Origin of the sequence: Paracoccus sp. SMMA_5_TC (assembly GCF_009696685.2) — a bacterium.
GTDB lineage: Bacteria > Pseudomonadota > Alphaproteobacteria > Rhodobacterales > Rhodobacteraceae > Paracoccus.
Window position 1 is genome coordinate 665850 of sequence record NZ_CP102355.1, and the last position, 57407, is coordinate 723256.

The window sequence follows — 57407 nt, forward strand, 5'->3', positions numbered from 1 at the left end:
CCCGTGTCTGGCGGAGAAGACGAAATGTCCAGCGTGGTCGGCGCTGTGTTGTCAGTGCTGACCGAAATTGAAACGGAGAAACAACCGTGAGCGTGCGCGAGGATGTGCTGACGGCGCTGCACGTGCGACTCTTGGCGCTGCCCGCCACCGCCCTGCGCGGCGAGGTGTTGCCCGAGCGCGTGCCCGCCGCAGGCCTCTTGATCCTGCGCGACGGCGAACCGGGGGAGCCGGAGGTGACCCTGTCCCCCTTGCGGTATCACTATCAGCACCGCGCCGAGATTGAGGCGGTCGTACAGGGTGCCGCTCGTGACGGTGCTTTCGACAGCCTTTGCGCCAGCATCGGCACGGCGCTTGCTGCCGACCGCACGCTGGGCGGGCTCTGCGACTGGGTTGAGGCCGAAGCGCCGCGGCCGGTCGATCTGCCGGTCGATGGCGCGGCCAGCCTGAAGGCTGCCGTGATCCCGGTGGTGCTGCACTATTCCACGGCCGATCCGCTCGGCTGATCCCGACAATTTGAGGAGAACACCATGGCACGAGCCCAGGGGGCGCGGGCGCTGATGGCGCTTGCGTTCGAGACGACCTATGGAACGCCGCCTGCCAGCGGCTTCATCCGCATGCCCTTCGCCAGCACCTCGCTGGGGGCGGAGCAGCCGCTGCTGAACTCGGAGCTGCTGGGCTATGGCCGCGATCCTCTGGCGCCGATCAAGGACGCGGTGACGGCCGATGGCGATGTCGTGGTGCCTCTTGATGCCGCGGCCTTCGGCTTCTGGCTGAAGGGGGCCTTCGGGGCACCGACGACCACGGGCACTGCCCCGGGGCCGTTCACGCACGAGTTCCAGTCGGGTTCCTGGACGCTGCCCTCGATGTCGATCGAGACCGGCATGCCTGAGGTTCCGCGCTATGCGATGTATTCCGGCTGCGTGCTTGACCAGCTTAGCTGGCAGATGCAACGCTCGGGCCTCTTGACAGCCACCGTCCGGCTGGTGGCGCAGGGCGAGGCCATTGCAACCACTACGGCTGCGGGCACGCCTGCGGCACTTGACCTGATTCGTTTTGGACATTTCAACGGCACGGTGAAGCGCAACGGCACGGCGCTGGGCAACGTGGTCTCGGCCGAGATTAGCTACTCCAACAACCTTGACCGGATAGAAACCATCCGCAACGACGGCAAGATCGAGGGTGCCGATCCTAGCATGGCGGCCCTGACCGGCCGGATCGAGGTGCGGTTCGCGGACCAGACGCTGGTGACACAGGCGATCAACGGCGAGGCCTGCGAGCTCGAGTTCGCCTACAGCCTCTCGTCAGGCGAGAGCTTCACCTTTACGGTGCACGCCGTCTACCTGCCGCGCCCGCGCATCGAGATTTCCGGGCCGCAGGGCGTGCAGGCGACCTTCGACTGGCAGGCGGCGAAGGCGTCCAGCCCGGCCCGGATGTGCACTGCAACCCTTGTGAACAACATTGCGGCATACTGAGCATGTTGACTCTTGATCTGACCAACGCTCCGCGCTGGCATGACCTCGCGCCCGGCGTCCGGGTGCAGTTGCGACCGCTGACCACCGCGCTGATGGTGGCGACCCGCAGCGATCCCGCCGTCGAGGCGGTGCCCGAGGAGGCTTCCGACGAGGAGCGCGCGGTCGCCTTCGCCAAGGCGCTGGCGCGGCGGGCGGTGCTCGCCTGGAATGGCATTGGCGACGCGGGTGGCAATTCCATCGATCCGAGCCCCGAGGCCATCGACGCGCTGCTTGACGTCTGGCCTATCTTTGAGGCCTTCCAGCTGACCTACGTTTCGAAGGGCCTGCTGTTGGAACAGGAAAAAAACGCCTCTGCGCTCTCGCCGAGTGGTCCTTCGGCGGGGGCGACAGATACTGCGAAGCCTGCGGGCAATGCTGCCCTGACTGCCCGGCGCGGCTGAACCGTCCGGAAACTCCGGAGGGTTGGCAGGTATGGGACCTGGTCGGCCGCCTCGGCGGCCAGCTGCGCGTCCTGCCCGGTGCGGTGATCGGCTGGGACATGTCGGCGGCGCTCGCGCTAGGCGACGCGCTCGGCGTGCCGCCGCTCGCCATGGCCGAGCTGCTGCCCGTTATCGAAGCGATAATGGTCGCCAAACTCAACGAACAGATGGATCGGTCCGATGGCTGAGAAGAGGGTCAGCGTCCGCCTCGCGGCCGAGGGCGGACGGCAGGTGCGCGCCGAGCTGGAAGGCGTTGGCGAGGCGGGTGCCCGAGGCTTCGGTCGCCTGTCGCGCGAGATGGAAGCGGCCAACGCCCGGCTCGGGGCCTTCTCGCGGCGGGTCCGCGTGGCGGCCGCAGCCGCCGTGGCAGCCGCGGGCGCCGCTGGCGTGGCGATGATCCGCTCCGGCCTGCAGACGGTCGATGCGCAGGCCAAGCTCGCGGCGTCTCTGGACACCACCGTCGCCAGCATTCAGGTGCTTGAGCGCGCGGGCGATCTGGCGGGTGTGTCGATGGGTCAGGTGGAGCAGGCCACGGTCCAGCTGACGCGACGGCTCAGCCAAGCGGCTTCCGGCACGGGTCCTGCGGTGGAGGCGCTGCGTCGCCTGCGGCTGTCGGCCGAGGACCTGCAGCGTCTGCCTCTCGACGCGCGCATCGCTGCCATCCAGCAGGCACTTGGGCAATTCGTGCCGGAGGCCGAACGCGCGAAAGTCGCTGCGCAGCTCTTTGGCGATCGAGCGTCGCTGGTGTTCACGCGCATTGACACGGCGACGCTGCGCCAGGCAACGGAGGACGTGCGGGATTTCGGGGTGGTGGTCTCGGATCAGGACGCAGCCCAGATCGAGCGCACCAATGATGCGATTTCGCGGCTCGGGCTGATCTGGCGCGGGATCTCGAACCAGCTGGCCGTCGCCGCCGCCCCCGCACTAGCAGCGGTTGCGAACGCCATGGCGTCGGTGGCGAGCAGGACCGGTCCGCTTGGCATCGCGATCCGCGGGATCTTCGACAACATCGGCCGCCTGACGACCTACGCCGCCACCTTCGCGGCGTTCCTCGCGGGCCGCTGGGTGGCGGGCATGGTCGCCGCCGCGCTCTCGGTCCGGGGTCTTGCCACCGCGTTTTTTGTGCTGCGGGGCGCGCTGATACGCACCGGCATCGGCGCGTTGATCGTCGGCGCGGGTGAGCTGGTCTACCAGTTGTCGCGACTGGTCGCCCGGATCGGCGGTGTGGGCGAGGCGTTCCGCCTGCTCGGCGATCTGGCCCGTGAGGTTTGGTCGCGCATCGGCCTGTCGCTTGATGCGGCGCTTGCGCGGATGGCTGCCGGTTGGGAAGGGCTGAAGGCGGCGGGCTTCTCGGCCCTCGAGGGCACCATCGCAGGCGTCGTCAGCTTCGGCGACCGGACGGCCGCGATATTCCAGGGGGCCTATGACGCGGCGGTCGCAATCTGGGGTAGCCTGCCCGGCGCCATCGGCGACTTCGCATTTCAGGCCGCGAACGGGCTGATCTCTGGCGTCGAGGCGATGCTGAACGGAGTCGTCACCCGGATCAACAGCTTCATTGAAAGCCTGAACGCGGCCCTCGCGCTGCTGCCAGAATGGGCGACAGGCAAAGGCGGGGTGCGGATCGGCACCCTCGATCCGGTGGAACTGGGGCGCATCGGCAATCCCTTTGAGGGCGCGGCAACGGCCGCAGGTGCCGCCGCGGCGGATGCTTTCTCGGCCGCGCTGTCGCGGACTTACCTCGAGCCGCCGGACCTCGGTCTCGGTGCGATGGCCGACGACGCGCGCGCTCGGGCCGACGGCTATCGCGAAGCGGCCGGGATGCTGGCCGATGCTGCCGGTCGGCCGCTCGCCAGCTGGCAGGCGCTGAAGGATGCGGTGACCGGCACGGGTGCCGGTGCCGAAACGGCCTTGGCGACCGCCGCTGCTGCGGCCGGGGCATTGGGCGGAGAACTGGATGAAACCGGCGGGGCGGCAGGTCGCGCCGGAGCGGCGGGGCGGCAGGCGGGGTCCGAGACTGCCGCCGGAGCCGAGCAGGCCCAGACCGGCTGGCAGGCCGTCACTGCCGCGCTTGCCGACTACGCCGCGAGGGCGCGCGAGATCGGCGCGGATATCGGCGAGGCGCTGGCGGGCGCGTTTGGGTCGGCCGAGAACGCGGTCGTCGAGTTCGTGCGCAAGGGCAAGCTCGACTTCCGCGATCTGGTGACCTCGATGATTGCCGATCTGGCGCGACTGGCGGCGCGGCGGTTCATTCTGGGTCCGATTGCAAACGCCCTTTCCCGAACGCTGGGCGGCGCGGGCGGGATCTTTGCCAACATCCTGCACGCTGGCGGGACGGTCGGCGCGCCCGGCCCCGGCCGCATGGTCCCGGCGCTGGCCTTCGCGGGTGCCCCGCGCATGCATTCCGGCGGCTGGGCCGGGCTGCGCCCTGACGAGGTGCCCGCGATCCTGCAGCGCGGCGAGCGTGTGTTGTCGCGGCGTGAGGCGGCCGGTTACGGCCGGGCGGGCGCTCCAATCGTCAATGTTACGATCAACGCGCGGGATGCCGATAGCTTCCGGCAGTCGCGCACGCAGGTCGCCGCAGACATCGCGCGCGCCGTGTCGCTCGGGCGCAGGGGCATGTGATGGCGTTTCACGAGGTGCGCTTCCCCGACAACATCAGCCGCGGGGCGCGGGGCGGACCGGAACGGCGCACGCAGATCGTCGAACTGGCGAGCGGCGCAGAGGAACGCAACGCGAGCTGGGCTAACTCGCGACGCCGCTACGATGTGGCCTATGGCATCCGCCGCGGCGACGATCTGGCGGCGGTCTTGGCGTTCTTCGAAGCGAGGAACGGCCGCCTCCACGGCTTCCGCTTCAAGGACTGGGCCGATTTCAAGTCCTGCCTGCCGTCGGGCACGCCGTCGGCACTGGATCAGCTCATCGGCACCGGCGACGGCGCTACGACCGCCTTTCAGCTGGTCAAGCGCTACGCTTCCGGCAGCCAGGTCTGGATCCGCACGATCACCAAGCCGGTGGCTGGCACTCTGCGCATCGCGCTCGACGGGGTCGAGCAGCTTTCGGGCTGGTCGGTCGACACCGCCACCGGCGTCGTCACCTTTGGCTCGGCCCCTGGCGCGGGCGTTGCGATCACCGCGGGCTTCGAATTCGACGTCCCCGTCCGCTTCGACACCGACGTTCTCGACGTCACGCTCGACCTCGAACGCCTCGGCTCGATCACCTCGATCCCGCTTCTGGAGATTCGGCGATGAACGACACCGGCAGCTTCGTTTCGGTCGTGCTGCGCGAGCTCGCGGCCTCGACGGCGGTGATCCTCGCTGTCTGGGGCGCGCTCGGCGGAGCGACGAACGCACTGACGACGAAGATGCGGCTGCGCGACGCGCTGCGCCACATCCTGCTTGGCGGGCTGATCGCTGCCGGAATGGGGAGCCTCTCCATGGCGCTGGTCGCCAAGTGGCTTGGCCTGCCGCTGCAGGCGATCCCTGCCGGCGGGGCGGCAGGGTCGGCCGCCTACTTGGTGGGCGTTTTCGGGCCCGCTTTTATCGAGCTGGTTCTTGCTCGGTTGCGCGGCGCCAAGGAAGGCGGCGACGATGAATAAACTTCTCCGCCTCGCGCGCGCCCTCCGCTGCGACCATGGCGATCCCGGTCAGGTCTTCCGTCACCGCTTGGGTGTAGGCGTCGCCGTCGCGGTTCTGATCCTCGTCCTTTCGCTTGTTCGGTAACCTCATGCATACGACCGACCGCGGGCTTCTGGCCATCGTCCGGCACGAAGGCATCGTGCCCGGACGCTACACGGACGTGAAACAGGTCTGGACCTTCGGCATCGGCCACACGGCCGCTGCCGGTCCGCCGGACCCCTCGAAGATGCCGCGCGGCATGCCTGCTGATGTCGACGCCGGGATCCGCGAGGCGTTCCGGGTCTTTCGGGGCGACCTCGCACGCTACGAGGCGGACGTGCTGCGGGCGGTAACGGTGCCGCTGGCGCCGCATGAGTTCGATGCGCTGGTCAGCTTCCACTACAACACCGGCGGCATTGCGCGCGCCGAGCTGACTCGGCACCTCAACGCCGGCAATCGAGCCGCCGCCGCCGCCGCGTTTCTGAACTGGCGGCGACCGGCCGCGATCATCCAGCGCCGCGAGGCCGAGCGCGATCTGTTCCGCCACGGCCGCTATCCTAGTGGTACGATCCCGGTTTGGGCCGTGGACCGCGGGGGCCGTGTCGACTTCTCGCGGCCCATCCGGCGGCTGACCGAGGCCGAGGCGCTGGAGCTGCTGCGTCCGACGCCGCTGCGGAGACCGCCGGTTCTCGATCGTGCGCCGCACGCGCCGACCGGCTGGCTCGCCAGCCTAGCCGCCTTCTTCTCTACCCTGTTCCGGAGGTCCTGACTGATGCGCTACGTCCGACCTAACTCGCTTACCTGGTGGGCGGGGATGTTAGCCTTCGCCACCGGCGCCGCATCCCTCGCGCTGCCAGCCACCGGGTTGCTCAGTGAACTTTCCCGGCTCATCGCGCTGCTCGCTGGCAGCGGCGACGCATCGCCTGTTGGGCTGATCGCGCTTGGCCTCGGCCTCATCGGCCTGCGCGACCGCCTCGAACGCGGGTTCCGCGGCGATGGCTGATTTCGTGTTCTGGCTGGTTGCGGCTCTTGGCGCGATCTGGGGCGTTGCCCTTGGTCGGGTCTGGGGGCGCGTTGAAGGGAAGCGCGCGGGCAAACGGGAGGCGGAACGCGATGCCATCGAAGACAAGAACGACCGCGTCGAGCGCGGGCGCGACGCACTCCGTGACGGCCGCAACGCTGGCGATCCTGCTGAGCGGCTGCGCCGGAACGATGGGCTCTGGTGATGCGGGCTGCGCCTCCTACGCCGAGGCGCGGCTCGGCCGGCCGGCAGCCAACACCGTCGGCGCTGTGCCGCCGGACTGGGCGAACTGGATCGCCGATCTCGACGACCGAATGACGGGAACCTGCCGATGAAATCCCTCTCGCCTGCGCTGCAGGCCCATCTCGACGACGGCACGACGACGCTTGCCTGGTGCTGGCGGATCACGCGCGCCGACGGCGTCGTGCTCGGTTTCACCGATCACGACAGGAAGCTCAGCTTCGATGGGACGGACTTCGATCCCGAGAGCGGACTCACGGCGTCCGAGGTCCGCTCCGGCTCGGACCTTTCGGTCGATGCGCAGGACGCCGAGGGGGTGCTGACCTCGGACCGCATCATCGAGACCGACATTCTCGACGGCCGCTGGGACAATGCCGCAGTCGAGGTCTGGCGGGTGAACTGGTCTGATCCCGGCCAGCGCGTACTCCTTCGGCGCGGGGCCATCGGCCAGATCCGTCGCGGGCGACTGGCCTTCGTCGCCGAGGTCCGCTCGCTCGCTCATGTCCTCGGCCAGACGGTCGGGCGGACGTTCCAGGCGACCTGCGATGCCCTGCTCGGCGACGCGCGGTGCGGCGTAAACCTCGAGGCCCCGGCCTTCAAGGGGACCGGTGCGGTGATTGATGTGCTGCGCGACCGGGCCTTCACCGCTTCCGGCCTCGGCAACTTCGCCGCTGGCTGGTTTGCCTTCGGGCTGGTGGAATGGTCGACCGGCGCGAATGCCGGGCGGCGGGTCGAGGTGCTGGGCCATGAGGTCACGAATGGCGGCGTGGTGCTGACCCTGCTGGAAGCGCCAGTGCGGCCAATCACGGCCACGGATGCCTTCGTGGCTTGGGCGGGCTGCGACAAGCGGATCGAGACTTGCGCAGCCAAGTTCGCGAACACCGCCAACTTCCGCGGCTTTCCGCACATTCCGGGTCAGGATGCGGTGCTGCGCTACGCCACCAAGGATGGCGGGCACGAGGGGGCGGTCCTGTGACCACGCCCGTTCCGACTGCCGATCCCGCCCGCGTCATCACCGTTGCGCGGTCCTGGCTCGGCACGCCCTATCACGATCAGGCCAGCCTGCGCGGCGTCGGTTGCGACTGCCTCGGCCTCGCGCGTGGCGTCTGGCGTGAGGTGGTCGGCCCCGAGCCGTTTCCGATCCCGCCCTACACCCGCGACTGGGGCGAGACGGGGCCGCGCGAGGTGCTGGCCGAGGGCGCGCGCGCCATGATGATCGAGGTGTCGCCCGCGGAGGCAGGTCCCGGCGCGCTGATCCTGTTCCGCATGATGCCCCGCGCCATCGCCAAGCATGTGGGCATTCTCACCGGCCACGACACCTTTCTCCACGCCTACGAGCGGCTCGGCGTGATGGAGGAGCCGCTCACCCATGCCTGGCGGCGGCGCGTCGCCTTCGCCTTCCTGTTTCCGCAACGCTGAGATTCCGACCATGGCCTCCCTCGTTCTCGGTGTCGCAGGCGCCGCCCTTGGCGGGTCGATCGGCGGCGCGATCCTTGGCGTCAGCGCCGCGACCATCGGCGGCTTCATCGGATCGACCATCGGGTCGGTGGTTGACAGCTGGATCGTGTCGTCGTTGGCGCCGACGCAGCGCATCGAGGGCGCGCGGCTCGACACGCTGCGCATCACCTCAGCCACCGAGGGGGCACCTATCCCGCGGGTCTACGGCCGGATGCGGATGGGCGGCAACATCATCTGGGCGACCGATTTCCGCGAGGAGACCAGGACCAGCACGCAGGGCGGCGGCAAGGGCGGTGGTGGCGGGGGGGTCCAGACCACCGAATACCTCTACTATGCGTCATTCGCAGTCGCCCTGTGCGAAGGCCCGATCACCGGCATCGGCCGCATCTGGGCTGACGGCAAGCCGATGGACCTCTCCGGCGTCACCTGGCGCTGGTATCCCGGCGATGAGGCGCAGACGGCGGACCCGTTCATCGCGGCGAAGATGGGCGCGGCCAGCACCCCTAGCTATCGCGGCACCGCCTATGTCGTCTTCGAAGAGCTGGCCATCTCGACCTACGGCAACCGCATCCCGCAGCTGTCCTTCGAGGTGTTCCGCCCGCTGGCCGACCCCGACACCGCCGAGGGACTGACCCGCGCCGTCACCATGATCCCGGCCTCGGGCGAATTCACCTATGCGACGCAGGCGATCCGCAAGACCGATGGCGGCGCGACGGTGCCCGAGAACCTGAACGCGCTGCCGGACGCCACCGACATGGTGGAGGCGCTGGACAGGCTGCAGGCGATGGCGCCCGCGGTCGAGAGCGTCAGCCTCGTGGTGGCGTGGTTCGGCGACGATCTGCGCGCGGGCTCCTGCAAGGTGCGGCCGGGCGTCGAGGTGTCGGCCAAGTCGACGACGCCCGCCAGCTGGTCGGTGAACGGCGTGAGCCGCGCCAGCGCCTTCCTCGTCAGCCGCGACGATCAGGACCGCCCCGTCTATGGCGGCACGCCCTCTGACTTTGCCGTGGTGCAGGCGATCCAGGAAATGAAGGCCCGCGGGCTGCGGGTGACCTTCTATCCCTTCATCCTGATGGACGTGCCGCCCGGCAACACGCTGCCGAACCCCTATTCCGACAACGCCGCGGAGACGGGCCAGCCTGTATTCCCCTGGCGGGGGCGGATCACCTGTTCGCCTGCCGCTGGCTTCGCCGGGACCGTGGACAAGACTGCCACGGCCGCAAGCCAGGTCGCGGCGCTATTCGGCGCGGCCACGCCTGCGAGCTTCAGCGTCTCGGGTCAGTCGGTTTCGTGGACCGGGGCGCCGGGCGACTGGGGCCTGCGCCGCATGGTGCTGCACTACGCCCATCTCTGCGCGGCAGCGGGCGGGGTCGATGCCTTTCTCATCGGCACCGAGATGCCGGGGCTGACCACGATCCGCTCGGGCGCGTCTACCTATCCGGCGGTGCAGGCCTATCGGGACCTGCTGGCGGATGTCCGCTCGGTCCTCGGGGCGGGGACCAAGATTGGCTACGCAGCCGACTGGTCGGAGTACTTCGGGCATCAGCCGCAGGACGGCAGTGGCGACGTGTTTTTTCACCTCGACCCACTCTGGGCGGACGCCAACATCGATTTCATCGGCATCGATAACTACATGCCGCTCTCGGACTGGCGCGACGGGTTCGAGCATCTTGATGCAGCGGAGGGCTGGCCCGCGATCTACGACCGAGCCTACCTGCAGGCAAACATCGCGGGCGGCGAAGGGTTCGACTGGTTCTACGCCAGTGCCGCTGACCGCGTCGCGCAGGTCCGGACCCCAATCACCGATGGCGCGGCCGGCAAGCCGTGGGTGTTCCGCTACAAGGATCTGCGCGCCTGGTGGTCGAACGCGCATTACGACCGCCCGGGCGGGGTGGAGAGCGCAACGCCGACCGCGTGGGTGCCGGAGTCGAAGCCGATCTGGTTCACCGAGCTTGGCTGTCCCGCCATCGACCGGGGCACCAATCAGCCCAACGTCTTCTTCGATCCGAAGTCGTCGGAAAGCTTTATCCCATATTTTTCCCGCGGGTGGCGCGACGATGCCATCCAGCGCGCTTATCTCGAGGCGACGTATCTCTGGTGGGGCACTTCGGCCAACAACCCAACCTCGTCCGTCTACGGCGGCCGGATGGTCCATGTCCCTGAATGCGCCGCTTGGACCTGGGACGCGCGGCCCTATCCATTCTTCCCGGCTCTGACCGACGTCTGGGCGGACGGCGAGAACTGGCAGCTCGGGCACTGGCTGACCGGACGGCTCGGCGCGGTGTCGCTGGCGGCGCTCGTCCGGCATCTCTGCCTGCGCGCCGGGTTGCCATCTAACCGCATCGACGTCTCGGGGCTTTGGGGCGCGGTCGAGGGCTATGTCATCGGCGCGCTGGAAAGCCCCCGCGCCTCGATCACCACGCTCGCGCGGCATTTCGGCTTCGACGCGGTGGAGACCGAGGGCGTGATCCGCTTCCGTCTACGCGGCCGGGGCCCCGTCGCGACTTTTGCGCCCGACGATCTGGTGGCCGCCCGCGAGGGCGACGTGCTGGAGCTGACGCGGGGCCAAGAGACCGAACTGCCGCAGGCGCTGAAGTGGCAGTTGGCCCGCGCCGACGAGGATTACGATGCGGCGCTCGTCGAAGCCCGGCGCATCACCGTGGACACGGCGCGCATCGCGTCGGAGAGCTTTTCGATGGCAGTGCCGCCCGAGGAGGGTGAGCGCCGCTGCCGCCGCGCGCTGATGGAAGCCTGGATCGGCCGCGAGACCGCGAGCTTCCTACTGCCGCCCTCGCGGCTGGCGCTGGACCCCGCCGACGTGATCCGGCTCGATCATGACGGGCGCAGTCTCGAGTTCCGCCTTGTATCCACCGCCGACGCCGAGGCGCGGGGCGTCGAGGCGGTGCGCCAGGACCGGGCGGCTTACGAGCTGCCACCCGGCACTCCCCGCGCGGTGGCACCGACGCGGAAAGTCGTGTTTAACGCGCCGCACGCGGTGCTGATGGACCTGCCGCAACTGCGCGAGGACCAGCCTGCGCATCGACCGCTGGTCGCCGCGCACGCGGTTCCGTGGCCGGGCGAGATGGCGGTGTTCCGCAGCCCATCGACGGACGGGTTCGAGCTGCTGACGACGTTCGGCAGCCCTGCCCGGATCGGCACGCTGGTCTTCGACTTCTACGCGGGTCCGACGTCGCGTTTCGATCTTGGCAACGTGCTGATCGTCGATTTGCTCACCGGTACGCTCGAAAGCGTCACCGATTTGACGCTCTTCGGCGGTGCCAACGCGCTCGCCATCGAGAGCGCGCCTGGGGTCTGGGAGATCGTGCAGGCGGGCGCGGCCGATTTGCTCGCGCGCGGCCGGTATCGGCTCACCCGGCTTCTGCGCGGCCAGCGGGGGACAGAAGGCGCCATGGGCAACCCGGCGCCCGCTGGCGCGAGGGTCGTGGTACTCGACGACAGCCTCGCGTCCCTGCCGATCGCAGAGGCCGATCTCGGCATCCCGTGGAACTGGCGCATCGGCCCCGCCAGCCGCTCGGTCAGCGACGAGACCTACGTGGCGCAGGCCTTCACGCCCGCGGGCACCGGCCTGCGGCCGTTCTCTGTCGCCCATGTCGAGCAGCCGTGGCGCAGGCCGCGCGCGCCCGGCGATCTGACGATCCGCTGGAAACGCCGCTCCCGCGCGCTTGCCGCCGACAGATGGGATGGGCTCGAAGTGCCGCTGGCCGAGGAGCTCGAAGCCTACGAGGTCGAGATCCTTGACGGTGTCGCCGTGAAGCGGGTGCTGACCAGCGGCACGACTTCCGTTTTCTACACCGCCGCTCAGCAGACCGCAGACTGGGGCGCGCCGCTCGCCCCCGGCGACACGCTCGACATCCGCATCTACCAGCTCTCCGCCTTTGTGGGGCGGGGGGCGTCAAAAATAGTCACCCTCACGTTCTGAGGCTATTCCATGTCTGAAGCCAGCACCCATTTGGGCCTGCCGTACCTCATGGCCGCGCAGGCGCAGAAGCACGTCACCCACAACGAGGCGCTGCGGATCCTCGACGGGCTCGTTCATCTCTCGGTTCTCGACCGCGACCTGGTCGCGCCACCCGGTTCTCCGGCCGATGGAGACCGCTACATCGTCGCGTCGGGCGCGTCTGGCGATTGGGCGGGCTGGGACCTGAACGTTGCGGTCTGGACAGACGGCGCGTGGCTGCGCCTGCCGCCACGGACCGGGTGGCGGGCGTGGGTCGAAGACGAGAATTTGATTGTAACCTTTGACGGCGGGGTTTGGGTAGGCCCTGGGGCGCTGCCGCTTGCAGCCGAGCAGTTGAGCGTCGGCGGAACCGCAGCGGATGCCACCAACCGGCTGGCGGTGGCCAGCCCGGCCACGCTGCTGACCCATGCCGGCGCCGGGCACCAGCTGAAGATCAACAAGGCCGGCGCGGCGGAAACCGCCAGCCTGCTGTTCCAGACCGGCTGGTCGGGGCGGGCCGAACTGGGCACCACCGGCAGCGACGACCTGGCCTTCAAGGTCAGCCCCGACGGCAGCACCTGGCACAACGCGCTGACGATCGGCGCGGCCAGCGGGCAGGTGCAGGTGGGCAACGGCCTGGCGGTGACCGGCCTGCTGAGCGGCTCGGCGGTGATCCAGAACTCGACCGATGCCACCTCCGGCCGGTTGCTGGCGCTGGTGGGCGTCACCGGGGCCTTCGGGCTGGGGGCGAACTATGCTCCGTTGATTGCCGACCTCGACGATATCCTGACCCCGGCGGGGCTCTACCTGTTCAACATGACGGGGGGCACCAGCGGCACCGGGCCGGGGTTCAACCAGGGCGCGGTGATTGTCGTCCATGCCATCGGCGCGGGCATGCGCGCGCCGCAGCAGATCGCGATCCAGCGCAGCAATACGGGCGTGGGGCGGCTGGCGTGGCGCACCAGCCAGGGCGGCACCTGGGGCGCCTGGCAAACCGCCTATGGCACCGGCAACGCGGTGGGCACCGTCAGCCAGTCGGGCGGGGCCCCCACCGGGGCGCTGGTCGAAACCGGCACCAACGCCAACGGCCGCTACCGCCGCCTGGCCTGCGGCACGCAGGAATGCTGGCGCAGCATGACCGCCAGCGCGGCCGCCGCCACCACCTGGACCTTTCCGGCCGCTTTTTCCCAAGCACCCATCGTGTGCGGCACGGCGGTGGCGGGGGTGTTGTCGGCGGTCTGCCTCGATGCGGCCCCCGGCACCGCCTCGTGCAGCTTCAGCGCCCGCGACAAGACCGACGCGCGCCGCGCCGATACCGTTCACCTGCATGCCGTCGGTCGCTGGTTCTGAGGAATACATCCATGCGCATCGAACTGACCCCCATCCGTTCCGAAGCCGTGCTGTCGGTTCACCGCCAGGACGAGGTGCTGAGCGTGAACGGCACCGCCTGGGATCTGTCGCCCTTGCCCGAAGGCGCGCGGTTGCCGCCCGGCGCCTGCGACGGCCTGGGGCTGATGGCGCCCGTCACCCGGCAAGGCGGCGTGCTGCAGGTGGTGCTGGCCTTGCCGCACGGGCTGGATGCCCCCGAGGCGGTGCGCTTTCCCGCCGCGCTGGACCCGGCACCGCAAGGGCCGGTCGATCTGCCCGGCCACCCCGGCGCGACGGGCCCCGGCGCCCCCGGCCTCATCGACTGGGCACAGATGCAGACCGCCGAGGCCCTGGCCGAACAGGACCGCATCGCCTGGCGCGCGGCGCGCGAGGTGACCAGGCTCGATCTGGTGCTGGCCATGGCCGGCGCGGGGCTGATCGCCCCGGCCAGCGCCATCGCCGCCGCCGGCGGCGGCATCCCGCCCGAGTTCGAGGCGGTGGTCGCCGCCATGCCCGCCCCCGCGCAGGCCGAGGCGCGCATCCGCTGGGCCGGCGCCGTCACCATCCCGCGCCTGTCGCCGCTGATCCTGGCCGTGCAGGCCGCAACGGGGATGACCGACACCGAAACCGACGCGCTGTTCGGCTGGGCCTGACCCCGCCCTACAGGATCAGGATGTGGTCGGCGAGCCCCTCGAGGCTGCCGGCGCCGACCACCACCACCGTGGTGCCCGCGGCGGCAAAGGCCAGCACCGCATCGCCTGCCGGAGTGATCCGGCCGAAGGTCTGCACCACCTGCGCGGCCGCCATAGCTTCAGTCGTCGCCCATGCCGAGGTAAAGCGTAACGTTGCCGCCGCCGTCCCGCACGGTGTCGTGGCACAGGCCGCCCATCAGCGTGTCGCTCCCGCCGCCGCCGAAGACGAAATCGTCGCCCCAGCCGCCGCCGGCCATGTCGCCGCCCTCCGCGGCATGCAGCGTGTCACGGTTTTCACGTTTCACTGTATGGACCGCGGTTGTTCCGAGGCGGTTTTCCTTTCAGTGGCTTGATTCTGTTGGTTTGTTTCCGGATTGCAAATCCGTGAAGACCGGTTCGATTCCGGTACCCGCCTCCATTTCCTTATTCCTGCGCAACACGACGTCATGGCGACGGCCCACCGACCTTGTGCGGGATCGGCCGCATAGCCCGCGCCCGAAGGTGCCAGCACACCTTGGCTGCCACTGGTCCGATGCAGATGCCGCCCATGGCCTGCGGGCCCATCACTGGCCTGACCGCGCCCGACCGTCCAACCGGTCGCAGCAACCGCTTTTGCGCCCTGTCCGGATTGCGGCGCAGCCGCAGATGTCGCGAGATGCGTTGGTAGGCCCGGAGGATTCCGCAGCCCCTTGATTCAACTCGCAAAAGTGCCGGATACCAACAAAAATACCAACAAAATCTGCGATTTTTACCGGGTTCGTCCGAGTGTTGCGATACCAACACATAATCGCCGTGTTGGTATCGCGCGACTCACATCAGAAGCCGGTGCCGTCGCCAAAGACCATCCAAGCTGATCACAGAAGGCAGGGACAGGATGGCGACAGATTGCGACGGCGCGCGACAAAGCGCACCAGTTGCCACTGCAAGGCGGAGGACCATGCGACCGACACGACAGCACCCTTTAGGGGCCGTCGTCTGTCGCGCTCCGATGCCCACATATGGAAAGGAAGATTGAACAGACACCATTTGGCGCGGCGATGTGCTGTGACCGATCATGGGTCCCTTTCCATGTGCCCCCCTGCGGGTGCCCTGAACCGCGACTTGTCAGCCTGTGCAGAATTTCTGCAATACTGGGGCCAATCTTGCTGCCCGAAAATTGAAAACGCGCGATCTTCGCGGGTCGGCGTCCCCGCCCGGCACACCCCCACCCCAGGAAGGACCCAAAGCCAAGATGGGAAAGGGGCGATGATCGCACAGGATCACTCTGCGAGGCTGACACGCGGCGAGGAGTTGGGGTTGCGTGACAACCGGCATGCGACGTTGCCAAGTTGATACTCGCGCATTAGCAAGTTGAACACCGCGAGGCAGTTTCCCGTTCGGACAGGTGTAGGGCATGACAAAGAAAAAGCTGAACGCCGCCTTGCGCAACTTCTCCGAAAGCGCGTTCGACTTTCTTGAAAAGTCGGTCGACGAAATCAAGGATCGCCCCAAGTATTCAGTGATCCACTTCGCAACAGCCGTCGAATTGCTTCTGAAAGCCCGTCTGATGCGTGAGCATTGGACTCTGGTGGCGGAACGCGCCTCTGACGTGACGCTGGACAACTTCCTGTCTGGTGAATGCAAGACCGTCACCCAAGCCGATGCAATCAGGCGTCTGAACGGCGCATGCGGCGAGAATATCCCGAAGGATGCGGTTGCCCAGTTCGCAAGGATCGCAGCCCACCGAAACCAGATGATCCACTTCTTTCACGAGGCAGGCACGGCGAAAGCGGGTCAGGCCATGATCGAAGGAATCGTTAAAGAGCAATGCCTTAGTTGGTATTATCTGGAACGCCTTCTGTCCGAATGGGCCGATCAGTTCGAGGAATTCGATACCAGGATCGCTACCATCCGCTGGCGGATGAAGCAAAATCGGGCCTTTCTGAGCGTTGCCTTTGATCGCCTGAAACCCGAGATTGACGCGGCAAAGAAAGCCGGGGCCAAGTTCGCGGCATGTTCAGGTTGCGGCTATGAGGCCTCAGCCGTCACGGAACTGTCGGACATTTTCTTTGAGAAGCACTGTCGGCTCTGCGGATTGGGTGAGGCTTACCTTGAAATCCCCTGTCCGGCCGACTGCGGCACGACGCTGCATATCAAGGCCGACCACGGTTCGGATAGGACGTGCGAGACCTGCGGGCACAAAGTGACGGCAGGCGAACTTTCTGACGCGCTGGACACCGAGTATTCCGATCCGTCTGACTATGAACCGCAGGTCAACTGCGCGATGTGTTCCAGTATGGGAAGGGTGGTCCAGCACCACGACACGTTCATTTGCACTGAATGCCTGTCCACCGATGAATCGGCCCCCCAGTGCGGATGGTGCAACGAACGGCAGATCGGGGGTGGCGATCTGGAATTCAGCTACCACTCGGGCTGCGAATTCTGCGACGGGCAGGCTGGCTGGACGAAAGACGACTGATCGCCCAGCGCGCGGGCATCCCCTTATGTGCAGTTTATGCCCAGTCCTTTGATTGCGGGTATCTGGTTCCCAGCATGTAAAGGCCCGAGTGAACGTCGATCATGCTCCATCCTTGCCTGCCTTGGAGAAGTTCGGCCATCAGGGCATTGTTCTCGTAGATCGAGCCGGGTTCGAAGGCTTCATCGTCCAGTTCGTTGCCGGACGGCGGAGTCTTGAGAATCTTGGCTTTGTGCAGGATTTTCAGGCCGTTGAAGATCGGGCCACCCGGCGGCAGCATGACTTCCCGATTGGTCAAGGTCGCAGCCAGCGCGGGTTTGGAAAACAGGGCCACCATGAACATCGCGGTCGCGTTCCAACTGCCGATATACTTGGGCCGGTCCATTGAAGGCGACACGAGAGGCGAAAGCCACCGTTCCTGCGCACGGCCAATCATCTTCAAGTCATCGGGCAACGTCGCGGGCAGCTTCACCCGCTGAAACATCAGGTATCCGCCCCGAAGCGAATGTTCGATCGGGGACGGGCCACGCTCCATATGGAACGTCTTTGCAACGCTCAGGGCTGCCGGGTCCAGGTCGGTCAGCACTTCGATAGCGGCCGCCGTGAAGTTTTCGTCGATCTTCGCAAGATGCCCCCAGCCCAAGCCCACGGCAAAGCAGACGTGCCAAGGGTTTGCTGACGAAAACGTCTTCAAGTGTTGCGAAATCTCGTCGTAGGCCAACGCATTCAGTTTCTTGCTGCCTTGGTGCAACAATTCCTGCACCTTGGTTCGCGCTGGGCCTCCACCCGCGCCGCCGCCTTTGTCACAAAGTTCGTTGAATTCGACCTGCACCGGGTTCAATGGGTTTGCGATTTTCATTTCGTTCTCCGGCCCCAGTCATTCACGGCTGTTCGTTCAGCGGCGGAAGGGATGCCACGATGCGCACGGTTTCGAGGCTGACGCGCACAATCCGCTTTACCAGGTCCACGATATAGCGCGGGTCTTCGGACCAGTCGTTCGGGTCATTCCTGATGCCGCTTTCCTTGTGGATGGTCACGGCATAGCGTTCCATCACCCATTCCAGCGCGGATTTGCCGTTCACCACATAGTCGTAGGCTTCCAGCGGGATGCCGCGCAGGGTGACGTGGGGGTTGAAGACGATGACCGAGCGGTCCTTTTCACCGCCGCGCTTGCCGAAGACCATCTTGTGAACGCGCCAGTCGGCGGCTTCCATCACCAGACGGCTGTAATCTTCGGTCAACGGGTAAGGCTCCACCGTCTCATAGCCCAGATGCCACCGGCCCAGTTCGCGGCCCGCATTGCTGAAGGCACGGAAATCGGCGGCATAGGGGATGCGGGGGACCATCTTTTTCAAGTCGGAGGCGAAGCGATCCTTGTATTCAGGGGAATGCAGGATGCCGTAGACATACCAGAAGATGTCTTCCTTGCTGATGGCGTCGTCCGCGTAACGGCGGCGGAACTCGCCCAGCGCCCAATCGGAAATCGCATCGCGGCGGATATAGCCTTCGGCGTCGGCGGTCGCACCGTTCGCAAACATCTCACCCTGCCGTCTGCCGCGCGTCTCATCGGGGTAATCATACCAGTACAGCGGGAAGCCTTGGCCCTTGGACACAAGTTCGTAGTCGGGAACGCTGGCGGTCACAAAGGCAGAGAATGCCTTGTTTGCTCCACTCCCGGCTGCGCAGATCACAAGGTTCTGATGCCGTGGCGTCGGGAACAGACGGGGCTGTTGGTAGACCATTTCGTTCATTCGACGGTCGAAATAAAGCCATTGGCGCTGAAACGGACGGTAGGCCCCCTGCACAAGTGCACTATCGTCAAAGGCATAGGCTTTGTTCCGTGTCACGTCGGCCTTCAAGGCGCGTGACCAACTGATGTTGCGCGGGTCGGTGTCGACGACCTTTTCCACCGGCGGCCATTCGTCCTTTTGCAGCCCGGCGCAGGTGCGGGCATAGCGGCCCCGTTCGGCCTCATAGGTTTCGATCATGCGGCTCATGTTCGCCGCCAGAACCTCGCGGCCCGAATTGTAAGCCCAAGCATCGCGCGAGGTCAGAACGCCCTGCGAATAGGTATCGAAAATCGCGCCGCCTTCGGTGCCTTCCTTGTCGCCCAGCGGCACAAACGCATCAAAGGCCGGATCGCGTTGGTTGATCCAGTCGCCTTCCGCATTCGGGCGCAGGCGTTGCCAGGGCATCCGGTCGATGCTGGCGAAGTCGTCAATGATCGTCAGCTTTTCCTCGCGGCTCAGGTAATCCCCGATGTCGTGGTAATGCAGTTGGCAGGGGCCTTCGTGGGCCGGGTCTTTCACCATCAGTGTGATGGCAACGGGGGTGCGGGACCCGGAACCGAAAATCTTGCCACCTTCGCGCCGCGACTCCTCGCCCGAAGTGCGCTGATTGCCCCGCAGGTTGAAGATGTAGAGGTGGCTGAATTCACTGGCCAAAGACAGGCGCAGCCCGTCCATATTGTTCGCCTCCAGGAACGATCCGTTGGTCACATAGGCAACGATGCCGCGATCCGCGATGCGGTCGGATGCCCAGCGGATGGCACGGATATAGCTGTCATACAGGTTTTTCAGCAGCTTGGCGTTCGACCGTTCGGCATAGGTGGCCCGGATGCGCCCATCGAGCGTGGGATAGGCCAGATTCTTGTTATTGTCATTCTCGCTGTCTTGCTGCGCCGAATAGGGCGGGTTGCCGACGATCACCTGAATGGGATGGGCAAGTTGCCGTTCGGCGCGTTCGTTGTTTTCGGGCAGCACCACGCGGTCCACCAGATCGCCGTCTTCGGTCATCTGGAAGGTGTCGACCAGGATCATCCCGTCAAACGGGCGATAGCTGCCCGTCGCGCCGTGATAGGCGGTCTCGATGTTCACCGTGGCGATGTAATAGGCCAGCAGCACCAGTTCGTTGGCATGCAATTCGCCGCCGTATTTGCGTTCCAGCGCCTCGGGGGTGATCAGCCCTGACTGGATCAGCCGCACCAGGAAGGTGCCGGTGCCTGTGAAGGGATCAAGGATTTGCACCCCGTCGCTGGACAGGCTTTGGCCGAAGTGGCGGCGCAAGGCGACATCGGCGCTGCGCAGGATAAAATCCACCACGGGAACGGGCGTGTAGACGATGCCAAGCCGTTCCGCCATGCGGGGGAAGGCATTGTTGAAGAACGTGTCGTAGAGGTTGCGGATGATGTCCTGTTTGGACTTGTCGCTTTTCGCCAGGCTGATGCGCTCGCGCACGTTGTCGTAGAACCGTTGCAGGCCCTCGGTCTCGCTGTCCACCGATCCGGCATCAAGCTTCTGAACGATGGCTTCCAACGCGCGGCCCACGGCGTTGTGGGCCGGGAAATCGGTGCCCGCGAACAGGGCCTGAAAGACGGGCATGGTCAGGATGTGCTGTGCCAGCATTTCCACCGCATCGTCGGATGTGACGGCAGGGTTCAACGTGTCTTGCAGGCCTTTGACGAAGCGGGCGAATTCATCGGCCACCTCGGGGCTGCCCGAGATCATCGCCTTGATGCGGGCAATCAGGCGTTCGGCCACGGTGCCGATGGACTTGGCCCATTCGCTCCAATATTCGCGGTCGCCCAGTTTCTTCGGGATGGCGGCATAGACGGCTTCGCTTATGGCGTCGATTGGCAGCGCCGGGAAATCGAGCGGCAGGGTATCGCTGCCGCCGCCTTCGCCCTCGCCGGTCTCTTCGCCGCCCGAGACAACCTTGATCTTGCGGCGGAATTCGGCCTCGTCGACCAGGCTGTCGTCATGGGCGCGAAGGGCCTTGATCACCTTCCAGATGCTGCGGAACTGCGGATCGCTTTCGATATAGCCGTTGTAGTCGGCCACATTCTTGGACGGCATGCAGACGGGCAGGATGATGTAGCCGTATTTCTTGCCCGCCGCCTTGCGCATGACGCGGCCGACCGACTGCACGATGTCGACGATGGATTCTCTCGTGTCGAAAAACACCACGGAGTCCAGCGCGGGCACGTCAATGCCTTCGGACAGGCAGCGCGCGTTCGAAAGGATGCGGCATTTGCCCGAACCGGGGTTATCTTTCAGCCAGTCCAGCGCCGAAGACCGTTGCAGGGCATTCATCGTGCCGTCGACGTGTTGCAGGTGGCAATCCACCATGCCGGGAACGTCTTCGGGCTGATAGCTTTCGGCATAGAGTTCGGCCAGCTTGCCGAACACCTCGGTGATCTGTTGCGATGCCTTGATGGACCGCGAAAAGGCCACCGCGCGGCGCATCGGTTCGGTGTCTTCGGTCAGGGCTTCCTGTTCGCCGTCCTCGTCCACCAGGACAAGGCCCTTTTTCGACAGGCCCTTCCAGCTTCCAACGATCTTGGTGGCGAAGTTGATGTCGATAGCTTTCTTGTCGTCCAGCCGATAGGCGCGGTTGTAGCGGTTGGCCACGTCGCCCATCTTGTCCTGTTCGACGGCGACGATCAGCACCTTGTATTCCGACAGCAGGTCACGTTCGACGGCCTTGCCAAAGCCCAGCCGGTAGAATTCCGGGCCGAAGGTGTCGGGATCGTCCATCGAGAACAGGACGGCTTCGTTCTGATCGGCCTTGGTCTTTGATGCGTCGGCATAGATGCGGGGCGTGGCTGTCATGTAGAGGCGCTTTGCCCCCCGCACCACGCCGTTGCTGTGGACTTTCACGAAGTCGGACGGGTCTTCGCCCGGCAGGGTCAGGCCGGTGGTCCGGTGCGCCTCGTCGCAGATGATCAGATCGAAATCGCCCAGCCCAGCGCGCTGGGCGTCTGCGACAACTTGGATGGATTGGTAGGTCGAGAACACGACAACGCGCCGCCCATGGGTCAGTGCCTGTGCCGCCGATGCCAGCTTGCGCGCGTCGGTTGTGGCCGGATATGCAAGGTCATGGGTGCGAAGGTCTTCCTCGTCGCGGCCCACCTTGCTGTCGGAACACACCACGAAGGCATGGATCGGGTCATGCGCCTGTGCCGTCCATTCCCGCAGCGTCTGCGCCACCAGCGAAATGGACGGGGCAAGGAACAGGACACGCCCGCCCTCGGGCACGATGGTTTCGGCAAGCCGCAGGGACGTGAAGGTCTTGCCTGTGCCGCAAGCCATGATCAGCTTGCCCCGGTCCACCGTTTGCATGCCTTCCAGCACGGCGGCAATGGCTTCATCCTGATGCGGCAGAGGGGTTTTCTTGGGGCGCAGGCGGATCAGGTCAGGCCGGGTAAGGCTGAATTCCGTCCAGTCAATCGGGCTTTCGGCAAGGTCGGACAGGCTGATCCGCGAAACGGGGATGGTCTGCCCTTCGATGGCGCTTTCGGCGTTCCGGTTCCATTTGTCGGTGGTCGACACGACGATGCGGCGCGCGAACAGCTTGCTGCCGTCATTGGTGGCGAACTGCTTGCCCGATGCCGACAGGAAGGAATCTATATCGGGTTTCTGAATCGTGTGATTCGGGTCAAAGAACTTGCACTGGATCGCCCAATAGTCGCCCGTAGCCTTCTCGCGGGCCACAAGGTCAATGCCAACGTCAGCGCCCCAGCGGTCCTGCCATTCTTCCCAAAGCCAGACATGTTCCAGTAGGTCGGAATACTGCGGGTCCCGGACCAGGTAATTTGCGATCAGGCGTTCGAACAGCCTGCCCTTGCCGCGCTCGTCGCTGGAAAGGTCCCGAAATTGCGAAAGAATTCGATCAATATGTTCGCGGCTCATGCCTGCTTCTGCCGTAACTTTTTCAACCGTTAGACCACTTCCCCCTATCGACTTGCAAGCTGAAACTCTTTCACGCCTCATGCGACCACATGCGCTGGGCTTGGGTGAAGGCCTGCTTGTTTTTCTGAGCCTTGCGGGATTTCAGCCAGCCCATGTCATAGCCGAAACGTTCAAAGAATACGGTCTGAGCAGGCGTCAGCAGATGCACCGCCTGCAAGGGGGGAAAGAACGTCACCCCCTCGCCATCCCGCCGTGTCTGGCGTCCACTCGTCGTCCTGCGCTCGGCCATGAGCGGGCGCAGGTGCAGCGCCACCTTGTCGGCATGGTGGGGCGAAGCTTGCTCGATCGACTGGAAGAACGCGCTGACCAGCACATCGGCCAGTTGCAACCCGGCAAGGCCTGACGCCGGGGCGCGCTCGATCAGGCTGTAGCGCAGCACGGCCTGATCGATGTCGCGCGTATCGAGATAAGTGGTGCCCGCCGTGGCCTGATTGATCTTTTGCTGGATATAAGCCTTGAACCGCCCGAAATGATGCCCCCTGCGGCTGGCCATGACGATGCGCAGGGCGGGGCTTTCGATCCCGTGGCGCTGGGCGTGATGGGCGACGCAATGGGTCACTCGTTCCAGCAGAAGCCGCACAACCCAGTTGTAAAGATAGTCGCGCGGATTGCCCGATGCCGCCGCCGCGCGGGGGTTGTGGTGGTTCAACATGGTCTGCTTGAGCGAACAGACGACAAAGCCCCGCGCGGGATTGCCCTTGCTGGCCAGCGTCTGCGTAGCCAGCGCTTGGCTTGCGGGTTTGAGGTTGCGGAAATGCAGCACGCCGCCCGGCTTCTGCCAGATGGCGCGCAGGATTTCATCCCTGCGCCGGTCCAGATCGGATTCAGCCTCGGCCCGGACGAGATAGCCGCCCAGGCACAGCCATTCCGAGTTTCCATCCGGGGTTCCGGGTTTCAGGCGTTCAACCTTGTCGTCGCCCGCCTCGTCAATGAACAGGGTGTAATGGTAATTCAAACCGGGTCCTTAAGTGGGTATGGCCGATCATCTGGAGGTTGTGCCAGATCGTCAAGTTACACCAGGGGTTCATCATCCCGCGCGGCTTGGTAGCAGCCCCAGACAAAGCGCGCGGCAATCATGGCGTCTCGGTCGCCTTTCCGTTTCAGATAGGCGCGCAGATCAACCCAGGCGCGAATGTCGAGCATGTTGCGGTCGCCCAGCGCGTCCTTCACGAAAGATGCGAATTCGGGTTCCCAGGACTGGGGCATGCGCAGGTATTCGATGAAGGTCATGGTGCGTTACTCCGCTGTGCGGGTGGCGTGATTGCGCCCGATGGTGAACCCAGTGAACCTGTTGAACCCCCGTTTTATATATTGCCGCCCGGGACGCACAGCCCACCCCTCCGGCCCCACCGCTGCCGTTCCATCACCAAGGGTTTTGGTAGAGCCATATGGGTTCACTGGGTTCGCTCCCGGCGCAAGGCACTGGAAAAAAGCATGAAAATGCTGAACCCAAGCGCCATTCGCTGCGTTCACGCCGGGTTCACTCGGTTCACCTTTACAAAGGGCAAACGCGCTGCAACCGATGACCCGGCAAAAGCGATGATCGGTTGCAGGCGATGGTGGAACCTGCCGCATCACGGCCGCACCCAACGGTTGCCGCGACCGGTATGCTTGGATTTCCAGCCCAGCATTCTCAAGGTGCCCGCAACCTGCTTTGCATTTGTGCCGTTCTGCTTTTCAGTCGGGATGCGCAGAAGCGTCAGCACCTCGGCAACCGTCACGCTGTCCTTCGGCTGCCGGTCAAAGCCGTCGCCTTCGGTCAAGTCGTCCAGGATACGCCGTATAGGCTCATCCCAAGGGTGTTCTTCGCGGACGGCTTCCTGTTCAATCTTGGCCAACTGTTCCAGTTCGGGCGGCAGGTGCCAGGCTTCTCCGGCCCGGAAGGCTGCGGCTGCCTCAGCGAAAAGCTGTTCCCGATCTGCCGCAAGTCCTTCGGTGTCAATCCGCGCCCCACAAGTCACGGGCCAGTAGCGCCGCCCGCCGCTGGCATCCCGCAGAAAGGCGGTTTCATTCGTGGTCCCAACGAAAACGCACTGGCGAGGAACAATGTCTGCCCGGCGCGCATATGGGGCGCGGATTTCATCTGCGGCGCGTGTCAGGAAGGCCTTCAAATCTTCCTGTTCCGCCTTACGCGACGGGGCGAGTTCGGCCAGTTCCACCACCCAATGCCCGCGAAGGTATAGCCCGGCTTCCCGCGCCCCATCGCGGATCGAGGGCATGTTGTCACCTGACCAGTCACCGCCCAGAATGCGGCAGGCGGTTGACTTGCCGATGCCCTGCGCCCCGCCCAGCACCAGAACATGATCGTGCTTGCAGCCCGGCCGCATGACGCGCGCCACCATTGCGACCAGGAAGGCGCGCCCCACGGCAAGGGAATAGGTGGATGCGTCGACGCCAAGGTAGCGGGTCAGCCAAGTATCGAGGCGCGGCTTGCCGTCATGGTGCAGCGACTCCAGCCAATCCCGGACCGGGTGATAGCGGTTCAACTCGGCAACGGCCCGAGCCGCGCCCGCGGTCAGGTCTGCCCCTACGTTGTGCATTCCGGCCTGTTCAATCGCCACGCGGATCAATCCCAAATCGGCGTCATTGATCGGCCCGGCGCGCCATTCGTCTTGCCCGGTCATCTCGTTCTTGCGGATCGAATAGCCTTGGTCTCGGTTCACCTTGCGCAAAATCAGAATGGCATTGTGCAGCGTCGGTTTCATTTCGCCGTTCTTGCCTGTGATTATTCCGATCCTCGCTTGTTTCGCTTCCGCAGGAAGTGCAGGAAGATCGTCAAAATCATCATCCGAAACGTAGACCTGCCAGTGGCGCTCATATCCTTCAATTCCAATTTCACGGAACATCTGACGCAAACCCTTGGCGTTCTGCTTGTCAGCCTTGAACGATTTCCAAACGTCCCGCGAGTCCCTTTCGTCGTGTTTGGATGATGCCTTTGCCCAATCGTTCCAAATCGAATATCCCTCTTTCGATCCTGCGAATTGGTGATGCAGGGCCATGCCCACATCCTTCCAATCGTCGCGGTCATCCACGTTCAGGGCTTCAAAGAGTCGCGCCAAGTGTTCCTGATTCACCGCGTCAAGAGGCGCGACTGGTTCCCCGCTGCCGTCATGTTGCTGCCACGCGCCGAACCGTGCCAGTGACTCCGGGGCAATCTGCATGGCAAGGGGGAAGCCCAATTCCAAGGGGCGTTCCCAGCGGTAGGGCTGCCCTGTTACAGGGTGAAGCGACGGCGGCAGAACGGCTTGTGAGCCGGTGCCCAGAAGGTCAATTTCCCAATCGAATTTCTTCACATCGCGGCCTTTGGCAGGGTCAAAGACCATCGTGAATCCGTCCGAACGGGCCAGCTTTCGTTTGCGCATCGCCACAGGTGACAGGAAGTAAAGGTGCCGCGACTCCCCGCCGCTGCCACTCACCACAGAAGGGAAGCCCCTGGCGGCAGGCCACAGGGCCAGAAGCGCCGTCCATGCTTCCCTGGCCTTCCTGGCGTCCCGAATGTCAAGGTCGACCAAGTGCAGGAAGTCCCCGCCGATCTGTGACGGCTGCCCAAGGCGAATGCCGATATTCTGCCCTCGCCGGTAGCTGCGGCGCAGGTCTGATTCGCTGCGGTTCGGCAGTTCGGACCAGCGCGCGTCGACCGGGTTCTTCGCCTTGATGTGAAGCCAATGCAGCGATGCGCCCGCGCCAATCAGGTCGCAGTTGATTTGATCCATTGGGACGCATGGGGACGTATTCGGCCCCTCTGGGACGCAAAGCAAATCCGAAAGATCGGTATCTATAAAAACGGTAGGGGGTTGAAATTCGGCCGCGCCGATGGTAATCTCAGGGTGCTTCAAAGCTTCGCTTCCTTTTCTATTGAAGGCCCGCGGTGTCCAGTCGCGGGCTTTCGCATTTCATTCTCCGAGTTGGATATTACCACGGGGCGTTTTATTGAGTCGACTGTGATAAAATAGAAAGGGCCGCACTTTTTACTGTGCGGCCCCTTGAATGAATTCGCTGACGCGCCCTTAGCCGCCAAGCAAATCCGTTAAATCGGTTTCTGATTTATTCACCGATTGACTTTCCTTCTTGTCCAGAAGGTCAGAATACCAGCACATCATGCGCCGCCGTTCCTCAAGGTAGAGTGCCGCGTTATAGGCGCTGCGAACCTCATTCGCGGGGACGTGCGCAAGCTGCCGCTCGATCGCATCGGCCCGCCACAGGCCCGATTCGTTCAGGATGGTTGACGCGGTGCTGCGAAATCCGTGAACCGATGCGCGGGAGTGGTAGCCCAGCCGGTAAAGCCCATAGATCAGCGTATTTTCGGAAACCGGCTTGTGCCCGGACTGGCCTGGCAAGACCCATTGCGAACCGCCTGCCAAGTCCTTGAGTTCCACGAACATGGCCTGCACTTGCGGGGACAGGGGCACGATGTGTTCCTTGCGCATCTTCATCTTTTCAGCGGCGATGCGCCATGTGTCCCCGTCCAGTTCATCCCATGTTGCCAGCCGCAGTTCTGCGGTGCGAACAAAGGTGTGCGCAATGATCTTCAAGCCCAGCGCGGTTGCCCGGTCCCCGCTGTAGGTTTGCAGCGCCTTGAGGAAGTCGGGCAGTTGATCTTCCTTCAAGGCTGCCCGGTGCTGTTGCCGGGGTGCAGACTTCATCGCACCTGCAAGGGGCGCGGCAGGGTCAGAGGAAGCCCAGCCGTTCGCCACGGAAAAGCGAAAGATCGCGCTCATGGTCTGGCGCAGCCGTTTTGCCATTTCGAGGGCGTTGCGGTTTTCGACGTCGCGCAACAGGGCCAAGACTTCGGCAGGGGTGATCGCTGCCACGTCCTTGGTGCCGATCTTGGGGAACACGTCCGCGTCAAGGCGCGACCAGATGCGCGCTGCATAGCCGCTGACCCATTGGGCTTCCCGCGCGTTGAACCATTCCCGCGCGGCGTCCTTGAAGGGCTTCATGGGCGCAGTGCCTGTCGCCGTGCCTTTCTTCGCGGCCGGGTCTATCCCCGCTGCCAGCTTGTCCTTGAGTTCGGCGGCTTTCAGGCGGGCAGTCGCAAGGGAAACATCGGGATACGATCCGAAGGCAGCGGTGCGCTGTTTCGCCTGCCAGCGATAGTTCATGCGCCACAGTTTTGAGCCGCTTGGCGTCACTTGCAGGAAGAGTCCGCGCCCGTCCGACAGCTTCTGAACCTTCGCGGCAGGCTTGACGGCGCGGCATTGGGCATCGGTCAAGGGCATGGCTGCGACTCCGTTTGTTGGTATCGCGGGCATCATACCAACAATTCATACCAACAAAAGACGGGACGCATGGGGACGCATCGGGCGGCATGGGGACGCAGAATGAGGTAAGCCACTGTTTTTAAGTGGATTACCTTCAATCCGGGACGCATAGGGACGAATTTTTGGTAGGCCCGGAGGGATTCGAACCCCCAACCAAGGCGTTATGAGCGCCCTGCTCTGACCGTTGAGCTACAGGCCCCGACCGCTTCCAGATTTGGCCCGACCCGACGGCCGCGTCAAGGCGCAGACTGAACGCGGCTTCGTGTTGACGCAGCAAGCCGCGTGGGTGAGCATATGACGGAACCGCGCACGCAGATCGGCGTTGAGCGGCGTTCCCTGTAAAAAGGCTCCTGTCATGTCGGATTTGCTTGTAATTGCCTTCAACGACGAGGCCAGCGGCTTCGAACTGCGCACCGAACTGGTCAAGATGCAGAAGGAATATCTGATCGAGCTTGAGGATGCGGTCGTCGTCACCCGCCCCAGCGCCGACGATATCCAGCTGCACCAGGCGGTGAACCTGACGGCGGCGGGCGCGCTGGGTGGCGGTTTCTGGGGCACTCTGGTGGGGCTGCTGTTCCTGAACCCGCTGCTGGGGGCGGCGGTGGGCGCGGCCTCGGGCGCCATTGCCGGCCGGCTGAGCGACGTGGGCATCAACGACGATTTCATGCGCGAACTGGGCAATTCGATTCCGCCCGGTGGCTCGGCCGTGTTCATCCTGGTGCGCAAGATGACCGCCGACAAGGTGCTGGCGCGACTGGAAAACTATCACATGAAGGGTCGAGTGCTGCAATCCTCGCTGCCCGAGGCCGAGGAACAGCGCCTGCGCGACGCCTTTGCCGGCGGCAAGCTGGGCTCGGCCCTTGGCATGCCGCAGGCAGATGCGGCCGTTGCGCCCAGCGTCGTGCCGCCAACCGGCAGCGCCGCACCGGCCAGCGGCAGCAGCGGAACGTCGGGGGCGTAATCGCCTTAGCAGACCCGGATTTCCGTGGGTCATCTGGCGCTTGACGCGGCAGGGCGGGACGTGACAGGACGCATCCATGCCGTCCAGCACCGACCTGCCCGACCCCTCCAGCCGCCCCGCCCGCCGCGGGATTGCCGCGCGGGTGGTCCGGCGGGCTGTCGAGTGGTTGCGCTGGCTGGCCGTCAGGCTGCTGGCGCTGATGTTCGTGATCGTGTTCCTGCTGTCCTTCATCAACCCGCCGACGACCTGGACGATCCTGGAGGGGCAGTGGCAATACCCTGACCGGCCGGCGCGCAAATGGGTCGATCTTGACGAGATGTCGCCCCATCTTGTGCGCGCCGTCGTCGCCGCCGAGGATGCCAATTTCTGCCGGCACTGGGGGTTCGACATGACCGAGATCCGCAAGGTCATCGCGTCAGGCTCGTCCCGGGGCGCCTCGACCATCACCCAGCAGACGGCCAAGAACGTGTTCCTGTGGCAGGGCCGAAGTTGGCCGCGCAAGCTGATGGAAACACTTTATACCCCGATGCTCGAGGCGTTGTGGTCCAAACGCCGCATCGCCGAGGTCTATCTGAACGTCGCGGAATTCGGGCGCGGCGTCTTTGGCGTCCATGCCGCCGCCGCCCATTATTACAACACCACCCCCGACCGGCTCAGTCTGCGTCAGGCCGCGGCGCTGGCCTCGATCCTGCCGGCACCCAAAAGCCGCAATCCGCAGACCGGCTCGGCCCGCACCCGGGCCATCGTCAGCGGTGCCCAGACGATCCAGGCCGACGGTCGCGATGCCTGCCTGCGGCTTGGGCGTTGATCCGCCGGCATCCCCATCGCGGTTGAAACCGCATGCCTGCGGGCGTATCAACGCCAAGGCCCGCGTTTGACCCGGTTATTTCCCAGATGAACACTTCGTCCAATTCCACGATCCGCCTTTATCATATCGCCCTGTCCCCGTTCTGCCGCAAGGTGCGCCTGGTGCTGGCCGAAAAGCGCATCGAGGTCGAACTGGTCGAGGACCGCTTCTGGGAGCCGGGGTCCGAAATCCTGCGCCGCAACCCCGCCGGCAAGCTGCCGGTGCTGCGCATGGACGGGCGGTTGCTGGCCGAAAGTCAGGCGATCTGCGAATATCTGGACGAAATCCAGCCGCAGCCGCCGCTGATGCCGCGCCTGGCCATCGAACGCTACGAGACCCGCCGGCTTTGCGCCTGGTTCGACGACAAGTTCAACGCCGAGGTGACGCGGCCGGTAATGACCGAACGGGTGTGGAAAAAGGTCATGCGGCTGGGTTACCCCGATTCGCGCACCGTCAAGGCCGGGTTGTCGGCGGTGCGCTATCATCTGGATTACATGCGCGGCCTGCTGGAACAGCGCCGCTGGCTGGCGGGCGACAGCATGACGCTGGCCGATTTCACCGCCGCCGCGCACCTGTCCTGCCTGGACTATATCTCGGACGTGGACTGGACCCATTCGGCCGAGGTTCAGGAATGGTATGCCAAGATCAAGTCGCGGCCGGCCTTCCGCAGCCTGCTGGCCGATCATGTGCCGGGCATCCACCCGGCGCCGCATTATGCCTTGCTGGATTTCTGATCCCGACCAGATCCGCGCCCGGCTGCAGGATCAGGCCCGGGCGGAAGGCTTTGCCGCCATGGGTATCTGCGCGCCCGATGCCCTGCCCGAACTGCCGGCACGTCTGGCGCAGTTCCTGGCGCGCGGCTACCATGGCCAGATGAACTGGCTGGCCGAGCGGACGGGCTGGCGCGCCGATCCCGCCAGCCTGTGGCCCGAGGCGCGTTCGGTCATCATGCTGGCCGAGCTTTACACCCCCGACCATGACCCGCGCGCGGTCCTTTCCTGCCCTGATCGCGGTGCCGTCAGCGTCTATGCCCATGGCAAGGATTACCACGACCTGGTCAAGAAACGGCTGAAACGCCTGGGCGGCTGGCTGGTCGGCCTGACCGGGGCGCAGATCAAGGTCTTTGTCGATACCGCCCCGGTGATGGAAAAGCCGCTGGCGCAGGCCGCGGGCCTTGGCTGGCAGGGCAAGCATACCAACCTGCTGTCGCGCGACCTGGGCAGCTGGTTCTTTCTGGGGGCGATCTTCACCACGCTGGACCTGCCGCGCGACGCGCCAGAACGGTCGCATTGCGGTTCCTGCCGCGCCTGTCTGGACGCCTGCCCGACCGATGCCTTTCCCGCGCCCTATCAACTGGATGCGCGGCGCTGCATTTCCTATCTGACCATCGAACACCGTGGCCCGGTCGATCCGGCGCTGCGCCCGGCCCTGGGTAACCGCATCTATGGCTGCGACGACTGCCTGGCCGCCTGTCCCTGGAACAAGTTCGCCCGCAGCGCCAGCGAGTTGCGCTATCACGGCCCGCATGGAGCACCGGCCCTGGCCGAACTGGTGCAGCTGGACGATGCCGGCTTTCGCGCGCGTTTCGCCGGCAGCCCGATCAAGCGCATCGGCCGCGACCGCATGGTGCGCAACGTGCTTTACGCGATCGGCAATTCCGGGCTGGCGCCGCTGCGGCCGCTGGCGCAGGCGCTGTGCGCGGACGCCGACCCGGCGGTGGCCGATGCCGCCGCCTGGGCCTGCGCGCGCCTGTCATGAGCGGGCCGTCCCCAGCCCCGGCCCCGCCCGGGGCCGAGTCTGCCCCGCTTCGTGGCATCGTGCTGAAATGCCTCAGCGTGCTGGTGTTCACGCTGATGGCGGCGCTGATCAAGGCCACTTCTGATGGCGGATCGGGGGTGCCGGCGGGCCAGCAGGTGTTCTTTCGGTCCTTCTTCGCGATCCCGGTCATTCTGGTCTGGCTGCTGTGGCGGCGCGAACTGGCGGTCGGGCTGCGCACCCGCCAGCCGATGGGGCATTTCTATCGCGGCATCGTCGGCACTGCGGCAATGGCGCTGGGTTTCTGGGGGCTGGCGTTGCTGCCCCTGCCCGAGGTCACGGCCATCGGCTATGCCGCGCCGCTGCTGACGGTGATCTTTGCGGCCATGTTCCTGGGCGAGGACGTGCGGCTGTTCCGCCTGGGCATGGTGGCGTTGGGGCTGGCGGGGGTGATGATCGTGCTGTCGCCGCGCCTGTCCGCCGGGGCGCAGATGGGCTATCGCGAAACCCTGGGCGCGGTGGTGACGCTGGCCGGCGCGGCCTGCGCGGCGCTGGCGCAGATCTTCGTGCGCAAGCTGGTGCAGCAGGAACGCACCTCGGCCATCGTGTTCTGGTTTTCGATCACCTCGACCTTGCTGGGCCTGCTGACACTGCCCTTTGGCTGGGTGATGCCGGATGCGCGAACCGCGGCGCTGCTGGTCAGCGTCGGGCTGCTGGGCGGGCTGGGCCAGATCCTGCTGACCTCGGCCTATCGTCATGCCGATGCCTCGCTGGTGGCGCCGTTCGAGTATGTCTCGATGCTGCTGTCGCTGGCGCTGGGCTGGTTCGTCTTTGCCGAGGCACCGACGCTGGTGATGCTGGCGGGGGCGGCGCTGATCATCACCGCCGGCATGCTGATCATCTGGCGCGAACGCCAGCTGGGGCTGGAACGCAGCCGCCAGCGCGGCGCCATGACCCCGCAGGGTTAGCGGCCGCCCTGCGGGCTGGGCGCGAAGCCGAAGGCGATGTAGTCGCGCAGATAGGCCCGGCGCGCCGCCGCCCGCAGGCCGGGATCATCCAGAAATTCCGGCACCGAACGCGGTTCGGGCAGCACGCCGGGAGTGTCCAGACCGGCACTGGCGGCCAGCCAGCCCAGATCGCGCACCAGATCGCCTTCGCGCAGCACCATGTCCGGCACGCCGAAACGGGCAAAGCCCGCCAGGATTTCCGACTGGCTGGCCCAGGCGGGCTGGCAGGGAATCGAGGTCTGGCCGTTCAGATTGCGGCGCAGGAAATCCAGGAATGCCGCGAACAGCGGCATCTGATCGACCGGCTGCATTGCCGGCAATTCGGCATCGGGCGGCAGCGGCACCCGGTGGATGTCGCGCAGCAGCTGGCGCAGCGGGGCATTCGGCCCGTTCACCACCCCCTGAAACGCCGACCACGCCCTTAGCAGCGGATGGCGCAGCACGGTAAAGCTGCGGTGGCCGGGGTGGTCGCGTTTCCACTGCCGCAGCAGGTTCTGCTGAAAATCGCCCTGCACCGGCCCCAGCCCCCGCAGCCAGTCGGATATCCGCGACGTCGGGGCGCCACGAACCGGCATGAACACCAGGCCCCGGCCCGCCTCACAGGCCAGATAACCCGGCACCGCCGGGCCGCGGCGCGGCTCGAAATTCGGGATGCGGCGCAGGCCAAAGGGATCCATGCGCGCCAGTTCCGCCTGCATCTCGTCGAAGTTCTCGACCTTTTCCGCCAGTTCGCCGGGGTTTTGCGGCACCTGGTCGCTGGCTGGCTGCACCAGTTCCAGATCGGTGCGTCCCAGCCAGTGCAGCAGCCCGGTCATCACCGCAGGATCGCGCAGATCCTCGTATCCCAGCCAGAAGGCGGTTTGACCGCTGCTTTGCAGGCGATGCTGCACCCGCAGCCGGAATTCCTCGACCGCGTGCAGGTTCTGGCGAAACTCTTCGGCATCAAAACGCACGGTTGCGGCCAGCGGAACCTCGGTCTCGTTCAGCTTCCATTGGTTGGTGCTGCGCGCCAGCTGGGTGGACACATGGCTGTCCACCGGATTTCGGGTCAGCACGATCTTGGCGCAGCTGCGATCATCCAGAATCGCATCCAGCACCCGGGGGTCGTGGTCGTGAAAGTAGCGAAAACCCGCCAGATGATCGGGCCGGTCGAACAGCGCCCGCAACAGCCGCATCGGATCGGCCTCGCGTTCGGCCATGGTGATGCCGCGCAGCTCGGTCTTGTCGGGCCAGCCCAGCATCACCGGGTTGAACGCCTCGCCAAAGCAGGTGACGCGGCGGATGCGGTTCAACGTCGCCTCGAGCAGATTCGAGCCGGTGCGCATTTCGGCAAAGATGACAAAGCTGCGAAAGCCCTGGGTCATGGTGCGCTCCGTTCCCTTGCTGCTGCGCCGCCCGCCCCGGTGATCGGAAAATCGCCCATCAGCTGCGGGCGCAGGCCGGCGTTGCGCAGTCTTTGCAGAAAGTCGCCCATCCCCGCAACCGGGCGCATCGCCGGCAGATCCGTGGCCGCATCCGTACCCGCGCCCAGTTCGCGCAACACCGATTGCAGCACGCCAAGCGGACGGGCGCAGAAATCGGCCAGATCCCAGACCTGGACCTGCGCCTTGCACCAGACCGACCGGACGGCCTCGATCTGGGCCAGTTCGGCGCGCTGCAACCGCGCCGCCATGCGGCGGATGTCGTCAAACGGCATGCCCGAATGCATCAGCGGCACCGCCCAGGCCCCGGTGATGAGAAACATCCGCGCATGCGGATCGGTGGCCATGAACCAGGCCAGCGCCTGGTTGTCGCGGGGGCTATGCTGCCAGACCTGCATTCGCGGCGTCAGTCGCACCAGACTGGCCAGAAAGCCGCGCGGGTCCAGATCGCGCATGGCGGGATTGTCCGGGAAGGCCCCGGGCCCCAGCGCCGCGCCGCCGGCAAAGCCGATGCCGTCAGACGCGAACAGATGCCCATGCACATCCGCATCCAGCCGAGCCCCCAGCCAGTTCGGGAAATCCGCGAACAGGTCCGAAAATCCCTGCAACACCGCATAGGGTGCCGCGGTCTTGACGATTTCGCGGTCCTTGACCGGAAAGCGGCTCTGCATGTAAAGCCCCGGCCGGCCCTGGCACCGGCGCTGGACAGCCTGATCGATCATCCGCTCCAGCCTCTGCGGACGCGGCTCGGCATCGGGGGTGGTCGCAGGCCGGGGAAAATGCTCATGCAGCCGCTGCGCCCCGCGCCAGACCTTGCGGACCAGAAAACAGCGCGACTGCTCCAGCAAGGTCAGGTGATCGTCATAGAACAGGAACGGCCGACCCTGAGCGTCAAAGCGACTGAAGGTCAGCGATCGGCTTTCGATCTGGCGCGCATGGCGGCGGATCAGGCTTTGGAAATAGCTTTCGTCCGGGATCCAGACCCGGCGGAAATAGCGGTCGAACTCGGCCCGGCGCGGATCGTTCAGGATCGCCTGCAGGCTGGCGCAGGTCAGGCACCACCACTGCGAGCCCAGATGCGGCACCAGTCCCTGCGGGATGCGCCGGCGAAACCGCAGCCGGCGCTGCAATTCGACATGGCGGTCGAACAGCCAGCGCTGCCGGCGATAGGAAAACGGAAACCGCAGGGTAAAGCGTTCCTCGCTGAGCCCGCCCACGGTCCAGCCGGCATCCCCGACGGTGACGCTTTCGATGAAGTCGCAGCCCGGCCGCGCCGCCAGATAGGCGCAGATTTCGCCCACCGGCCGCAGCGGCAGGCAGGCGCCCGACACCAGCAGCACATGGCTGATGTCCGGGTCCAGCGCCAGCAGCCGTTCGGCGGCGATCTGCGTGGCGCGCACCAGGCTGAACCGGCCCCATTCGCAGGCGACCCGCGGCGCCAGATGCACCTGTCCCGCCAGGTCCGCCAGATCGGCGCGCAGGGCATCGACCGGCGCGGCCGGCGCGCGGGCATCAACATGCACCATCACCTGCGCCCCGCCCCGGGCCCAGAGCCGCGCCATCCGGGCGGCCAGGGCCAGCTCCTCGTGGCACAGCATGACCACCCCCAGGCGCACCGGCGCCGTCATGCCCAGTTCCCCCTCGAGATCAGCCCCAGATCCTCGAGCTGGCGCCAGTCGTCATATTCGCAGGACTGCGGGCACCAGAAATCCGGCCCATGCGCCAGCCCGGCGTGATAGGCGGCATATTCGCGCCCGCCGGCATAGTGCTGGCGCCGGGTCAGTTCCTCGGCCGCCTTCTGGGCAAAGCTGGGCAGGAACTTGGCATGCAGCAGGCAGCCCGAGGCACGCTCGCCGCCGTTTTCGTCATAGACCCGGTTCAGCGCCCGCGGCAGCAACATATGCGTGGAACTGGCATAGACATAGCCGCGCCGCCAGCGCACCAGCGGGATCTTGTTCAGCGCCGGCGCCGATTGCGGCGCATCGGCAAAGAACAGCCTTGCCCGAGGCCCGCCCTGGATCCACAGGTTGCCGTATTCGCGGTTCTTGCGGATGACATAATTGCCCGGATCGAACCAGCGCAGGGTCCGGAACGGGTCGTCCCCCGGGCGATAGGCTGCGGTCGCCTGTGCCTCGCGCGGATACATGTCCAGAAGCATCGCCGAAAACGCGCGCATGTTGCCGGCGTCCAGCCAATCGGTCAGCGCCCGCAAGGGCCGGCTGTCATGATGGGGATAGATCAGGAATTCGTCGGGATCGACCGTCAGGCACCAATGGCCGCTGCCATGACGGAACAGCAACCAGTTCATCCAGTCCATGCCGAAGCGCGCGCCCTTGTAGCTGGCGGCTGTCCGCCACAGCGAGACATCCGATTGATCGGCCAGGAATTCGCGCCCGCCATCCTCGGACTCATTGTCGACCACCAGGAAATGCCCGACCCCCAGGCGCCGGTAATAATCCAGGAAATAAGGCAGGCGCGGGGCTTCGTTGCGCATGGCCATGAACAGCAGGATGTCGCCCGGCGCAATCGCGCGGGTGCGGTCCACCACCGGCCGCAATCGGCGGTGGCGGCGAATGGCGCGGGCCAGCAGCCATTGCCGGCGCACCCGCAGACGGAAACGGCGACGATATTCGGACCACAGGCGCGGCATCGGCGGCCTAACCCGTTGCTCGTGGCCGTGCCACCAGTCCGGCAAGGGCGGCGGCAACGGCTGCAAAATGCGCCTCCCAGCCGGGAACCCGGGCAGGCGACAGCCGCTGTCGTGGCACCGCCGCCAGCCGGGCGATTTCCGACGCCCAGTCCGACGGCGCATCGGCGGGCAGATAGATGGGGTAGTCGCCCAGGATCTCGCGCGCCACAGGCAAGGGGCTGCACAGGATCGGAACCCCACGCGCGGCAGCCTCGGTCAGCGGCAGGCCGAAACCCTCGGCCCGGCTGGGCATCAGCAGCGCGTGGCAATGCTGCATAAGCGCCGCCACCTCGGCGTCGTCCAGATCGCCGCATTCGCGCACCGCAGCCCCCGGCGCCAGCGCGTCCAGCCGCGCAAACACCTCGCGGTTTTCCCAGCCCCGGCGACCGGCGATCACCAGCATCGGCCCGGCGGGCAGCTGCGCCCAGGCATCCAGCAGCAGGGCGTGATTCTTGCGCGGCTCGATCGTGCCCAGGGTCAGGAACAAGGGCCGGTCATCGGGCAGGCCGGCGGGCAGCGGCGGCGTCGGCGCCGGCGCGGTCAGGCGGGTGCCGATGGGCGCAATCACCACCGGCGCATGCGGGTCCACCGCCAGTTTCCGGGACCACTCCAGAACCGCGTCCCGCGTCACCGCCGATATCGCCAGCACCAGATCGGCCTGTTGCATCGCCGCCCGGAAACGGTCCTGAAACCGCTGCGATTGCCCGGCGCGGGTGAATTCGGGATGATCCAGCGGAATCGTGTCGTGCAGCAGCACCGCCCGGATCAGGGGGCGCAGGTTCTGCCACAGCCGCGGCGCGATATTGCTGTGGCCCACGTTCAGATAGGCTGCGCCCGCGCCCAGATGCGCCAGGACAAAGGCCCCCAGCCCCTGCCCGTCGCGGCCCGCACGCCGCAATGCCCAGGGCGCCAGGGCATGCAGCGCCCCGGTTGCCGGCCCGCGCCCCAGCCGCAGCCGCAACCGCGCCAGCAGCCCCGGCGCCGGCGGCAGGTTGCCCCTGTTGGCCAACCAGCCCAGCAGCAAGGCCCCCGCCGCTGGGTCCAGCACCCATTGCGCGCGCCCGGCCCGGCACAGCAACAGATGTCGCCGGCCTTGCAGATGGGCCAGCCACTCTGCCTCGACCCGGTCGATGCCGGTCAGCGGCCCGCGCCCCAGCCGCGACACCAGTCGCGAGACATCCAGCAGGATCCCGCGATCAGCCGTCATATCCGCCGGTCTGGTGCCAGCGCCAGGCGTCGGCGACCATCTGCTGCATGGTCGAGCGCCCGGGCGTCCAGCCCAGCACCCGCCGCGCCTTTTCGCTGCCCGACACCAGCTTGACGGCATCGCCGGGCCGGCGCGGACCATCGACCATCGGCACCGGGCGGTTGGTGACATGCCGCGCCTGATCGACGACCTCGCGGACCGAAAAGCCGTTGCCCGTGCCCAGACAGAACACCTCGTGCCCGCCATCGGCCAGCTTGCCGTCCAGAAGAAAGCGCAGGCCCAGCACATGGGCATCGACCAGGTCCATCACATGGACGTAATCGCGGATGCAGGTGCCATCGGCGGTCGGATAGTCGGTGCCATGGACGGTCAGCGCCGGACGCCGGCCGTCGATCGCATCAAGGATCAGCGGAATCAGATGGGTCTCGGGGCGGTGGAATTCGCCCACCTCGCCCTCGGGGTCGGCGCCGGCGACGTTGAAATAGCGAAAGATCACCGCGCGCAACCCGTCCGAGGCGCCGAAATCCTTCAGCATGTCCTCGATCGCGCGCTTGCTGGCGCCATAGGCGTTCAGCGGCGCCTGCGACGTCGATTCGTCCAGCACCACCCCGTCATGGTCGCCATAGGTGGCGCAGGTCGAACTGAACACCAGATCGCGCACCCCCGCCGCCAATGCCGCCTCGACCAGGTTCAGCGAGGCGCAGACATTGCCGCGCCAGTAGCGGCCCGGTTCGCGCATCGCCTCGCCCACCTGGCTCAGCGCCGCGAAATGCATCACCGCCACCGGACGATGCATCGCCAGCACCTGATCCAGTCGCGCCCGGTCCAGCAGATCGCCCTGCTCGAATGGGCCGAACTTCACCGCCTGGCGCCAGCCGGTCACCAGATTGTCATAGGTGACCGGAACGAACCCCGCCCGCTGCAACGCCTTGCATGCGTGCGAGCCGATATAGCCCGCCCCGCCGGTGACCAGGACCGTCGGCCCCATGCCTATTCCGCCGCCCGCAGCATCGCCGCGATATCGGACAGATATTCGGCAAATTCATGCTTGAGATCCTCGCGCGCGAGGCCAAAGGCCACGGTCGCCTGCAGAAATCCCGCCTTCGAGCCGCAATCGAAACGCTGGCCGCGAAAGCGCAGGCCAAAGACATCGCGGCCTTCCTCGATCTCGTCGGCGATGGCGTCGGTCAGCTGGATCTCGCCGCCCGAACCCTGCTTGAGCTTGTTGAGGTTGTTCATCACCGTCGGCGCCAGGATGTAGCGGCCGATCACCGCCAGGTTCGACGGCGGGTTTTCCTTGGGCTTTTCGACCATGCCGCGGGCGCGGACGATCGCCCCCATGTCCTCGGCCACGTCCAGAACGCCGTAGGCCTTGGTCTTTTCGATGGGCACCTCCATGGTGGCCACCATGCTGCCGCCGGTTTCGCGATAGGCCTCGATCATCTGTTGCAGGCAGGGCGGCTCGCCCATGATCACGTCATCGGTCAGGATCACGGCAAAGGGCTCGTCTCCGACCAGGCGGCGCGCGCACCAGACCGCATGCCCCAGGCCCAAGGCCTTGTGCTGGCGAATATAGGCAATCGCGCCCGAATCCATGTTGGTCGAACGCAGGATATCCAGCAATTCCGTCTTGCCGGTTTTCTTCAGGTTCGATTCCAGCTCATGCGCGTGGTCGAAATAATCCTCGAGCGCGCCCTTGCCGCGCGAGGTGACAAAGATGAATTCCTCGATTCCGGCGGCGCGCGCTTCGTCGATCGCATACTGGATCAGCGGCCTATCAACCAAGGTCATGATTTCCTTGGGAATACTTTTTGTGGCCGGTAGAAAACGGGTGCCAAGGCCGGCGACGGGGAAAATGGCCTTGCTGACTTTGCGGTGCATGAATGCGCTCTCCTGATCTCTGCGCCGACGGCAGGAATGCTTATCCTCTTTTGCCGGCGACTGCGCAACAAGTGTCGTGGACCCGTTGCCGTTCCATGCCGTGGCAAAAGCGATTCAATTTTCTGCTTCTTGCAGCCATTTTCCGCTTGGCGGGGGCGCATATTCCGGCAGGTATTCGCGCTCGCGGCGAATGCGGTCGGCACGCGGCATGAACAGCATCGCCCGGTCCCCGGGCTGCGCGCGACCCCACAGACCCCCGCGCTGCTCCCACCAGCCCTGCGCGGTCAGAACCAGCCGGTGAGGCAGAAAGCCCGGTGTCAGCAGCAGCAGCGTCGCCAAGCGCCCCTGGGCCACGGCCTGCGCGGCCTGACGGCGCAGGCCCCGCGCCTGCCAGTGCCAGCCGGCCAGGAACAAGGGATCGGCCGCGCGCATGGGCAAGGGCTGGAAGGGCGGCGGCCGGTCGGCCGCCGGAAACGGTGTCGGGACCGGCGGCGGCGGCAAGGCCGCGCCCGCGGCCAGCCCCTTGCGCAGCGTGGCCAGCACCGGCCCGACCGCGCCGGGGTCCAGCCGTCCCGCGACCATCAGCCGCAGCAGCCGCCGACGCTGCGCCGCCTCGACCCAGCCGGTGCTGCCGCCATGGCGTGCGGCAAAGATGGCGGCCGAGCGGCCCACCGCGGTCAGGTCGTCGGGCACCCCGGCCGGGCCCCGCCCCGCGCCCGGCGCGATGCCATGCACCACCACCGCCTGCGGCACCACCGCAGTCAATCCCTGCGGCCAGCGCGCCGCCATGCGCATGTTCACATCGCTTTCATCAAGGTGATAGGCAAAGGCCGGGTCGAAACCGCCAAGTTCGCGCAGGGCCGCGGCGCGAAATCCGCAATTGGTGCCCAGGGTGCTGATCGCGCCGTCAGCGGGCGGCGCCAGCAGCGCGGCGTCGCGCAGCGCCAGTGCCCGGCTGCGTCCGGAACGGTCGATGACCTCGGCCCGGGCCTGCCAGGACAGGCCGTCGGGACCGCGGGTAAAGCCGGTCGCCGCCAGCACCCCGGGGTCGGCAAAGGCCGCGGCCAGCGCCGCCGCCCACTGCGGCGCGGCCACCGCGTCATCGTCGATGAACAGCACCACCTCGGCCGCCGCCAGCGCCAGGCCGCGATTGCGCGCGGCCGAGATATTGGCCTGGTCGAAGCATGCGCGCTTGATCGGCAGGTCCGGGCGCAGGCCGATACTTCCCGGATCGGCCACCAGGATCAGTTCGCATTCGGGATGGCTCTGCCGGGCCAGCGCGGCCAGACACTGCGCCAACGGCCCAGGGCGGTGGCGCGAGACCACGACGATGCTGACGGCCGGCAGGCGCCCGGCCTGCCCCGGCATCAGGCAATGCCCATGCGCTGCATCATCGCCTCGAGCTTGGGCACATCCGAGGGGTTGTTCAGCTCCCAGAATTCGCGGCCGCGGGCCTCGACCTCGACGCACAGGATGCGGCGGCCGCGTTCCAGGAAGCGCAATTGTTCGAGCCCCTCGAGCGCCTCGAGCCGGCCTTCGTCCCAGGTCGGATATTCCGCCAGCGCCGCCGGCCGATAGGCATAGACCCCGACGTGATGAAACACCGGGGTGGGATCGCCGGGGGCGAAATCGGCCCCGACATAGGGGATCACTTCCTTCGAGAAATACAGCGCCCTGCGGTCGTGGCCGAAAACCGCAGTGGTGCCGCCCACACGCCCCGCCACGCGGTCGGCGATCAGTTCCGAACGCATCGCCCCCGAACAGCGCAGCACCGGCGTCGCCACATCGGCCCCCGGATCGGCGCGCAGTCCGGCGATCAGTTCCTCGACGAACCAGGCGGGGGTCAAGGGGGCATCCCCTTGCAGGTTGACGACGATTTCAGGGGACAGCCCCAGATTGGCCACCGCCTCGGCGCAGCGTTCGGTGCCGTTGCGCGCGGTGGTGGCGGTCATGGCGACCTCGGCCCCGAAGTCGCGCGCGTGATCGGCGATGCGGCGATCATCGGTGGCCACGATCACCCGATCGACGCCACCCACCGCCCGCGCGGCCTGCCAGCTGCGCCGGATCAGCGACAACCCCTGGCCCGAGGCGCCGCGCAGCTCCACCAGCGGCTTGCCAGGATAACGGGTCGAGGCATGGCGGGCGGGAATGACGATGACAACGGACATGAAGCTATTCCCTGACCAGCAGCACGCCCGGGGCATAGGCGATGAAGAACGGGTTCTCGAAACCGGGCTTGCCATAGAGCAGCGGACTGTGGTCGTCGAAACGCACCACTTCGCCCCCGGCCGCGCGCAGCACCGCATCGCCCGCGGCGGTGTCCCATTCCATGGTCCGGCCCAGACGCGGGTAAAGATCCGCCTCGCCGGTGGCGACCAGGCAGAATTTCAGCGACGAGCCGGCCGAGGTCAGGTCGCGCACCGCATAGCGGTTGATGTATGCGTCCGTCGCCGCATCGCGGTGCGATTTCGAGGCCACCACCATCAGCCCGCGATTGTCCGGCATCGAATTGACGCCGATGGGGGTCAGGGCGCCCGGCTGCGCGCCAAAGGGGCCCTGCTCCTCGACCGCGCCCCCCTGGCCGGTGGTATAGAACAGTCGCCCCCGCGCCGGGGCATAGACCACCCCCAGCCGCGGCACCCCGTCCTGGACAAAGGCGATGTTGACGGTGAAATCGCCGCGGCGCTGCACGAATTCCTTGGTGCCATCCAACGGATCGACGATGAAGAAGGTGTCAGGGCTTTGCGCGTGGGTCTCGGCCTGTTCCTCGGTCACCAGGGCGATATCGGGAAAGGCGGCCCTGAGTCCTTTCGAGATCAACGCATCTGCGGCCTCGTCGGCCTGGGTGACGGGCGATGCATCTGATTTGGCCCTGACCTGCAGATCCTCGTCGCGATAGATCGCCATGATTTCATCGCCGGCTTGCAGCGCCAGGCGCCGCATTTCGGAAATCATTTGATCGAATTGCATTGCATTTCCTTTCCGGCCGGCGGATCCAGGCGCCGTCCAGCCGATTGAATACGGCATTCGCCTTTCTTATGATCGCGTGAACCCATCAGGGCAAGCGCCCGTATCCGCAGACCGATCCCGCAACCCCGCCGGTGCCCGATGTTCGTCCAACGCCGCAATCGCAATCTGGCCCAGGCCGCGTTCACGACGCTGGCGCTGATCTATCATGTCACCGTCAACAACCTGCGCAAGGGCCACCGCAACGCGCTGGTGGGGCTGATCATGACCGTGGTTCAGGCGGTGGCGATGATCATGGGCTTTTATCTGATCTTTGCCTTGATGGGGGTGCGGCATGCCCCGATCCGCGGCGACTATCTGGTCTATATCATGACCGGGATCTTCATGTTCATGGCCCATTCCCAGGCCATCGGCGCGGTGGCCGGATCGGCCAGTCCGAACAATCAGATGATCAAGCACGGGCCGATGAACACGGCGGTGCTGATCGCGGCCGCGGGGCTGGCGTCGCTTTACCGGCAGACATTTTCCTGTTTCGTGGTGCTGGCGGCCTATCACTACCTGGTCCAGCCCATTCGCATAGAATCGCCTGCCGCCTGTTATGCGATGCTGCTGCTGGCCTGGTTTTCGGGCTGCTGCATCGGGTTGATCTTTCTGGCGCTGCGGGCGTGGTGGCCGCAACCGGCCCAGGTGCTGACCCAGGTCTATCAGCGATTGAACATGCTGTTTTCGGGCAAGATGTTCGTGGCCAATACGCTGCCCGGCTTCATGCTGGGGATGTTTGCCTGGAATCCGCTGTTCCACATCATCGACCAGACCCGCGGATTTGCCTTCATCAACTATTCCCCGCGCAATTCGTCGCTGGAATATCCGATCTATGCGACGCTGGCGCTGCTGATGGTGGGGCTGATGGCCGAATTCGTCACCCGGCGATCGGTGTCGCTGAGCTGGTCTGCCGGGCGCTGAGATGGAACCATTGCGGCACCATTTTCGCCCGGCGCGGCCGCTTGCAGCCCGTCAGACCCCTACCTATATAGCCCCCAGAACGTCGGACAGGGCAGTTCGGCCCGGGTCCGGATCAATCAGGGATCGGGCTTCGGGGGCCTGTTGAGGACCCAAGGCCCAGCACATCGCCGCAAGAAAGGTTATTGCATGTCTAAAGTCATCGGCATCGACCTCGGAACCACCAACAGCTGCGTCGCCATCATGGACGGCAGCCAACCCAAGGTCATCGAGAATTCCGAAGGCGCGCGCACCACGCCCTCCATCGTCGCCTTCACCGACAGCGAGCGTCTGGTCGGCCAACCCGCCAAGCGTCAGGCCGTTACCAACCCGTCGAACACCATCTTTGCCGTGAAACGGCTGATCGGCCGCCGCACCAGCGACCCCGAGGTCGAAAAGGACAAGAAGCTGGTGCCCTATGCCATTGTCGATGGCGGCAATGGCGATGCCTGGGTCGAGGTTCGGGGCGAGAAATATTCCCCCAGCCAGATTTCCGCCTTCATCCTGCAGAAGATGAAGGAGACCGCCGAAAGCTACCTGGGCGAACCCGTCACCCAGGCGGTGATCACGGTTCCGGCCTATTTCAACGACGCCCAGCGTCAGGCGACCAAGGACGCCGGCAAGATCGCCGGGCTCGAGGTGCTGCGCATCATCAACGAACCGACCGCGGCCGCCCTGGCCTATGGCCTGGACAAGAAGGACAGCAAGACCATCGCGGTCTATGACCTTGGTGGCGGCACCTTCGACATCACCATCCTGGAAATCGACGACGGCCTGTTCGAGGTGAAATCGACCAACGGGGACACGTTCCTGGGCGGCGAAGACTTCGACATGCGCATCGTCAACTATCTCGCCGACGAGTTCAAAAAGGAACACGGCGTCGATCTGACCAAGGACAAGATGGCGCTGCAGCGGCTGAAGGAAGCCGCCGAGAAGGCCAAGATCGAACTGTCCTCGTCCAGCCAGACCGAGATCAACCAGCCGTTCATCTCGATGGACAAGGATTCGGGCACGCCGCTGCACCTGGTGATGAAGCTGACCCGGGCCAAGCTGGAAAGCCTGGTCGCCGACCTGATCAAGCGCACGATGAAGCCGGTTCAGGACGCGCTGAAGGACGCCGGCCTGTCCAAGAGCGACATCGACGAGATCGTGCTTGTCGGCGGCATGACCCGCATGCCCAAGGTGATCGAGGAAGTGACCGCCTTTTTCGGCAAGGAACCGCATAAGGGCGTGAACCCCGACGAGGTGGTGGCGCTGGGTGCGGCAATCCAGGCCGGGGTGCTGCAGGGCGACGTCAAGGACGTGGTCCTGCTGGATGTGACGCCGCTGTCGCTGGGCATCGAAACCCTGGGCGGTGTGTTCACTCGCCTGATCGACCGCAACACAACCATCCCGACCAAGAAGTCGCAGATCTTCTCGACAGCCGAGGACAACCAGAATGCGGTGACCATCCGGGTGTTCCAGGGCGAACGCGAAATGGCCGCAGACAACAAGCTGCTGGGCCAGTTCAACCTGGAAAACATTCCGCCGGCGCCGCGCGGCATGCCCCAGATCGAGGTGACCTTCGACATCGACGCCAACGGCATCGTTTCGGTGTCGGCCAAGGACAAGGGCACCGGCAAGGAACAGAAGATCACCATCCAGGCGTCGGGCGGCCTGTCCGACGAAGAGATCGAAAAGATGGTCAAGGACGCCGAGGCCAATGCCGAAGCCGACAAGAAGCGCAAGGAGCTGGTCGAGGCCAAGAACCAGGCCGAAAGCCTGCTGCACACCACCCGCAAGTCGCTCGAGGAACATGGCGACAAGGTGGACGGCTCGACCGTCGAGGCGATCGAACTGGCCATGGGGGCGCTGGAAGATGCGGTCAAGGCCGAGGACGCCGGCAAGATCAAGGGCGGCATCCAGAACCTGATGGACGCCTCGATGAAGCTGGGCGAGGCCATCTACAAGGCCCAGCAGGCCGAGGCCGGGGACGGCGACGCCGACCGCAGCGGCTCGCCCCGTGACGTGGATGACGAAATCGTCGACGCCGATTTCGAGGATCTCGGCGAAGACAAGCGCAAGTAAGCGCATGCAAACCCACCGGCCGGCCCGTCGCGGACCCGCACGGGCCGGCCATGTCTTGAAAGACCCCGGACGCGAACGACATGGCGAAACGTGATTACTACGAGGTGCTGGGCGTTGCACGGGGCGCCTCGGCCGAAGAAATCAAGAAGGCCTACCGCGCCAAGGCAAAGCAGTTGCACCCTGACCGCAACAAGGACTGCAAGATGTCCGAGGCCGCGTTCAAGGAGGTGAACGAGGCCTATGACTGTCTGAAGGACGACCAGAAGAAGGCTGCCTATGATCGTTTCGGTCATGCGGCCTTTGACGGCGGCGGCGGTTTCAACGGGTTCGGTCGCGGCAATGGCCATACCGATTTCGGTTCGGCTTTCGCGGATGTGTTCGAGGATCTTTTCGGCGACATGATGGGCCGGCGGCCCGGCGCTGGTGGCGGCCGCTCGCGCGCCAGCCGGGGTCAGGATCTGCGCTACAACCTGCGCGTCTCGCTGGAGGAGGCCTTTACCGGCGCGCAAAAGACGATCAACGTGCCGGGTTCTGTCGCCTGCGGCGCCTGCAACGGCACCGGCGCCGAAGGTGCGGTCGAGCCTGTCACCTGCCCCACCTGTTCGGGCATGGGCAAGGTCCGCGCCACCCAGGGTTTCTTTACCGTCGAGCGCAGCTGCCCGACCTGCAACGGCCACGGCCAGATCGTCAAGAATCCGTGCAAGGAATGTCACGGCGCCGGCCGGGTGCAGCGCGACCGGTCGCTGTCGGTCAATATCCCTGCCGGGGTCGAGACCGGCACCCGCATCCGTCTTGCCGGAGAGGGCGAGGCGGGAATGCGCGGCGGCCCGGCCGGCGATCTTTATATCTTCATCGAGGTCAAGGAGCACCCGATCTTCGTGCGCGACGGTCGGATGCTGGCCTGCCAGGTGCCGGTCAGCATGGCCACGGCGGCCCTGGGCGGCGAAATCGAGGTGCCGACCATCGACGGCGGTCGCTCGCGCGTGCGGATTCCGGCCGGCACGCAATCTGGCCGGCAGTTGCGCCTGCGCGGCAAGGGGATGCCGCCGCTGCGCCACGGTCCCGGCATGAATGGCGAATCGGGTGACATGCTGATTGAACTGGTCGTGGAGACACCGGTGAACCTGACCCAGCGCCAAAAGGATCTGCTGCGCGAGTTCGAGGCGATCCAGGCCGACAATAACCCGCAAACCCAAGGGTTCTTTCACAAGATCAAAGGTTTCTGGGATGAGATGAAGGGGTGAGCGCGCGTTAACCCTGCGTTCACCATTTTCATGTCAGCCTTGGGGCATGACGACGAATCATGCCTTTCACGAAGCGCCCCTGCCCCTGTTCGGTGGCCCGGATCCGGTGGAAACACCCCTGGATGATGAGGCCGCACCGACCGCGCTGGATCGTTCGGGCCGGCTGCCCAGTTATATCGCCGATCACCGGGCCCGGCTGCGGGAACGCTTCATGCAGGGTGGCGCCGAGGCGATGCCCGATTACGAATTGCTGGAACTGGTGCTGTTCAGGGCCATCCCGCGTCAGGACGTAAAGCCGCTGGCCCGCAGGCTGCTCGAACGGTTCGGCGATTTCAACCGCGTCCTTTCGGCCCCCGCCGCCCGCCTGACCGAGATCAGAGGGGTCGGTCCTTCGGTGGTCCAGGAGCTCAAGATCGTCGAGGCAGCCGCGCAGCGACTGGCACGGTCGCGCATCATTCACCGCCCGGTGCTGACCAGCTGGGATGCGCTGCTGGATTATTGCCACACCGCCATGGGGCATCGCGACATCGAACAGTTCCGGGTGCTGTATCTGGACCGCAAGAACGTCCTGATCGCCGACGAAGAGCAAGCCCGCGGCACGGTCGATCACGTGCCGGTCTATCCGCGCGAGATCATGCGCCGGGCGCTGGAACTGTCGGCCAGCGCGCTGATCCTGGTGCACAACCATCCTTCCGGAGACCCGACCCCCTCGCAAGCCGACATCGCGATGACCAACCGCATCCTCGCCGCGGCCGAAGTGATGGGCATTGCGCTGCATGACCACCTCATCATCGGACGCGCCCGCGAATTGAGCTTTCGCAGCGAGGGGCTGATCTAGCCGCAGGGGTGGCGGCACGACCACCGGCCCGCTGCCCCTCCGCGCCGGCACCAGCGATCGCACAGCGCAGCGAAAATCCCACACCTGCGGCCGCTTGCGCGACCCGCAGGTGGCGCCGCCGCTGGACTGACGCGAAATTGAACGCTAGAACCGGCCGGGCGAGGGCTGTGTCCAGACACGGCCCGTCCCGTCATATCGCCCCGATTTCGGGGCATTAATGGAGATCTGACCCGTGTCCCACGCAGACGAACACGCAGGTGACCACGGCACCCGGAGGGACTTCCTCTATTTCGCGACCGCCGGGGCCGGCGCCGTCGCGGCCGGGGCGGCCGCCTGGACCCTTGTCAACCAGATGAATCCTTCGGCCGATGTGCAGGCGCTGGCCTCGATCCAGGTCGATGTCAGCGGTGTCGAAACCGGCACGCAGCTGACGGTCAAATGGCTGGGCAAGCCCGTGTTCATCCGCCGCCGGACCGAAGCGGAAATCCAGCAGGCCCGCGAAGTCCAGCTGAGCGAGCTGATCGACCAGAACGCCGAGAACGCCAACAAGCCCGGCGAGCCGGCACTTGACCAGAACCGCACCCTGGACGAGGCCGGCGAATGGCTGGTGATGATCGGGGTCTGCACCCATCTGGGCTGCGTGCCGATCGGCGATGGCGCCGGCGATTTCGGCGGCTGGTTCTGCCCCTGCCACGGGTCGCATTACGATACCTCGGGCCGCATCCGCAAAGGTCCGGCGCCGCAGAACCTACATGTTCCCGTTGCCGAATTCGTCAACGAAACCACCATCAAGCTGGGCTGAGGAGGCGCATATGGCCGGAATTCCCCACGACCATTACGAACCCAAGTCGGGTTTCGAGCGCTGGTTGCATCGGCGTCTGCCGGTGGTCAGCCTGATCTATGACACCATCATGATCCCCACCCCCAAGAACCTGAACTGGTGGTGGATCTGGGGTATCGTGCTGGCCTTCTGCCTGGTGTTGCAGATCGTCACCGGCATCGTGCTGGTCATGCATTACACGCCGCATGTCGACCTGGCCTTTGCCTCGGTCGAGCATATCATGCGCAACGTGAACGGCGGCTACATGCTGCGCTATCTGCACGCCAATGGCGCGTCGCTGTTTTTCCTCGCCGTCTATATCCACATCTTCCGCGGCCTCTACTACGGCAGCTACAAGGCGCCGCGCGAGGTCACCTGGATCGTCGGCATGCTGATCTATCTGTGCATGATGGGCACTGCCTTCATGGGCTATGTGCTGCCCTGGGGCCAGATGTCCTTCTGGGGCGCGACGGTGATCACCGGCCTGTTCGGCGCCATTCCCGGCATCGGCGAATCGATCCAGACCTGGCTGCTGGGCGGCCCGGCGGTCGACAATGCCACGCTGAACCGCTTCTTCTCGCTGCACTATCTGCTGCCCTTCGTGATCGCCGGGCTGGTGATCGTGCATATCTGGGCCTTCCACACCACCGGCAACAACAACCCGACCGGGATCGAGGTGCGCCGCAGCTCGAAGGAAGAGGCGCAGAAGGACACGTTGCCCTTCTGGCCCTATTTCGTGATCAAGGATCTGCTGGCGCTGGCTGTGGTTCTGGTGGTGTTCTTTGCCATCGTCGGCTTCATGCCGAACTACCTGGGTCACCCCGACAACTATATCGAGGCGAATCCGCTGGCCACGCCGGCCCATATCGTGCCGGAATGGTATTTCCTGCCCTTCTACGCGATCCTGCGCGCCTTTACCGCCGATGTCTGGGTGGTGCAGCTGGTGAACTGGCTGTCGTTCCGCATCATCGACGCCAAGTTCTTCGGCGTGCTGGCGATGTTCGGGGCCATCCTGGTCATGGCGCTGGTGCCATGGCTTGACACCTCGCGCGTCCGCTCGGGCCAGTATCGGCCGCTGTTCAAGTGGTGGTTCTGGCTGCTGGTGGTGGACTTCATCATCCTGATGTGGGTGGGTGCGATGCCGGCCGAGGGGATCTATCCCTATATCGCGCTGGCGGGTGCGGCCTATTGGTTCGCCTATTTCCTGGTGATCCTGCCGATCCTGGGCGTGGTCGAAAAGCCCCTGCCCATGCCTCAGACCATCGAGGAAGACTTCAACGCCCATTACGGGCCCGAAACCCATCCTGCCGAGTAAGGAGAGGCACCAATGACCTTGAGAACCGCTACGCTCACGGCTGTTGCTGCCCTGACCGTCGCCCTGGCAGGAGGCGCGCTGGCCCAGCAATCGGCAAGCGAGGCCCCGGCCGCAACGACAATGCCACCGGTCGAGGCCGCCGGCAGCCAGCCGGCTGAAACCCCTGCCGCCGAAGCCCCGGCTTCAGAGGCCGGTTCGCCGACGCCGCCCGCGGCAGAGCCTGCTGCCGAGGCAAACGACAGCGCAGCCGCCCCTGCAGCCGCTGAGCCGGCAGCGACCGAGCCGGCTGCTGCTGAACCGGCCGCCTCGGCCCCGGCAGAGCCTGCCGCTGGCGAAGCCGCTGTTGACGCGGTCTCCGCAGATCAGTCCGAGACCACGGATGTGATCGAAGGCACGCCGCAGCCCGAGCCCACCGACACTGCCGAGCAGGTCACCCCGGCCGAGGAAAATGCTCCGGCCGGAACGGTTGCCGAAACCGCGGTCGAGGAGGAATCCGCCGCCGAGCCGACCGCAACCGAAGAACCGCTGGCCGATGCGGCCGCTGCCCAGCCCGAGGAGGGTCATGGTGCCGCCGCGGGCGACGATGCCGCAGCAAGCCATGCGGCGCCGCATATCGAGGACGTATCCTTCAGCTTCGAGGGCCCGTTCGGCAAATACGACCAGTTCCAGCTTCAGCGTGGCCTGCAGGTCTATACCGAGGTCTGTTCGGCCTGCCACGGTCTGCGCTATGTGCCGATCCGCACCCTGGCCGATCCCGGTGGCCCGGCCCTGCCCGAGGATCAGGTGCGTGCCTATGCCGCGCAGTTCGACATCGCCGATGCCGAAACCGGCGAGGATCGTCCGCGCGTGCCGACCGACCATTTCCCCACCGTTCTGGGCGAGGGGATGGGGCCGGACCTGTCGCTGATGGCCAAGGCGCGCGCCGCCTTCCACGGGCCTTACGGCACCGGCATCTCGCAACTGTTCAATGGTATCGGCGGGCCGGAATACATCCACGCGATCCTGGTCGGCTACGACGGCGAAACCAAGGAAGAGGCCGGCAGCACCTTCTATCACAACGCCGCCTTCCCTGGCGGCTGGATCAAGATGCCGCAGCCGCTGACCGATGGTCAGGTCACCTATGAGGACGGGACCGAAGCCACCGTCGACCAGATGGCCAAGGATGTCGCCGCCTTCCTGATGTGGACGGCCGAGCCCAAGATGATGGACCGCAAGCAGGTCGGTTTCGTCTCGGTGCTGTTCCTGATCGTGCTGGCGGCGCTGCTGTATCTGACCAACAAACGGCTGTGGTGGCCGATCAAGCACGGCGCGCGCAAGCCCGAGTGATCCGGGACCACACGCGAACCCGACCCGACGCGCCCCCTTGCGGGGCGCGTTTTCCATTCGCACCACCCGTATGGACAAGACGCCTCTGCCAGTTTCTGATACGCGAAACGGGGGCGCGGTCATGACCATCTATAATCTGGGTTCGATCAACATCGATCATGTCTATCGGCTGGCGCAATTGCCCCGCGCCGGCGAGACCTTGCATTCGCAGGGCTACACGCAGGGTTTGGGCGGCAAGGGCGCCAACCAGTCGGTGGCCGCCGCCCGGGCCGGGGCGCGCGTCGTGCATCTGGGCGCGATGGGGACGGGCGACGACTGGGTGCCGGCGCGGCTGGAGGCTGCCGGCGTTGACACGACCGCCATTCGCCGCCTGAGCGACCATGCGACCGGCCACGCCATCATCATGGTGGACGATCAGGGGGAAAACAGCATCATCCTGCATGGCGGCGCCAATATGGCGCTGCCGGCAGACCTGCTGAAGGCACCGATCGCTGCGGGTGACATCCTGCTGATGCAGAATGAAACCAGCCTGCAGGCGGCTGCGGCGCGTCTGGCCCGGTCGAAAGGTGCGACCGTGATCTATTCGGCGGCGCCCTTCGGGCTTGATGCGCTGCAGGAGGTGCTGCCGCATGTCTCGATCCTGGCCATGAACGCGGGCGAGGCCGAACAGACCTTTGCCGCATTTGGCCAGGATCTGCCGGTCGGCGGAATGTTGATCACGCGCGGCGCCGAGGGGGCGGAATACCGCGACCTGCGCAGCGGTCAGGTCTGGCGACAACCGGCCTTTGCCGTGCGACCGGTCGATACCACCGGCGCGGGCGACTGCTTTGCCGGCTGGTTCGCCGCCGGCCTGTCGCGGGGCGAGGACATGTCCAGCATCCTGCGCCATGCCGCTGCGGCCGCGGCCCTGCAGGTGACGCGACCCGGCGCCGGCGATGCCATGCCCGACCGGGCCGAGGTCGCGGATTTCCTGAAGGCGCGTTGATGGGGGATTGCCGCGCCCGTTTCCGTTGCCTATCTGCTGGATCATGGCATTTTCGTTTCTGAACCGTCCGGCGCATGTCGCCGTCCTGCGCCTGCAAGGCGCCATCGGTGCGGCCGGACGCGGCGGCGCCGGCCTGTCGGATGCCGCGCTGGCGCCGGTGCTGGAGCGCGCCTTCAAGCGGCGCAAGCCGGCCGCGGTGGCGCTGGCGATCAACTCGCCCGGCGGCTCGCCCGTGCAATCCAGCCTGATCGCCGCCCGCATTCGCCGCCTGGCCCAGGACCACGACGTGCCGGTGCATGGCTTTGTCGAGGATGTGGCAGCCTCGGGCGGTTATTGGCTGGCGTGCAGCGCCGATTACATCTGGGTCGATGACAGCTCGGTCCTGGGCTCAATCGGGGTGATCGCGGCGGGCTTCGGCTTTCCGGAACTGATCCAGCGCTGGGGGATCGAACGGCGCGTGCATACCGCCGGCCGGTCCAAGTCGATGCTGGACCCGTTCCGCCCGGAAACGCCCGAGGATGTGGCGCGGCTGGAACGGCTGCTGACCCCGATCCACGATGCCTTCAAGGCGCAGGTGCGGGCCCGCCGCGGCGCCAGGCTGGCGCAGGACCGCGACCTTTTCACTGGCGAAATCTGGGCCGGCGCCGATGCGGTCGCCCTGGGCCTGGCCGATGGCATCGCCCATCTGGTGCCGAAGATGCGCGAACTTTACGGGCCGCGGACGCGGTTTCTGACCTATGGCCAGCGGGTGCCGCTGCTGCGCCGCTTTGGCCTGTCGGCCGAGGATGTGCTGGGCACGCTGGACGAACGCGCGGCATTCGCCCGCTTCGGGGCACAGGGATGATCAAGACTGCCATCCTGTGCCTGCTGATCCTGCTGGCGCTGGCGCTGCTGTCGGGGCCGGGCATGCGGCGGCTGCTGGCGAAGCTGCTGGGGATCGGGCGCAGATGACCGCATTGGTGACCGGCGGCGGCCGGCGGCTGGGACGGGCGATGGTGTTGTATCTGGCCGGGCGCGGCCATGACGTGGCGATCCACTGCCACGGCTCGGTCGCCGAGGCAGAGGCGACCGCGGCCGAGGCGCGCGCCCTGGGGGTGCGGGCCGCGGTGCTGCAAGCCGATCTGCTGGACGCCGAGCAGACCGATGCGCTGCTGCCGCGCGCGCAGCAGGCCCTGGGACCGCTGGACGTGCTGGTCAACAATGCCTCGATCTTTGAATACGACAATATCCAGACCGCCAGCCGCGACAGCTGGGACCGGCATTTCGAATCGAACCTGCGCGCGCCCTTCGTGCTGACCCAGGCCTTTGCGCGCCAGGCTCCGCCTGCCGACCGCAGCGACCCCGAGCCACGGGCCCGGGCGTTGGTGGTGAACATGGTCGATCAGCGGGTGCTGAAGCCGACGCCGGAATTCATGACCTATTCGATTGCCAAGGCGGGGCTGTGGTGGCTGACACGCACCTCGGCCCAGGCGCTGGCGCCCGACATTCGCGTGAATGCCATCGGCCCCGGCCCGACGCTGCGGGGCGCCCGGCAGTCCGAAGCCCATTTCGCCCGTCAGCGCGCCGCCACCATCCTGCAGCGAGGCGCTGCCGAGCAGGATATCTGCGCCGCACTGGGCTATCTGCTGGACGCGCCGTCGGTCACCGGACAACTGATCTGCGTCGACGGCGGCCAGCACCTGGCCTGGCGCACGCCCGACGTGCTGGGCGTCGAATAGGTCCGGAACGGACCTTGCTGCGTCAAGTTGTCCACTTGCGGCGCAGCCATCACCAAAGCGTCACGATTCTGGCAAGAAATTCAGTCCATTGCGATGGCGAAGAAAAATTTCTTTTGTTTTCCGCTAGTTGTTTTACTGCCTAAATTTTGTGCAGATTGAGGAATCCCCAATAATTGCTTGCAGATCGCAGCTTGCTCCCAAGCTGATTCACAGACTTATCCACAGATTCCGTGGACAGGATTCAGCTTGAACTTTCAGCGGCGAACTTGCAGCCCGGCCCCAGAATCACTTCATTGGCACCATGACCGATTCCCTTGCCCAACCCACTCTTCCCGGCCCGCCCGCCAGGACCGGCCAGGCGCTGATCCAGGATTATCTGCGCGGGCTGGACGGTTCGCCCGGCGTCTACCGGATGCTGGATGCCCAGGGGGCGGTGCTTTATGTCGGCAAGGCGCGCAACCTGCGGGCGCGGGTGGCGAACTATGCCCGCGGCAGCGGCCATTCCGCCCGCATCGCGCGGATGATCCGCGAAACCGCCAGCATGATGTTCCTGACCACGCGGACCGAGACCGAGGCGCTGCTGCTGGAACAGAACCTGATCAAGCAGCTGAAACCCCGCTACAACGTGCTGCTGCGCGACGACAAGTCGTTTCCGAACATCCTGGTGGCCAAGTCGCACCCCTTTGCCCAGATCAAGAAGCATCGCGGCGCCAAATCGGAAAAGGGCGATTATTACGGCCCCTTTGCCAGCGCCGGGGCGGTCAACCGCACCCTGAACCAGTTGCAGCGGGTGTTCCTGCTGCGCAGCTGCACCGATGCGACATTCGCCAGCCGCAGCCGGCCCTGTCTGCTGTATCAGATCAAGCGCTGCAGCGCCCCCTGCGTCGGCCGCATCAGTGAGGCGGAATATCGCGCCCTTGTGGCCGATGCCGAACTGTTCCTGCAAGGCCGGACCACGCGCATCCAGGCCGATCTGGCGCGCGAGATGGCCGAGGCCGCCGAGGCGATGGAATACGAACGCGCCGCCGCCCTGCGCGACCGCATCAAGGCACTGACCGCGGTGCAGTCGGTCCAGGCCATCAATCCCCGCGGCGTGGCCGAGGCCGATGTCATCGCCCTGCACATGGATCACGGCCAGGCCTGCGTTCAGGTCTTTTTCATCCGCGGCAACCAGAGCTGGGGCAACCGCGATTTCTACCCCCGGCTCAATGGCGTCGAATCCGCCGACGAGGTGATGCAGGCCTTTCTGGCGCAGTTCTACGACGGCAAGGTGCCGCCGCGCATGGTGCTGCTGTCGCATGGAATCGAGGATCCCGACCTGATGGCGGAAATCCTCAGCGCCAAGGCCGGGCGCAAGGTGGTGCTGGGGGTGCCGCAGCGGGGCGAAAAGGCCGAACTGGTCGAAAACGCGCTGCGCAATGCCCGTGAAAGCCTGGCGCGGCGCATGTCGGAAAGCGCGGCGCAGCTGCGGCTGCTCGAAGGGCTGGCCGAGGCCTTCGATCTGCCCGCGCCGCCGCAGCGCATCGAGATCTATGACAACAGCCACATCCAGGGCAGCAATGCCGTGGGCGGCATGGTCGTCGCCGGCCCCGAAGGCTGGATCAAGAGCCAGTATCGCAAGTTCAACATCAAGGGCACCGAAATCACCCCGGGCGACGATTTCGGCATGATGAAAGAGGTGCTGACGCGGCGCTTTTCACGTCTGCTGAAGGAAGATCCCGACCGCAGCAGCGATGCCTGGCCGGACCTGCTGCTGATCGACGGCGGCGCCGGGCAGGTCAGCGCCGTCCAGCAGATCCTGGCCGAACTGGGGCTCGAGGACATCCCGCTGATCGGCGTGGCCAAGGGCCAGGACCGCGACCACGGCAAGGAAGAGTTTCACCGCCCCGGCCAGCGCCCCTTTGCGCTGCCGATGAACGATCCGGTGCTGTATTTCATCCAGCGCCTGCGCGACGAGGCGCATCGCTGGGCGATCGGCAGCCACCGCGCCCGCCGGGCCAAGGCGACCATGGCCAATCCGCTGGACGAGATCCCCGGCGTCGGCGCGGCACGCAAGCGCGCGCTTCTGGCGCATTTCGGCTCGGCCAAGGCGGTCAGCCGCGCCGGTCTTGCCGATCTGACCGCGGTCGAAGGCATCAGCGCCGCGCTGGCGCAGAAGATCGTCGATCATTTTCAGGGCTGACCCGCCGCGCCGCCGCCGGCGTCAATGCGCCAGCATTTCCTGCACGATCTGCGCCGGGCTGAGCGTCGCCGGATAATAGGTCGGCCAGTTCGTCAGTTCCCGCAGAATCGCTGCGCGGTCATTGCCCCAATACAGGTGATAGTGATCGGCAGCCTGCGGCGCGATCTTGTGGTCGCTGAACTGGATGAAATCCGGGGCGGCCGCATCGCCTTCGGTCTTGCGAAAGACATAGCGCACGCCGCGATTGCCTTTTGGATAGGTCAGGATCTCGAAACCGTCGCTGACATATCTTGCGCTTGCGCTGCCCTTGGCGCTGCGAAACGTCACCCTGTCGCCATCAATGGCGATACGGTCGACATCGGTGCGATAGCCGGTTTCGTAATAGCGGCGGTATTCCGCAGCGGTCTTGTCACCTTTCTCCGCCTTGCTGGACATGACCTGATCCAGCTGTCCCGCCATCAGCAGCGGATAGACCGATTGCCATTCGCCTGCCCAGTCCGACAGCGGCCGGGCCTGCACCTGGGCATCGTCGAAATGGCCTTGATGGATGCGACGAGCCTGCTCATCGACCTGTTCATGGCTGTGCCCATGGTTGTGGCCGTGGCTGTGCCCCTGGTCCTGACCCGACCCGGCGTGGACAGGCAGCGCAAGCACGGCAACGATAGCCCCTGCCAGCATGGCTTGGACAAGATGCCGGTCTTGGCGACGACTGGGAAAAGTTTGCATTTCGATTCTCCATTTTTGTTATGTTATTACATCTCTTATTTACTTGTGCAAGCGGGTTTCACAACCCCTTCCCCCCGGCCCCGCAACCGCCTAGATTGCAGGCCATGCGCTGGACACTGCCCAATTTCCTGACCGTTCTGCGATTGGTGGCGGCGCCGCTGGTGCCGCTGATGTTCCTCTTCCTCAGCCGGCCATTTGCCGATTTCGCGGCGTTGGTGCTGTTCCTGCTGGCCGCAGTCACCGATTGGTTCGACGGTTATCTGGCCCGGGCCTGGCAGCAGGAAAGCCGCTTTGGCGCCGCCATGGACCCGATCGCCGACAAGGCAATGGTCATCATCGCCGTGGTGGTCATCACCGGCTATTCGGGCATGAACCCCTGGCTGATCCTGCCCGCCACCGTCATCCTGTTTCGCGAGGTTTTCGTGTCCGGCCTGCGAGAGTTTCTGGGCCATGACGCCCGGTTACTGAAGGTGACGCGGCTGGCGAAATGGAAAACCACCGCGCAGATGGTGGCCATCGCGGTGCTGTTTCTGGGCACCGGTTTGCAGTATTATGAGGTCGGCCACCCGCCCCTGGTCGGCGAGGCCCGCCTGCCCTGGTCCGACAGCTGGTCCGACCTGGCCACGCAGATCGGGCTGGCGCTGTTCTGGATCGCGGCGGTGCTGACCGCGATCACCGGCTGGGACT

At 65.7% G+C, this 57407-nt stretch carries 52 protein-coding genes and 2 tRNA genes (2 of these 54 cut by a window edge); 35 read left to right on the forward strand and 19 right to left on the reverse strand.

Annotated elements, in window-relative coordinates:
• From GB880_RS15850 to GB880_RS03430, 16 genes are all read left to right on the forward strand, one after another.
• On the forward strand, window positions 1-90 hold the end of the coding sequence (locus GB880_RS15850; RefSeq protein ID WP_195840867.1) for a TSCPD domain-containing protein. The gene continues 201 nt to the left of window position 1, outside the view; the window shows 90 of its 291 coding nt (coding positions 202-291); its start codon lies beyond the left edge, outside the window; it ends in the stop codon at window positions 88-90.
• On the forward strand, window positions 87-503 hold the full coding sequence (locus tag GB880_RS03360; protein WP_263467288.1) for an acyl-CoA transferase: 417 nt from the start codon (window positions 87-89) through the stop codon (window positions 501-503). Before GB880_RS15850 ends, GB880_RS03360 begins: the two co-directional genes overlap by 4 nt.
• 24 nt (window positions 504-527) lie before the next feature.
• Complete coding sequence (locus GB880_RS03365; RefSeq protein ID WP_154494350.1) at window positions 528-1472, forward strand: phage tail tube protein; 945 nt, start codon at window positions 528-530, stop codon at window positions 1470-1472.
• A gap of 2 nt (window positions 1473-1474) precedes the next feature.
• Window positions 1475-1912, forward strand: a complete 438-nt coding sequence (locus GB880_RS03370; RefSeq protein ID WP_154494349.1) for a hypothetical protein — start codon at window positions 1475-1477, stop codon at window positions 1910-1912.
• Between the two features lie 83 nt (window positions 1913-1995).
• The gene (locus GB880_RS03375) at window positions 1996-2139 is read left to right on the forward strand and encodes a DUF7697 family protein (protein ID WP_229774471.1); all 144 of its coding nucleotides are present in this window, start codon (window positions 1996-1998) and stop codon (window positions 2137-2139) included.
• On the forward strand, window positions 2132-4573 hold the full coding sequence (locus GB880_RS03380; protein ID WP_263467289.1) for a phage tail tape measure C-terminal domain-containing protein: 2442 nt from the start codon (window positions 2132-2134) through the stop codon (window positions 4571-4573). The genes GB880_RS03375 and GB880_RS03380 overlap by 8 nt, the downstream gene beginning before the upstream one ends.
• Window positions 4573-5199 carry a DUF2460 domain-containing protein gene (locus GB880_RS03385; RefSeq protein WP_154494155.1) on the forward strand — a complete coding sequence of 209 codons (627 nt, stop codon included), beginning with the start codon at window positions 4573-4575 and terminating at the stop codon, window positions 5197-5199. The genes GB880_RS03380 and GB880_RS03385 overlap by 1 nt, the downstream gene beginning before the upstream one ends.
• Window positions 5196-5546, forward strand: a complete 351-nt coding sequence (locus GB880_RS03390) for a hypothetical protein (RefSeq protein ID WP_154494154.1) — start codon at window positions 5196-5198, stop codon at window positions 5544-5546. The genes GB880_RS03385 and GB880_RS03390 overlap by 4 nt, the downstream gene beginning before the upstream one ends.
• 128 nt (window positions 5547-5674) lie before the next feature.
• Entirely contained in the window at window positions 5675-6334 is a 660-nt protein-coding gene (locus tag GB880_RS03395; RefSeq protein WP_154494153.1) for a lysozyme, read from the forward strand.
• 3 nt (window positions 6335-6337) lie between these two features.
• Window positions 6338-6568: a hypothetical protein gene (locus GB880_RS03400; RefSeq protein ID WP_154494152.1), complete on the forward strand. Its 231-nt coding sequence runs from the start codon at window positions 6338-6340 to the stop codon at window positions 6566-6568.
• Complete coding sequence (locus tag GB880_RS03405; RefSeq protein WP_154494151.1) at window positions 6561-6791, forward strand: hypothetical protein; 231 nt, start codon at window positions 6561-6563, stop codon at window positions 6789-6791. Before GB880_RS03400 ends, GB880_RS03405 begins: the two co-directional genes overlap by 8 nt.
• A gap of 126 nt (window positions 6792-6917) precedes the next feature.
• Window positions 6918-7802, forward strand: a complete 885-nt coding sequence (locus GB880_RS03410; protein ID WP_154494150.1) for a DUF2163 domain-containing protein — start codon at window positions 6918-6920, stop codon at window positions 7800-7802.
• A complete protein-coding gene (locus GB880_RS03415; protein WP_263467290.1) occupies window positions 7799-8245 on the forward strand; it encodes an NlpC/P60 family protein in 447 nt (148 codons plus the stop codon). Before GB880_RS03410 ends, GB880_RS03415 begins: the two co-directional genes overlap by 4 nt.
• Window positions 8246-8255: 10 nt before the next feature.
• Window positions 8256-12221, forward strand: a complete 3966-nt coding sequence (locus GB880_RS03420; RefSeq protein WP_154494148.1) for a baseplate multidomain protein megatron — start codon at window positions 8256-8258, stop codon at window positions 12219-12221.
• Window positions 12222-12230: 9 nt separating this feature from the next.
• Window positions 12231-13589: a DUF2793 domain-containing protein gene (locus tag GB880_RS03425; RefSeq protein WP_229774443.1), complete on the forward strand. Its 1359-nt coding sequence runs from the start codon at window positions 12231-12233 to the stop codon at window positions 13587-13589.
• A gap of 11 nt (window positions 13590-13600) precedes the next feature.
• Window positions 13601-14260, forward strand: a complete 660-nt coding sequence (locus GB880_RS03430) for a hypothetical protein (protein ID WP_263467291.1) — start codon at window positions 13601-13603, stop codon at window positions 14258-14260.
• Between the two features lie 7 nt (window positions 14261-14267).
• Here the strand turns inward: GB880_RS03430 and GB880_RS03435 are convergent, their stop codons facing one another.
• On the reverse strand, window positions 14268-14399 hold the full coding sequence (locus GB880_RS03435) for a hypothetical protein (protein WP_256376878.1): 132 nt from the start codon (window positions 14397-14399) through the stop codon (window positions 14268-14270).
• Between the two features lie 19 nt (window positions 14400-14418).
• Complete coding sequence (locus GB880_RS03440) at window positions 14419-14604, reverse strand: hypothetical protein (protein WP_154493848.1); 186 nt, start codon at window positions 14602-14604, stop codon at window positions 14419-14421.
• Window positions 14605-14645: 41 nt separating this feature from the next.
• Between GB880_RS03440 and GB880_RS03445 the strand changes: the two genes are divergently transcribed.
• A tRNA-Cys gene (locus GB880_RS03445) sits at window positions 14646-14717 on the forward strand.
• 975 nt (window positions 14718-15692) lie between these two features.
• Complete coding sequence (locus GB880_RS03450; RefSeq protein WP_154493847.1) at window positions 15693-16757, forward strand: hypothetical protein; 1065 nt, start codon at window positions 15693-15695, stop codon at window positions 16755-16757.
• A 34-nt stretch (window positions 16758-16791) separates the two neighbouring features.
• Here GB880_RS03450 and GB880_RS03455 read toward each other — a convergent pair whose 3' ends face one another.
• The 7 genes from GB880_RS03455 to GB880_RS03485 form a co-directional block, all read right to left on the reverse strand.
• Entirely contained in the window at window positions 16792-17613 is an 822-nt protein-coding gene (locus tag GB880_RS03455; protein WP_154493846.1) for a hypothetical protein, read from the reverse strand.
• 22 nt (window positions 17614-17635) lie between these two features.
• Window positions 17636-22444: a DEAD/DEAH box helicase gene (locus GB880_RS03460; protein ID WP_154493845.1), complete on the reverse strand. Its 4809-nt coding sequence runs from the start codon at window positions 22442-22444 to the stop codon at window positions 17636-17638.
• A gap of 70 nt (window positions 22445-22514) precedes the next feature.
• Entirely contained in the window at window positions 22515-23459 is a 945-nt protein-coding gene (locus GB880_RS03465; RefSeq protein WP_154493844.1) for a DUF3800 domain-containing protein, read from the reverse strand.
• A 56-nt stretch (window positions 23460-23515) separates the two neighbouring features.
• Window positions 23516-23734 (reverse strand): hypothetical protein, encoded by a 219-nt coding sequence (locus GB880_RS03470; protein WP_154493843.1) that lies wholly within the window; start codon window positions 23732-23734, stop codon window positions 23516-23518.
• A gap of 344 nt (window positions 23735-24078) precedes the next feature.
• Window positions 24079-26217 carry a VapE domain-containing protein gene (locus GB880_RS03475; protein ID WP_154493842.1) on the reverse strand — a complete coding sequence of 713 codons (2139 nt, stop codon included), beginning with the start codon at window positions 26215-26217 and terminating at the stop codon, window positions 24079-24081.
• A 294-nt stretch (window positions 26218-26511) separates the two neighbouring features.
• Window positions 26512-27723: a tyrosine-type recombinase/integrase gene (locus tag GB880_RS03480; RefSeq protein WP_154493841.1), complete on the reverse strand. Its 1212-nt coding sequence runs from the start codon at window positions 27721-27723 to the stop codon at window positions 26512-26514.
• 165 nt (window positions 27724-27888) lie between these two features.
• Window positions 27889-27964: transfer RNA gene (locus tag GB880_RS03485), tRNA-Ile, on the reverse strand.
• 156 nt (window positions 27965-28120) lie between these two features.
• On the opposite strand from GB880_RS03485, the gene GB880_RS03490 reads away from it, so the two are divergent.
• The 5 genes from GB880_RS03490 to GB880_RS03510 all read left to right on the forward strand — a co-directional run bounded on the left by GB880_RS03490 (window position 28121) and on the right by GB880_RS03510 (window position 32296).
• The gene (locus tag GB880_RS03490; protein WP_154493840.1) at window positions 28121-28726 is read left to right on the forward strand and encodes a DUF1269 domain-containing protein; all 606 of its coding nucleotides are present in this window, start codon (window positions 28121-28123) and stop codon (window positions 28724-28726) included.
• A 76-nt stretch (window positions 28727-28802) separates the two neighbouring features.
• Complete coding sequence (gene mtgA / locus GB880_RS03495) at window positions 28803-29534, forward strand: monofunctional biosynthetic peptidoglycan transglycosylase (protein ID WP_154493839.1); 732 nt, start codon at window positions 28803-28805, stop codon at window positions 29532-29534.
• 86 nt (window positions 29535-29620) lie between these two features.
• Window positions 29621-30307 (forward strand): FtsZ-binding protein FzlA, encoded by a 687-nt coding sequence (gene fzlA / locus GB880_RS03500; protein WP_154493838.1) that lies wholly within the window; start codon window positions 29621-29623, stop codon window positions 30305-30307.
• Window positions 30288-31331: a tRNA epoxyqueuosine(34) reductase QueG gene (gene queG / locus GB880_RS03505; protein WP_154550613.1), complete on the forward strand. Its 1044-nt coding sequence runs from the start codon at window positions 30288-30290 to the stop codon at window positions 31329-31331. Before fzlA ends, queG begins: the two co-directional genes overlap by 20 nt.
• Window positions 31328-32296, forward strand: coding sequence for a DMT family transporter (locus tag GB880_RS03510; protein ID WP_154550612.1), 969 nt, complete (start codon window positions 31328-31330; stop codon window positions 32294-32296). The genes queG and GB880_RS03510 overlap by 4 nt, the downstream gene beginning before the upstream one ends.
• Here the strand turns inward: GB880_RS03510 and GB880_RS03515 are convergent.
• From GB880_RS03515 to cysQ, 9 genes are all read right to left on the reverse strand, one after another.
• Window positions 32293-33699, reverse strand: a complete 1407-nt coding sequence (locus tag GB880_RS03515) for a hypothetical protein (RefSeq protein WP_154494424.1) — start codon at window positions 33697-33699, stop codon at window positions 32293-32295. The genes GB880_RS03510 and GB880_RS03515 overlap by 4 nt on opposite strands.
• The gene (locus GB880_RS03520) at window positions 33696-35384 is read right to left on the reverse strand and encodes a beta-1,6-N-acetylglucosaminyltransferase (protein ID WP_229774478.1); all 1689 of its coding nucleotides are present in this window, start codon (window positions 35382-35384) and stop codon (window positions 33696-33698) included. Before GB880_RS03520 ends, GB880_RS03515 begins: the two co-directional genes overlap by 4 nt.
• Complete coding sequence (locus GB880_RS03525) at window positions 35381-36406, reverse strand: glycosyltransferase family 2 protein (protein WP_154494423.1); 1026 nt, start codon at window positions 36404-36406, stop codon at window positions 35381-35383. The genes GB880_RS03520 and GB880_RS03525 overlap by 4 nt, the downstream gene beginning before the upstream one ends.
• A gap of 7 nt (window positions 36407-36413) precedes the next feature.
• Entirely contained in the window at window positions 36414-37652 is a 1239-nt protein-coding gene (locus GB880_RS03530; protein ID WP_263467292.1) for a glycosyltransferase family 4 protein, read from the reverse strand.
• Entirely contained in the window at window positions 37642-38640 is a 999-nt protein-coding gene (gene galE / locus GB880_RS03535; protein WP_154494602.1) for a UDP-glucose 4-epimerase GalE, read from the reverse strand. Before galE ends, GB880_RS03530 begins: the two co-directional genes overlap by 11 nt.
• Before the next feature lie 2 nt (window positions 38641-38642).
• On the reverse strand, window positions 38643-39533 hold the full coding sequence (locus GB880_RS03540; protein ID WP_154494601.1) for a UTP--glucose-1-phosphate uridylyltransferase: 891 nt from the start codon (window positions 39531-39533) through the stop codon (window positions 38643-38645).
• Window positions 39534-39647: 114 nt separating this feature from the next.
• On the reverse strand, window positions 39648-40901 hold the full coding sequence (locus tag GB880_RS03545) for a glycosyltransferase family 2 protein (protein ID WP_263467293.1): 1254 nt from the start codon (window positions 40899-40901) through the stop codon (window positions 39648-39650).
• The gene (locus GB880_RS03550; protein WP_154493638.1) at window positions 40901-41701 is read right to left on the reverse strand and encodes a 3-deoxy-manno-octulosonate cytidylyltransferase; all 801 of its coding nucleotides are present in this window, start codon (window positions 41699-41701) and stop codon (window positions 40901-40903) included. Before GB880_RS03550 ends, GB880_RS03545 begins: the two co-directional genes overlap by 1 nt.
• Before the next feature lie 4 nt (window positions 41702-41705).
• A complete protein-coding gene (gene cysQ, locus GB880_RS03555) occupies window positions 41706-42503 on the reverse strand; it encodes a 3'(2'),5'-bisphosphate nucleotidase CysQ (protein ID WP_154493637.1) in 798 nt (265 codons plus the stop codon).
• Between the two features lie 138 nt (window positions 42504-42641).
• Here cysQ and GB880_RS03560 point away from each other — a divergent pair, with 138 nt between their 5' ends.
• The 11 genes from GB880_RS03560 to uvrC all read left to right on the forward strand — a co-directional run bounded on the left by GB880_RS03560 (window position 42642) and on the right by uvrC (window position 55994).
• Window positions 42642-43463, forward strand: coding sequence for an ABC transporter permease (locus GB880_RS03560; RefSeq protein ID WP_154493636.1), 822 nt, complete (start codon window positions 42642-42644; stop codon window positions 43461-43463).
• 186 nt (window positions 43464-43649) lie between these two features.
• Window positions 43650-45566 (forward strand): molecular chaperone DnaK, encoded by a 1917-nt coding sequence (gene dnaK, locus GB880_RS03565; RefSeq protein WP_154493635.1) that lies wholly within the window; start codon window positions 43650-43652, stop codon window positions 45564-45566.
• An 80-nt stretch (window positions 45567-45646) separates the two neighbouring features.
• Window positions 45647-46810, forward strand: coding sequence for a molecular chaperone DnaJ (dnaJ, locus tag GB880_RS03570; protein ID WP_154493634.1), 1164 nt, complete (start codon window positions 45647-45649; stop codon window positions 46808-46810).
• Between the two features lie 46 nt (window positions 46811-46856).
• Window positions 46857-47648, forward strand: a complete 792-nt coding sequence (gene radC / locus GB880_RS03575) for a RadC family protein (protein ID WP_154493633.1) — start codon at window positions 46857-46859, stop codon at window positions 47646-47648.
• 232 nt (window positions 47649-47880) lie between these two features.
• Window positions 47881-48450: a ubiquinol-cytochrome c reductase iron-sulfur subunit gene (gene petA / locus GB880_RS03580; protein ID WP_263467294.1), complete on the forward strand. Its 570-nt coding sequence runs from the start codon at window positions 47881-47883 to the stop codon at window positions 48448-48450.
• Between the two features lie 10 nt (window positions 48451-48460).
• Window positions 48461-49783, forward strand: coding sequence for a cytochrome b (petB, locus tag GB880_RS03585; RefSeq protein WP_154493632.1), 1323 nt, complete (start codon window positions 48461-48463; stop codon window positions 49781-49783).
• A gap of 525 nt (window positions 49784-50308) precedes the next feature.
• On the forward strand, window positions 50309-51109 hold the full coding sequence (locus GB880_RS03590) for a cytochrome c1 (protein ID WP_229774392.1): 801 nt from the start codon (window positions 50309-50311) through the stop codon (window positions 51107-51109).
• Between the two features lie 121 nt (window positions 51110-51230).
• Window positions 51231-52094 (forward strand): ribokinase, encoded by an 864-nt coding sequence (locus GB880_RS03595; RefSeq protein WP_154493630.1) that lies wholly within the window; start codon window positions 51231-51233, stop codon window positions 52092-52094.
• 43 nt (window positions 52095-52137) lie between these two features.
• Window positions 52138-52938, forward strand: coding sequence for a S49 family peptidase (locus GB880_RS03600; RefSeq protein ID WP_154493629.1), 801 nt, complete (start codon window positions 52138-52140; stop codon window positions 52936-52938).
• Between the two features lie 103 nt (window positions 52939-53041).
• Window positions 53042-53812, forward strand: a complete 771-nt coding sequence (locus GB880_RS03605) for an SDR family oxidoreductase (RefSeq protein ID WP_154493628.1) — start codon at window positions 53042-53044, stop codon at window positions 53810-53812.
• 301 nt (window positions 53813-54113) lie between these two features.
• Window positions 54114-55994, forward strand: coding sequence for an excinuclease ABC subunit UvrC (gene uvrC / locus GB880_RS03610; RefSeq protein ID WP_154493627.1), 1881 nt, complete (start codon window positions 54114-54116; stop codon window positions 55992-55994).
• Window positions 55995-56015: 21 nt separating this feature from the next.
• Here uvrC and GB880_RS03615 read toward each other — a convergent pair whose 3' ends face one another.
• Window positions 56016-56672 (reverse strand): ZinT family metal-binding protein, encoded by a 657-nt coding sequence (locus tag GB880_RS03615; protein ID WP_229774390.1) that lies wholly within the window; start codon window positions 56670-56672, stop codon window positions 56016-56018.
• Window positions 56673-56824: 152 nt separating this feature from the next.
• Here GB880_RS03615 and pgsA point away from each other — a divergent pair, with 152 nt between their 5' ends.
• Window positions 56825-57407, forward strand: the 5' portion of a protein-coding gene (pgsA, locus tag GB880_RS03620) for a CDP-diacylglycerol--glycerol-3-phosphate 3-phosphatidyltransferase (protein WP_154493625.1). The gene runs 38 nt beyond the window's last position; 583 of the gene's 621 nt are visible here — the first part of the coding sequence; it begins with the start codon at window positions 56825-56827; its stop codon lies beyond the right edge, outside the window.

Excerpts from the sequence above, each read along its gene's own strand:
- GB880_RS03605 (WP_154493628.1), top strand. The coding sequence starts at position 53,042 with ATGACCGCATTGGTGACCGGCGGCGGCCGGCGGCTGGGACGGGCGATG.
- GB880_RS03525 (WP_154494423.1), bottom strand. The coding sequence starts at position 36,406 with ATGCCGCGCCTGTGGTCCGAATATCGTCGCCGTTTCCGTCTGCGGGTG.
- GB880_RS03540 (WP_154494601.1), bottom strand. The coding sequence starts at position 39,533 with ATGCACCGCAAAGTCAGCAAGGCCATTTTCCCCGTCGCCGGCCTTGGC.
- GB880_RS03510 (WP_154550612.1), top strand. The coding sequence starts at position 31,328 with ATGAGCGGGCCGTCCCCAGCCCCGGCCCCGCCCGGGGCCGAGTCTGCC.
- GB880_RS03475 (WP_154493842.1), bottom strand. The coding sequence starts at position 26,217 with ATGGATCAAATCAACTGCGACCTGATTGGCGCGGGCGCATCGCTGCAT.
- GB880_RS03425 (WP_229774443.1), top strand. The coding sequence starts at position 12,231 with ATGTCTGAAGCCAGCACCCATTTGGGCCTGCCGTACCTCATGGCCGCG.
- GB880_RS03400 (WP_154494152.1), top strand. The coding sequence starts at position 6,338 with ATGCGCTACGTCCGACCTAACTCGCTTACCTGGTGGGCGGGGATGTTA.
- GB880_RS03405 (WP_154494151.1), top strand. The coding sequence starts at position 6,561 with ATGGCTGATTTCGTGTTCTGGCTGGTTGCGGCTCTTGGCGCGATCTGG.
- GB880_RS03515 (WP_154494424.1), bottom strand. The coding sequence starts at position 33,699 with ATGACCCAGGGCTTTCGCAGCTTTGTCATCTTTGCCGAAATGCGCACC.
- mtgA (WP_154493839.1), top strand. The coding sequence starts at position 28,803 with ATGCCGTCCAGCACCGACCTGCCCGACCCCTCCAGCCGCCCCGCCCGC.
- fzlA (WP_154493838.1), top strand. The coding sequence starts at position 29,621 with ATGAACACTTCGTCCAATTCCACGATCCGCCTTTATCATATCGCCCTG.
- GB880_RS03455 (WP_154493846.1), bottom strand. The coding sequence starts at position 17,613 with ATGAAAATCGCAAACCCATTGAACCCGGTGCAGGTCGAATTCAACGAA.
- GB880_RS03385 (WP_154494155.1), top strand. The coding sequence starts at position 4,573 with ATGGCGTTTCACGAGGTGCGCTTCCCCGACAACATCAGCCGCGGGGCG.
- radC (WP_154493633.1), top strand. The coding sequence starts at position 46,857 with ATGACGACGAATCATGCCTTTCACGAAGCGCCCCTGCCCCTGTTCGGT.
- dnaK (WP_154493635.1), top strand. The coding sequence starts at position 43,650 with ATGTCTAAAGTCATCGGCATCGACCTCGGAACCACCAACAGCTGCGTC.
- cysQ (WP_154493637.1), bottom strand. The coding sequence starts at position 42,503 with ATGCAATTCGATCAAATGATTTCCGAAATGCGGCGCCTGGCGCTGCAA.
- petB (WP_154493632.1), top strand. The coding sequence starts at position 48,461 with ATGGCCGGAATTCCCCACGACCATTACGAACCCAAGTCGGGTTTCGAG.
- GB880_RS03545 (WP_263467293.1), bottom strand. The coding sequence starts at position 40,901 with ATGCCGGGGCAGGCCGGGCGCCTGCCGGCCGTCAGCATCGTCGTGGTC.
- GB880_RS03370 (WP_154494349.1), top strand. The coding sequence starts at position 1,475 with ATGTTGACTCTTGATCTGACCAACGCTCCGCGCTGGCATGACCTCGCG.
- GB880_RS03410 (WP_154494150.1), top strand. The coding sequence starts at position 6,918 with ATGAAATCCCTCTCGCCTGCGCTGCAGGCCCATCTCGACGACGGCACG.
- GB880_RS03470 (WP_154493843.1), bottom strand. The coding sequence starts at position 23,734 with ATGACCTTCATCGAATACCTGCGCATGCCCCAGTCCTGGGAACCCGAA.
- GB880_RS03460 (WP_154493845.1), bottom strand. The coding sequence starts at position 22,444 with ATGAGCCGCGAACATATTGATCGAATTCTTTCGCAATTTCGGGACCTT.
- GB880_RS03560 (WP_154493636.1), top strand. The coding sequence starts at position 42,642 with ATGTTCGTCCAACGCCGCAATCGCAATCTGGCCCAGGCCGCGTTCACG.
- GB880_RS03395 (WP_154494153.1), top strand. The coding sequence starts at position 5,675 with ATGCATACGACCGACCGCGGGCTTCTGGCCATCGTCCGGCACGAAGGC.
- GB880_RS03365 (WP_154494350.1), top strand. The coding sequence starts at position 528 with ATGGCACGAGCCCAGGGGGCGCGGGCGCTGATGGCGCTTGCGTTCGAG.
- GB880_RS03490 (WP_154493840.1), top strand. The coding sequence starts at position 28,121 with ATGTCGGATTTGCTTGTAATTGCCTTCAACGACGAGGCCAGCGGCTTC.
- GB880_RS03390 (WP_154494154.1), top strand. The coding sequence starts at position 5,196 with ATGAACGACACCGGCAGCTTCGTTTCGGTCGTGCTGCGCGAGCTCGCG.
- uvrC (WP_154493627.1), top strand. The coding sequence starts at position 54,114 with ATGACCGATTCCCTTGCCCAACCCACTCTTCCCGGCCCGCCCGCCAGG.
- GB880_RS03480 (WP_154493841.1), bottom strand. The coding sequence starts at position 27,723 with ATGCCCTTGACCGATGCCCAATGCCGCGCCGTCAAGCCTGCCGCGAAG.
- GB880_RS03430 (WP_263467291.1), top strand. The coding sequence starts at position 13,601 with ATGCGCATCGAACTGACCCCCATCCGTTCCGAAGCCGTGCTGTCGGTT.
- GB880_RS03380 (WP_263467289.1), top strand. The coding sequence starts at position 2,132 with ATGGCTGAGAAGAGGGTCAGCGTCCGCCTCGCGGCCGAGGGCGGACGG.
- dnaJ (WP_154493634.1), top strand. The coding sequence starts at position 45,647 with ATGGCGAAACGTGATTACTACGAGGTGCTGGGCGTTGCACGGGGCGCC.
- galE (WP_154494602.1), bottom strand. The coding sequence starts at position 38,640 with ATGGGGCCGACGGTCCTGGTCACCGGCGGGGCGGGCTATATCGGCTCG.
- queG (WP_154550613.1), top strand. The coding sequence starts at position 30,288 with ATGCCTTGCTGGATTTCTGATCCCGACCAGATCCGCGCCCGGCTGCAG.
- GB880_RS03550 (WP_154493638.1), bottom strand. The coding sequence starts at position 41,701 with ATGTCCGTTGTCATCGTCATTCCCGCCCGCCATGCCTCGACCCGTTAT.
- GB880_RS03530 (WP_263467292.1), bottom strand. The coding sequence starts at position 37,652 with ATGACGGCTGATCGCGGGATCCTGCTGGATGTCTCGCGACTGGTGTCG.
- GB880_RS03595 (WP_154493630.1), top strand. The coding sequence starts at position 51,231 with ATGACCATCTATAATCTGGGTTCGATCAACATCGATCATGTCTATCGG.
- GB880_RS03420 (WP_154494148.1), top strand. The coding sequence starts at position 8,256 with ATGGCCTCCCTCGTTCTCGGTGTCGCAGGCGCCGCCCTTGGCGGGTCG.
- GB880_RS03450 (WP_154493847.1), top strand. The coding sequence starts at position 15,693 with ATGACAAAGAAAAAGCTGAACGCCGCCTTGCGCAACTTCTCCGAAAGC.
- GB880_RS03600 (WP_154493629.1), top strand. The coding sequence starts at position 52,138 with ATGGCATTTTCGTTTCTGAACCGTCCGGCGCATGTCGCCGTCCTGCGC.
- GB880_RS03520 (WP_229774478.1), bottom strand. The coding sequence starts at position 35,384 with ATGACGGCGCCGGTGCGCCTGGGGGTGGTCATGCTGTGCCACGAGGAG.
- GB880_RS03615 (WP_229774390.1), bottom strand. The coding sequence starts at position 56,672 with ATGCTGGCAGGGGCTATCGTTGCCGTGCTTGCGCTGCCTGTCCACGCC.